At 64.1% G+C, this 57,671-nt stretch carries 49 protein-coding genes; 29 read left to right on the top strand and 20 right to left on the bottom strand.

The window, feature by feature from the left end; all coding sequences use genetic code 11:
- Positions 1-71 precede the first annotated feature (71 nt).
- From recF to FJ414_RS15875, 7 genes are all read right to left on the bottom strand, one after another.
- Entirely contained in the window at positions 72-1,232 is a 1,161-nt protein-coding gene (gene recF, locus FJ414_RS15905) for a DNA replication/repair protein RecF (RefSeq protein WP_140645320.1), read from the bottom strand.
- A 25-nt stretch (positions 1,233-1,257) separates the two neighbouring features.
- On the bottom strand, positions 1,258-2,376 hold the full coding sequence (gene dnaN / locus FJ414_RS15900; RefSeq protein WP_140645319.1) for a DNA polymerase III subunit beta: 1,119 nt from the start codon (positions 2,374-2,376) through the stop codon (positions 1,258-1,260).
- A gap of 201 nt (positions 2,377-2,577) precedes the next feature.
- The gene (dnaA, locus tag FJ414_RS15895; RefSeq protein WP_140645318.1) at positions 2,578-4,125 is read right to left on the bottom strand and encodes a chromosomal replication initiator protein DnaA; all 1,548 of its coding nucleotides are present in this window, start codon (positions 4,123-4,125) and stop codon (positions 2,578-2,580) included.
- A gap of 840 nt (positions 4,126-4,965) precedes the next feature.
- On the bottom strand, positions 4,966-5,232 hold the full coding sequence (gene rpsT / locus FJ414_RS15890) for a 30S ribosomal protein S20 (protein ID WP_140645317.1): 267 nt from the start codon (positions 5,230-5,232) through the stop codon (positions 4,966-4,968).
- A gap of 196 nt (positions 5,233-5,428) precedes the next feature.
- Entirely contained in the window at positions 5,429-6,202 is a 774-nt protein-coding gene (locus tag FJ414_RS15885) for an enoyl-CoA hydratase (protein WP_140645316.1), read from the bottom strand.
- 47 nt (positions 6,203-6,249) lie between these two features.
- Positions 6,250-7,140: a bifunctional DNA-formamidopyrimidine glycosylase/DNA-(apurinic or apyrimidinic site) lyase gene (gene mutM, locus FJ414_RS15880; protein ID WP_140645315.1), complete on the bottom strand. Its 891-nt coding sequence runs from the start codon at positions 7,138-7,140 to the stop codon at positions 6,250-6,252.
- A complete protein-coding gene (locus tag FJ414_RS15875; protein ID WP_140645314.1) occupies positions 7,133-8,371 on the bottom strand; it encodes a phosphopentomutase in 1,239 nt (412 codons plus the stop codon). The genes mutM and FJ414_RS15875 overlap by 8 nt, the downstream gene beginning before the upstream one ends.
- 174 nt (positions 8,372-8,545) lie before the next feature.
- Here FJ414_RS15875 and FJ414_RS15870 point away from each other — a divergent pair, with 174 nt between their 5' ends.
- Positions 8,546-9,442, top strand: coding sequence for a PhnD/SsuA/transferrin family substrate-binding protein (locus FJ414_RS15870; protein ID WP_140645313.1), 897 nt, complete (start codon positions 8,546-8,548; stop codon positions 9,440-9,442).
- Positions 9,443-9,446: 4 nt separating this feature from the next.
- On the opposite strand, the gene FJ414_RS15865 is transcribed toward FJ414_RS15870, so the two are convergent.
- The 3 genes from FJ414_RS15865 to FJ414_RS15855 form a co-directional block, all read right to left on the bottom strand.
- Complete coding sequence (locus tag FJ414_RS15865) at positions 9,447-10,019, bottom strand: TadE/TadG family type IV pilus assembly protein (RefSeq protein WP_246672412.1); 573 nt, start codon at positions 10,017-10,019, stop codon at positions 9,447-9,449.
- 77 nt (positions 10,020-10,096) lie between these two features.
- The gene (locus tag FJ414_RS15860; RefSeq protein WP_226892267.1) at positions 10,097-10,678 is read right to left on the bottom strand and encodes a TadE/TadG family type IV pilus assembly protein; all 582 of its coding nucleotides are present in this window, start codon (positions 10,676-10,678) and stop codon (positions 10,097-10,099) included.
- Positions 10,679-10,849: 171 nt separating this feature from the next.
- Complete coding sequence (locus tag FJ414_RS15855; protein WP_140645310.1) at positions 10,850-11,272, bottom strand: pilus assembly protein N-terminal domain-containing protein; 423 nt, start codon at positions 11,270-11,272, stop codon at positions 10,850-10,852.
- A gap of 348 nt (positions 11,273-11,620) precedes the next feature.
- Between FJ414_RS15855 and FJ414_RS15850 the strand changes: the two genes are divergently transcribed.
- From FJ414_RS15850 to FJ414_RS15810, 9 genes are all read left to right on the top strand, one after another.
- Positions 11,621-11,815 (top strand): Flp family type IVb pilin, encoded by a 195-nt coding sequence (locus tag FJ414_RS15850; protein WP_140645309.1) that lies wholly within the window; start codon positions 11,621-11,623, stop codon positions 11,813-11,815.
- A 195-nt stretch (positions 11,816-12,010) separates the two neighbouring features.
- Complete coding sequence (locus FJ414_RS15845) at positions 12,011-12,529, top strand: prepilin peptidase (RefSeq protein ID WP_140645308.1); 519 nt, start codon at positions 12,011-12,013, stop codon at positions 12,527-12,529.
- 197 nt (positions 12,530-12,726) lie between these two features.
- Positions 12,727-13,539, top strand: coding sequence for a Flp pilus assembly protein CpaB (gene cpaB / locus FJ414_RS15840; RefSeq protein ID WP_140645307.1), 813 nt, complete (start codon positions 12,727-12,729; stop codon positions 13,537-13,539).
- Positions 13,536-15,062: a type II and III secretion system protein family protein gene (locus FJ414_RS15835; protein WP_140645306.1), complete on the top strand. Its 1,527-nt coding sequence runs from the start codon at positions 13,536-13,538 to the stop codon at positions 15,060-15,062. The genes cpaB and FJ414_RS15835 overlap by 4 nt, the downstream gene beginning before the upstream one ends.
- A 14-nt stretch (positions 15,063-15,076) precedes the next feature.
- Positions 15,077-15,814: a CpaD family pilus assembly protein gene (locus tag FJ414_RS15830; RefSeq protein ID WP_140645305.1), complete on the top strand. Its 738-nt coding sequence runs from the start codon at positions 15,077-15,079 to the stop codon at positions 15,812-15,814.
- 45 nt (positions 15,815-15,859) lie between these two features.
- Positions 15,860-17,143, top strand: coding sequence for a CpaE family protein (locus FJ414_RS15825; RefSeq protein WP_181175225.1), 1,284 nt, complete (start codon positions 15,860-15,862; stop codon positions 17,141-17,143).
- A gap of 30 nt (positions 17,144-17,173) precedes the next feature.
- Positions 17,174-18,673, top strand: coding sequence for a CpaF family protein (locus FJ414_RS15820; protein WP_140645303.1), 1,500 nt, complete (start codon positions 17,174-17,176; stop codon positions 18,671-18,673).
- 131 nt (positions 18,674-18,804) lie between these two features.
- Entirely contained in the window at positions 18,805-19,818 is a 1,014-nt protein-coding gene (locus tag FJ414_RS15815) for a type II secretion system F family protein (RefSeq protein WP_140645302.1), read from the top strand.
- A 13-nt stretch (positions 19,819-19,831) separates the two neighbouring features.
- Complete coding sequence (locus FJ414_RS15810; RefSeq protein WP_140645301.1) at positions 19,832-20,848, top strand: type II secretion system F family protein; 1,017 nt, start codon at positions 19,832-19,834, stop codon at positions 20,846-20,848.
- 88 nt (positions 20,849-20,936) lie between these two features.
- Here FJ414_RS15810 and FJ414_RS15805 read toward each other — a convergent pair whose 3' ends face one another.
- A complete protein-coding gene (locus tag FJ414_RS15805; protein WP_140645300.1) occupies positions 20,937-21,764 on the bottom strand; it encodes a tetratricopeptide repeat protein in 828 nt (275 codons plus the stop codon).
- Positions 21,765-21,888: 124 nt separating this feature from the next.
- On the opposite strand from FJ414_RS15805, the gene FJ414_RS15800 reads away from it, so the two are divergent.
- The 5 genes from FJ414_RS15800 (at position 21,889) to pdeM (ending at position 28,154) form a co-directional block, all read left to right on the top strand.
- Complete coding sequence (locus FJ414_RS15800; RefSeq protein ID WP_140645299.1) at positions 21,889-23,253, top strand: leucyl aminopeptidase family protein; 1,365 nt, start codon at positions 21,889-21,891, stop codon at positions 23,251-23,253.
- A gap of 124 nt (positions 23,254-23,377) precedes the next feature.
- Positions 23,378-23,728, top strand: a complete 351-nt coding sequence (locus FJ414_RS15795) for a MarR family winged helix-turn-helix transcriptional regulator (RefSeq protein ID WP_140645298.1) — start codon at positions 23,378-23,380, stop codon at positions 23,726-23,728.
- Positions 23,729-23,805: 77 nt separating this feature from the next.
- On the top strand, positions 23,806-24,666 hold the full coding sequence (locus tag FJ414_RS15790) for an NlpC/P60 family protein (protein ID WP_140645297.1): 861 nt from the start codon (positions 23,806-23,808) through the stop codon (positions 24,664-24,666).
- Positions 24,667-24,887: 221 nt separating this feature from the next.
- Positions 24,888-27,419 (top strand): ligase-associated DNA damage response DEXH box helicase, encoded by a 2,532-nt coding sequence (locus tag FJ414_RS15785; protein WP_140645296.1) that lies wholly within the window; start codon positions 24,888-24,890, stop codon positions 27,417-27,419.
- Between the two features lie 18 nt (positions 27,420-27,437).
- Positions 27,438-28,154, top strand: coding sequence for a ligase-associated DNA damage response endonuclease PdeM (pdeM, locus tag FJ414_RS15780; protein WP_140645295.1), 717 nt, complete (start codon positions 27,438-27,440; stop codon positions 28,152-28,154).
- Positions 28,155-28,157: 3 nt separating this feature from the next.
- Here pdeM and FJ414_RS15775 read toward each other — a convergent pair whose 3' ends face one another.
- From FJ414_RS15775 to FJ414_RS15765, 3 genes are read right to left on the bottom strand one after another with little or no spacing between them, the layout of a single operon-like run.
- Entirely contained in the window at positions 28,158-29,096 is a 939-nt protein-coding gene (locus FJ414_RS15775) for a DmsC/YnfH family molybdoenzyme membrane anchor subunit (RefSeq protein WP_140645294.1), read from the bottom strand.
- A gap of 2 nt (positions 29,097-29,098) precedes the next feature.
- Positions 29,099-29,833, bottom strand: a complete 735-nt coding sequence (locus FJ414_RS15770) for a 4Fe-4S dicluster domain-containing protein (protein WP_140645293.1) — start codon at positions 29,831-29,833, stop codon at positions 29,099-29,101.
- Positions 29,830-32,760, bottom strand: a complete 2,931-nt coding sequence (locus FJ414_RS15765) for a molybdopterin oxidoreductase family protein (RefSeq protein ID WP_140645292.1) — start codon at positions 32,758-32,760, stop codon at positions 29,830-29,832. Before FJ414_RS15765 ends, FJ414_RS15770 begins: the two co-directional genes overlap by 4 nt.
- A gap of 279 nt (positions 32,761-33,039) precedes the next feature.
- Between FJ414_RS15765 and FJ414_RS15760 the strand changes: the two genes are divergently transcribed.
- Positions 33,040-33,927, top strand: coding sequence for a LysR substrate-binding domain-containing protein (locus FJ414_RS15760; protein ID WP_140645291.1), 888 nt, complete (start codon positions 33,040-33,042; stop codon positions 33,925-33,927).
- Positions 33,928-34,214: 287 nt separating this feature from the next.
- Here FJ414_RS15760 and FJ414_RS15755 read toward each other — a convergent pair whose 3' ends face one another.
- The 4 genes from FJ414_RS15755 to FJ414_RS15740 form a co-directional block, all read right to left on the bottom strand.
- Complete coding sequence (locus FJ414_RS15755) at positions 34,215-35,471, bottom strand: Hsp70 family protein (RefSeq protein WP_140645290.1); 1,257 nt, start codon at positions 35,469-35,471, stop codon at positions 34,215-34,217.
- A 200-nt stretch (positions 35,472-35,671) separates the two neighbouring features.
- Positions 35,672-36,463, bottom strand: coding sequence for a TIGR02186 family protein (locus FJ414_RS15750; RefSeq protein ID WP_140645289.1), 792 nt, complete (start codon positions 36,461-36,463; stop codon positions 35,672-35,674).
- Positions 36,463-37,386, bottom strand: coding sequence for a sulfite exporter TauE/SafE family protein (locus tag FJ414_RS15745; RefSeq protein ID WP_027169296.1), 924 nt, complete (start codon positions 37,384-37,386; stop codon positions 36,463-36,465). Before FJ414_RS15745 ends, FJ414_RS15750 begins: the two co-directional genes overlap by 1 nt.
- A 192-nt stretch (positions 37,387-37,578) precedes the next feature.
- On the bottom strand, positions 37,579-41,655 hold the full coding sequence (locus tag FJ414_RS15740; RefSeq protein ID WP_140645288.1) for an SEL1-like repeat protein: 4,077 nt from the start codon (positions 41,653-41,655) through the stop codon (positions 37,579-37,581).
- A 452-nt stretch (positions 41,656-42,107) separates the two neighbouring features.
- Between FJ414_RS15740 and FJ414_RS15735 the strand changes: the two genes are divergently transcribed.
- From FJ414_RS15735 to FJ414_RS15695, 9 genes are all read left to right on the top strand, one after another.
- On the top strand, positions 42,108-42,572 hold the full coding sequence (locus FJ414_RS15735) for a MerR family DNA-binding transcriptional regulator (protein WP_140645393.1): 465 nt from the start codon (positions 42,108-42,110) through the stop codon (positions 42,570-42,572).
- 235 nt (positions 42,573-42,807) lie between these two features.
- Complete coding sequence (locus tag FJ414_RS15730; RefSeq protein WP_140645287.1) at positions 42,808-44,604, top strand: acyl-CoA dehydrogenase; 1,797 nt, start codon at positions 42,808-42,810, stop codon at positions 44,602-44,604.
- 52 nt (positions 44,605-44,656) lie between these two features.
- Complete coding sequence (locus FJ414_RS15725) at positions 44,657-45,829, top strand: acyl-CoA dehydrogenase family protein (RefSeq protein ID WP_140645286.1); 1,173 nt, start codon at positions 44,657-44,659, stop codon at positions 45,827-45,829.
- Between the two features lie 33 nt (positions 45,830-45,862).
- The gene (locus FJ414_RS15720) at positions 45,863-47,071 is read left to right on the top strand and encodes an acetyl-CoA C-acetyltransferase (protein ID WP_140645285.1); all 1,209 of its coding nucleotides are present in this window, start codon (positions 45,863-45,865) and stop codon (positions 47,069-47,071) included.
- 14 nt (positions 47,072-47,085) lie between these two features.
- Positions 47,086-49,305 (top strand): 3-hydroxyacyl-CoA dehydrogenase NAD-binding domain-containing protein, encoded by a 2,220-nt coding sequence (locus FJ414_RS15715; RefSeq protein ID WP_140645284.1) that lies wholly within the window; start codon positions 47,086-47,088, stop codon positions 49,303-49,305.
- A 13-nt stretch (positions 49,306-49,318) separates the two neighbouring features.
- Complete coding sequence (locus FJ414_RS15710) at positions 49,319-49,861, top strand: thioesterase family protein (protein WP_140645283.1); 543 nt, start codon at positions 49,319-49,321, stop codon at positions 49,859-49,861.
- Positions 49,862-50,009: 148 nt separating this feature from the next.
- Positions 50,010-50,312 carry a hypothetical protein gene (locus FJ414_RS15705; RefSeq protein ID WP_140645282.1) on the top strand — a complete coding sequence of 101 codons (303 nt, stop codon included), beginning with the start codon at positions 50,010-50,012 and terminating at the stop codon, positions 50,310-50,312.
- Positions 50,313-50,437: 125 nt separating this feature from the next.
- A complete protein-coding gene (locus FJ414_RS15700) occupies positions 50,438-51,079 on the top strand; it encodes a helix-turn-helix transcriptional regulator (protein WP_140645281.1) in 642 nt (213 codons plus the stop codon).
- A gap of 10 nt (positions 51,080-51,089) precedes the next feature.
- Entirely contained in the window at positions 51,090-51,947 is an 858-nt protein-coding gene (locus FJ414_RS15695; RefSeq protein ID WP_348640004.1) for a thermonuclease family protein, read from the top strand.
- Here the strand turns inward: FJ414_RS15695 and FJ414_RS15690 are convergent.
- On the bottom strand, positions 51,910-53,559 hold the full coding sequence (locus FJ414_RS15690; RefSeq protein WP_140645279.1) for a lysine--tRNA ligase: 1,650 nt from the start codon (positions 53,557-53,559) through the stop codon (positions 51,910-51,912). The genes FJ414_RS15695 and FJ414_RS15690 overlap by 38 nt on opposite strands.
- Positions 53,560-53,714: 155 nt before the next feature.
- Between FJ414_RS15690 and FJ414_RS15685 the strand changes: the two genes are divergently transcribed.
- A complete protein-coding gene (locus FJ414_RS15685) occupies positions 53,715-54,128 on the top strand; it encodes a tellurite resistance TerB family protein (RefSeq protein WP_140645278.1) in 414 nt (137 codons plus the stop codon).
- Positions 54,129-54,142: 14 nt separating this feature from the next.
- Here FJ414_RS15685 and FJ414_RS15680 read toward each other — a convergent pair whose 3' ends face one another.
- The gene (locus FJ414_RS15680) at positions 54,143-54,964 is read right to left on the bottom strand and encodes a transporter substrate-binding domain-containing protein (RefSeq protein WP_140645392.1); all 822 of its coding nucleotides are present in this window, start codon (positions 54,962-54,964) and stop codon (positions 54,143-54,145) included.
- A 279-nt stretch (positions 54,965-55,243) separates the two neighbouring features.
- Here FJ414_RS15680 and FJ414_RS15675 point away from each other — a divergent pair, with 279 nt between their 5' ends.
- The 3 genes from FJ414_RS15675 (at position 55,244) to FJ414_RS15665 (ending at position 57,473) form a co-directional block, all read left to right on the top strand.
- Complete coding sequence (locus FJ414_RS15675) at positions 55,244-55,975, top strand: LuxR family transcriptional regulator (RefSeq protein WP_140645277.1); 732 nt, start codon at positions 55,244-55,246, stop codon at positions 55,973-55,975.
- A 98-nt stretch (positions 55,976-56,073) separates the two neighbouring features.
- Entirely contained in the window at positions 56,074-56,712 is a 639-nt protein-coding gene (locus FJ414_RS15670; RefSeq protein WP_140645276.1) for an acyl-homoserine-lactone synthase, read from the top strand.
- An 11-nt stretch (positions 56,713-56,723) separates the two neighbouring features.
- Positions 56,724-57,473 carry an enoyl-CoA hydratase-related protein gene (locus FJ414_RS15665; protein ID WP_140645275.1) on the top strand — a complete coding sequence of 250 codons (750 nt, stop codon included), beginning with the start codon at positions 56,724-56,726 and terminating at the stop codon, positions 57,471-57,473.
- Positions 57,474-57,671 lie beyond the last annotated feature (198 nt).

The following is a 57,671-nucleotide window of genomic DNA, read 5'->3' as shown; positions in this document are numbered from 1 at the left end:
AAACCTTGTCACGTACGGGCAAGGCAAAGCCTTGTCCCGCAGCGCAAGCCGAAGCCGGGTTCTTCAAGAGATCACCCGGTCACGCCGACGCTGCCGTGATCGACCGTCAGGAACTGCGCTCTGCCCTCAAGGCTGGAAAACAGCGCGGCATCCGTGCCTGTCATGAAGGCCTGGCAATTCAACTCCTCCAGGATGGAGAACAGCGCCGCGCGCCGGCCCGCGTCGAGATGCGCGGCGATCTCGTCTAGGAGAAGGATTGGGGTCAAGCCCGACATCTCGCCGGTCAGCCTGGCATGCGACAGCACGATGCCGACCAGCAGCGCCTTCTGCTCGCCGGTCGAACAGAGCTCTGCCGGCATCGACTTCGGCCGATGCCGGACCACGAGATCGGAACGATGCGGGCCGTCCAGCGTGCGGCCGGCGGCGCGGTCGCGCTCGCGGCCGTTGGCAAGCGCGCGGCGGAAATGCTCCTCGACATCGACGGCCGGCGCGACGGCGACCTCGCTCTCCAGATCACCGGCAAGGCTGATGTCGGCCTGCGGAAACGGCCCGCCGCCAGGCAACCTGTCGATCATGGCGGCAAGCAGACGCACCAGCTCGGCCCGCGCCGCGGCGATCGCCACCCCGGTTTCGGCCATCTGCGTCTCGATCGCGTCGAACCAGGCGCCGTCGCGGGAACCTTCGGTAAGCAAGCGGTTACGGCTACGCATGGCCTTCTCATAGTCGAGCGCGCGCTGGCCGTGGCCGGGGTCGATCGCCAGCACCAGCCGGTCGAGGAAGCGGCGGCGGTCCGCCGCCGGTCCAGGGAACAGCCCGTCCATCGCCGGTGTCAGCCACACGACCCGCAGCCATTCCAGCATATCCTCGGCCGATCGCACCGGCGCGCCGTTGATCCGCACCTTCCTGCCGCCTTCACCGGCGGCGTCGCCGCCGGAAATTCCGGTGCCGATCTCCACCTGTCCCTCGGGTCCCTCGATGCGAGCATGCAAGGCGAAGCCGCCGTCGCCGCCTTCGCGCGCCACATCGCCATAGGGCGCGCGGCGCAGGCCACGGCCCGGCGTCAGGAACGAGATCGCTTCCAGGAGATTGGTCTTGCCGGCGCCATTGTCGCCCGACAGCACCACCGCGCCGGGCGCAAGTTCAAGCGAGAGCGCCGCGTAGTTACGGAAATTTGTAAGTGATAGCTTACTTAAATAGCTCTGTTGCCGAAGCTGTTTCGCATCCGCGGTCACGACGACATATATGTCCGTGCCGAACCTAGACCCGCATCGGCATTAGCACGTAGAGCGCCGTTTCGTCGGCCATGTCGTGGATCAGCGTCGGCGAACCGGCATCGGCCAGCATGAACTTGGCTTCCGAGCCGGTGAGCTGGGCCGCGACGTCGAGCAGGTATTTGGCGTTGAAGCCGATCTCGATCGGGTCCGACGAATAGTCGGCCGCCAGTTCCTCGGTGGCGCTGCCCGAATCCGGATTGTTGACCGCGAGCGTTACCTGGCCCTCATTGATCGAAAGCTTCACCGCCCGGCCGCGTTCGGAGGAAATGGTCGAAACGCGGTCTACCGCCGCGGCGAAGCTCTGCCGGTCGATGATCAGCTTCTTGTCGTTGCCGGTCGGAATGACGCGCTGATAGTCGGGGAAGGTGCCGTCGATCAGCTTCGAGGTCAAAACGACGCTGCCGATGGTGAAGCGGATCTTGGTGTCCGACAGCTCCGTGGTCACAGCCACGTCGGGGTCGTCGACCAGCTTCTGCAGCTCGCTCACCGTCTTGCGCGGAATGATGATGCCGGGCATGCCTTCGGAGCCTGCCGGCGCGTCGATCTCGGCCCGCGCCAGGCGATGCCCGTCGGTCGCCACCGAGCGCAGTTTCAATTTGCCGCCCACCTCATGCGTGTGCAGGAAGATGCCGTTGAGATAATAGCGCGTCTCTTCGGTGGAGATGGCGAATTGGGTCTTGTCGATCAGGCCCTTGAGCGCCGCCGATTCCAGCCGGAAGATATGCGAGAACGAACCGGCCGAAAGCTCCGGGAAATCGGATTGCGGCAGGCACTGCAGACGGAAGCTCGAACGACCGGAGGTGACGGTCATCGCGTTGCCGTCCTCGTCCGTCTTCAGCATCACCTCGGCGCCGTCGGAAAGCTTGCGCACGATGTCGTAGAGCAGATGCGCCGGCACCGTCGTTGCGCCGCCGCGCTCGACCTTGGCGGGCGTCGCTTCCGTCACCTCAAGGTCGAGGTCGGTGGCCTTCATCTCGAGGCTGGCGCCCTCGGCGCTGAGCAGCACGTTGGACAGGATCGGTATGGTGTTGCGCCGCTCGACCACGCGGTGGACGTGGTTGAGGGACTTCAAGAGATTTGACCGTTCCAGGATAACACGCATGACGAAACAGGCTCGCTTCAATGAATGAACGGGTCACCGGCAGGCGGCATCCCGCGAAAGCCCTGAAAGGCTTTCAGAATCTGTGTAAGCTGACAGTAAAAAGCCTGCGAACGCAAGCCCGCGGCACCGGTTCCGGCCGGCAGCGCGGGCTTTCTGGGGATAAAGCCGGCGAAGCGCGTCGCCGATTATTTCTGCGCCCCTTCAGGCCTGGTCGTTGATCAGCCTTCTGAGCAGTTCGAGTTCCTGCGCCAACGTGTTGTCCCCGCCCGAAAGGTCCTCGATCTTGCGCACGGCATGCAGCACGGTCGTGTGGTCGCGGCCGCCGAACCGGCGCCCGATCTCCGGCAATGAGCGCGGCGTCATCACTTTCGACAGATACATCGCCACCTGCCTCGGCTTGACGATGGTGCGCGTGCGCCGGTTGGACAGAAGCTCCGTCTTCGACACGTTGTAGTGGCGCGCCACGATGCGCTGGATGTCCTCGATGCGCACCCGCTTCGGCTCGCCGGAGCGGTAGATGTGGCCGAGAATCTCGTCGATGCGGTCGATGGTGATCTGCGGCTCGAAGGACTGGCGGAACAGAAGCTGGTTGAAGGCGCCTTCGAGCTCGCGCCCGCTGCCGGTCACCGTGCGCGCGACATGCTCCAGGATCTCGTCCGAGATGTCGAGCGAGGTGTCGTCGGTCTTGGTGGTGGCGCGGCGCAGTTTCAGCATGCCGAGCCGCATCGCGAAATCCGGCGCCGACATTTCCAGCGCCACGCCGCCATTGAGGCGCGAACGCACGCGCGGCTCCAGCGATTCCAGTTCCGAGGGCGGCCGGTCGGCCGCGACCACCACCTGCTTGGCGCTGTCGAGCAGCATGTTGATGAGGTGGCAGAATTCGTGCTGGATCGACTTGCCCTGCAGGAACTGCATGTCGTCGATGATCAAGAGATCGATGTCGCGCAGCTGCTCCTTCAGAGTCAGCGCGTTGTTGTCGCGGATCGCGGTGGCGAAGCGCCACATGAAATATTCCGCCGTCAGATAGACGACGCGCGACTTCGGGTTGTGCCGCAGCGATTCAGCGGCGATCGCTTGCAGGAGGTGCGTCTTGCCGAGCCCGACGGTCGCATGCAGGAAAAGCGGGTTGAAGCGCACCGCGCTCGACTGCGATTCCGCCACCGCCCTGGCCGCGGCGAAGGCCACCCTGTTCGACGGCCCTTCGATAAAGGAGGCGAACGTGTAACGCGGGTCAAGCGGCGACCCCAGCACATTGTGGCGGAACTCCGGTTCCGCGGACGCGCCCTGGCGGGGCGCCGGCGCCCGTTGTTCCACGCGCCCGGCGCTCGCGGTGCCGTTGGCGAGCGCGGTATGCGTTTGCTTGGTCATCTTGCGCGCCGGCGCGATTTCCGGCTCGACAGGGTTGCGCCCCTGCCGCGTCGCGGTGCGCACGACGATCTCGATCTTGAGGATGTCGGGATCCTCATGCCGCCACAGCTCCGCGATAAGCTCGAGATAATGGCCGTTGATCCAGGACCTCAGGAAGGCCGTAGGCACCGAGATGCGGATAATGCCGCGGGAGGCCTCGGCGACCTTCATGCGACCGAACCAGCTCGAATAGACCTCGGCCCCAAGACGCGCCTTCAGCTGGGTCTTGACCCGTTCGAACTTCTGTTCCGCGTCGCTGGATGCCGCCACGTCGCCCCCTCCGACAAAAGTTGCTGGAAATGGAAGCTCGCCCGCTAGCTCCCTCTCGATGCCGCTTTGCATGATCAAAGTTCCTTGTCTTCTCGTACCCTTTTCCACCGGGGATGCGCCTCCTGCATCCTTGGTCCGGCGACCTCATTTCGCCGCGATGCCGCTGCCGCCGCCGGCAACGATCGTCGCAACTCGCGTAAGGAACCAACTGCCGGCTCCGCACGCCGGCCTCCGACAACGACAAGGCAATACGTCACCCTCCGGCGAAAACGCCGGCGAGACATCGACTGCCATGTACAATTACGCCAGTCCCCTACCCGCACCGAAGAGACAAACCAAGCCGAACGCGGAATTGCTCCACGTCATGAATTCTGCCATTTTGTGCTGGCCGATTCAGGCTGGGTCAGGGGCTACAGCCCGTCCCTTCGATGGATGGACATTACCGAAATCGCTGTGGATAGGGCAAGGCCACATCTAACGGTTTTTTAACGAATCTGGTTACCAGACGGGGCTTGAAATCGGGTGCTGCGACGGCACATTTTGACAAAGCCATTGTGATTCAAACCCTTTTCCGGCGAATATGAAAAAGGCCGCCCGAAACGAAATATTCTGAAATAATTCTCTTGACAGCTACTTCTCCCCCGCCGCTCGATCTTGAGTTGAACAAGCTGTGGATGACCGGCTGTAAGTCTTTGAAAAAACTGCAGATTTTTTGCCAGGCAAATTTGGGCAGTTGCCGCGGGGAGGGCGTGCCGGTATCAGCGGCGTTGAATATGCCGGCAAAACATTACTGGCATTGGAATCACGTCGCAAGCGTTGCTTGCGAGCAATTTTTTTAAGTACTTGCCGGCAAACGAAAAAACCCGGCCTGTGCGACCGGGTTCAACATCGGTTGATTAAGGATTAAGTCGGTCAGGCCGACAGCGTCTTGACCCGCTGGGCAAGCCGCGAAACCTTGCGGGAAGCTGTGTTCTTATGGACGACGCCCTTGGTGGCGGCGCGCATCAACTCCGGCTCCGCCGCCTTGAAGGCTGCCACCGCCGCGGCCTTGTCGCCGGCGGCCAGCGCCTCTTCGACCTGGCGCACATAGGTGCGGACACGCGAGCGACGGTTCTTGTTGACCGCCGCGCGGCGGGCGATCTTGCGCGTTGCCTTTTTGGCCGAAGACGTATTGGCCATGATGCCTCTCTTCCGATCTGGTGGGCGCCAGCGGGGTGCCGCAGGGCGCAAAAAACAAACGGGCAGCCACAGGGCCGCCTCGGTTGGTGCGGCTTATAGTTCAGCTTTTCCGGCGCGTCAACGCCACTTGGCGGTCTTTTTGGAGACCGAAAGCGCATCACGCCATGACCCGCCTTCAGTCATTCGGCAACGTGCCCTAGCGGTTGGTGAAATTCGGCTTCCGCTTCTCGACGAAGGCGGCCATGCCTTCCTTCTGATCATCGAGCGCGAACAGCGAATGGAACAGGCGCCGCTCGAAGCGCAGCCCTTCGGCAAGCGTCGTCTCGTAGGCGCGGTTGACGGCCTCCTTGGTCATCATGACCGACGGCAGCGAGAACTCGGCGATCTTGGCCGCCGCCTTCAGCGCCTCGTCGAGCAGTTCGGCGACCGGTACCACGCGCGATACCAGCCCGCTGCGCTCGGCTTCGGCCGCATCCATCATCCGCCCGGTCAGGCACATGTCCATCGCCTTCGACTTGCCGACAAAACGAGTAAGCCGCTGCGATCCGCCCATGCCCGGCATGACGCCGAGCGTGATTTCGGGCTGGCCGAACTTGGCATTGTCGCCGGCGATGATGAAGTCGCACATCATGGCCAATTCGCAGCCGCCGCCGAGCGCGTAGCCCGCAACCGCCGCGATGATTGGCTTGCGCGTGCGCGTGAATTCCTCCCAGCCGACGAAGAAGTCCTGCGTGTAGGCGTCGGCGAAGGATATCGCCTGCATTTCCTTGATGTCGGCGCCGGCGGCAAACGCCTTTTCCGAGCCGGCAAGCACCATCGCGCCGATCCCGGGATCGGCATTGAACGCGCTCGCCGCCGCCACGACCTCCGCAAGGACTTGCGAATTCAGCGCATTGAGCGCCTTGGACCGGTTCAGCGTGATCAGTCCGACCTTGCCGCGTGTCTCGACGATAATGGTTTCATGGGCCATGGTTCGCTTCCTTCCGCGGCAGTGGGATGATCGACACCGTTCCTAGCTCACCGCTGACAGGTCCGGCAATAGAAGGTCGAGCGGCCGCTTTGCACGACGCGCTCGATGTGGCCGCGGCAGCCCGGTTTCGGACATGGCTCGCCCTCGCGATCGTAGACCGCGAAGGAATGCTGGAAATAGCCGAGCGATCCGTCGGCCTGGACATAGTCGCGCAGCGAGGAGCCGCCTGCGGCGATCGCGTCGGCGATGACCGAGCGGATCGCCTCGGCAAGGCGCGCGCTTTGCTCTTTCGCCTTCTTGGCCGACCCGGCGATGGTGCCGGCTTCGCGCAGCGGCGAGAGGCCGGCGCGCCACAAGGCCTCCGCCACATATATATTGCCGAGTCCGGCGATCAGACGCTGATCGAGCAGTGCCGCCTTGAGCGGCGATCTGCGATCCTTCAGAAGCGAGGCGAGCAGGGGACCGTCGAGCGCGTTGCCGGTCGGCTCGATGCCGAGCCCAGCCAGCATCGGATGCGTGTCCGGCGCTCCTTCGGCAAACAGCATGAAGCCGAAGCGCCGCGGGTCGTTGAAGATGACGCGGGAGCGCTCGTGCTTCGGCGAGACGACGTCGAACACGACATGGTCGTGCGCGGCGCTTTTCGAGCGCTCGTGGTGGAAGGCGCCGGGGATGTCGCTGCCCGCGGCGGCTTCGACGCGGAACGATCCCGACATGCCGAGATGACAGATCAGAACCGGGCCGTTCTCGATATGCATCGTCAGGTATTTGGCGCGCCGGCCAAGCGCCGTCACGGTCTTGCCGGTAAGCCGCTCCGAAAAGCGTTCGGGAAAAGGAAAGCGAAGGTCGGGCCTGCGCGCCTCGACCTTGACGAGCCGCGCTCGTTCCAAGACCGGCTGCAGCCCGCGCCGGACGGTTTCGACTTCGGGCAGCTCAGGCATGGCCGCCTATCGTTGCGAGGAAGGATGTTCCGTGGCGACCGGCCGCCAGGCCGAGATGGTCCGCGACGGTTTCGCCGATATCGGCGAAGGTCGGCCTGAGCCCGATGTCGCCGCCCGTCAGCTCCGGCCCCGTGCCGATCACCGGAACGCGTTCGCGCGTATGGTCGGTGCCGCGCCAGGTCGGATCGTTGCCATGGTCGGCGGTGAGGATCAGGAGGTCGCCTGGCCCGATGCGCGACAGCGCCTCCGGCAGCCGACGGTCGAACGCCTCGAGCGCGCCGGCATAGCCGGCGACGTCGCGCCGGTGACCGAACTCGGTATCGAAATCGACGAAATTGGCAAAGACCAGGTCGCCGTCGCCGGCTTCGTCCATCGCGCCGAGCGCCTTGTCGAACATCGCCATGTTGCCGCCGGCCTTGCGCACTTCCGAAATGCCGCGATGGGCGAAGATGTCGCCGATCTTGCCGACGGCGATGACCTTGCTGCCGCGCCCGGTCAGCCGGTCGAGCAGGGTCGGCTCCGGCGGCGGCACCGCATAGTCGCGGCGGTTGTGGGTGCGCTGGAAGGTGACGGGCGTCTCGCCCACGAAAGGTCGCGCGATCACGCGCCCGATCTTGAGCGGATCCACCAGCCGACGCACCGTGAGGCAAAGCTCATAAAGCCGCTCCAGGCCGAAATGCGTTTCATGCGCGGCGATCTGCAGCACGGAATCGACCGACGTGTAGCAGATCGGTTTGCCGGTGCGGATATGCTCTTCGCCGAGCCGTTCGATGATCTCGGTTCCGGGTGCATGGCAATTGCCGAGGATTCCCGGCACCTTGCCTTCGCGGATGATCGCTTCGGTCAGTTCGGCCGGAAAGGCAGGCACGGTGTCGGGGAAATAGCCCCAGTCGAAGCGCACCGGCAGGCCGGCGATTTCCCAGTGGCCGGAGGGCGTATCCTTGCCGCTCGACACTTCCTGGGCGGCCCCGTGGAAGGACGAGGCAAGCAACGGCGTATCGACGTCGAACGTGAGCCCGGTCGCCGTCTGCGCCGCTCGGCCAAGACCGAGCGACATCATGTTGGGCACGGCCAGCGGCCCGTTGCGCAAACCTTCCCGATCGGCGCGACCATCGGCGCAGGCCTGAAAAATATGTCCGAACGTGTCGGCTCCGGCATCGCCATAGCGTTCTGCGTCGGCCGCGCCGCCGATGCCGAAAGAATCGAGAACGAACAGGAACGCGCGCGCCATGGGTATCTTTGTTGTCAGTCCTGGTTGCCAGACATAAGGTTCCCCGGCAGCCTTGGCAAATCGGAAACCAAACCGCAACGGCTTGGCGCCATAGTTGCGGCGAGACGCGGATGCGGCGGGAGCGAAGCAGGTATGGCAAGGCGCGGCAGAACCGCGGCAAGGCAGGCCGTGAAAATGTGCGCGGCCGCTCTCGCGGCGTTCGGCGCCGCCGCCGGGCCGGCACGCGCCGACTGGCGTGACGACATCGGCACGTTCCGCATCGGCGTCGTTGCCGAACCGGGCGGCGGCAACACCGTCCCCGGGCTCGCGCGCCTGACCGACGCCTATGCCAATGCGCTCGGCATGAAGGTCGAGTTCGTCGTTGCGCGCGACTACGCGGCGCTGATCGAGGCGCAGGCGAGCGGGCGCGTGCAATATGCGGTCTATTCGGCTCTTGCCTATGCCACGGCCTCGGAGCGCTGCGGCTGCGTCGAACCGCTGGTGGCGCCGGTCGATGCCGACGGCGCCGTCGGCATCCGTTCCGTCCTGGTGACGCGCGACGGCAGGCTTCCGGACCTTGCGGCGATCGCTTCGCACCGGATCGCGATTGCGCCGGTCGAGAATGTCGGCGGCGCGCTGCTGCCGATGGCGGCGCTGTCGGCCGAAGGCGTCAAGATCGCGCGGGATTCGCCCTTCCTGGCGCGCGCGGCTTCGGCCACCGCGGCCGAAACGATGCTGAGCGGCGGCGAAGCGGACGCCCTGTTCGGCTGGGAACCGGCCGATGCCGATGGCCGGTCCGCCCGTTCCGAGGGCACCGTCGCGCGGCTGGAGGCTGCCGGCATCCCCGAGGCGTCGCTTCGGGTGTTATGGACCTCGGGCCTGTTGCGCTATGGCCCGCACGCCGTCCGCAGCGATCTCGATCCGGAGGCAAAGCGACGACTGACGGTCTTTCTGACCAATCTCAGGTCCCAGACGCCCGATGTGTACGATCTGCTGGAGGGCGCGCATTCCGGCGGTTTCAGGCCGGCCGCGCGGAAGGACTATGCGATGGCCGTGGCGATCGTGCGGCAGGAAACGGCAGGGCAGGAATAGCGTGTCAGCAGTCGCTGCAGGGAATCGTCGGACTCCGGCGCGGCCTTAGATAATAGGTTTCGCTCATCGATATGTTGTTGAAGGCGGAGGTCAGCCCGAGCGTCTGCGAATTGCTGGCGGACCAGGTGATGATCGGCTTGTAGCCGAGGTCGCTCTCCACGCGGACCAGGAAGGTGTTGCGGATTATCAGCGTCGCCGGCACCGTGGTGGTCGCGTTGACGGCCGCATCGGCGCTGTAGGTAGTGCCCACCACCTTGCGCGACCATGCAACCTGCACCCTCGGCGATGCTTCGTCGGTGATCTGTATGCCTGTGATGATGATCGTCGGCAATGAACGATTGTAAGGCTGCAGCGTCGATGTGCCGATCTTCATCATTGCATCGAGATTCGCCTTCACGACGGTCTGCTGTTGGGTGACGAGGTCCGCGACCATGCTGCCGATGCGGCTGACCTTCTTGCTGGTCTCGATGGCCTGCGAGGCCTCCATCGTGATGAAATACATGATGAGGAGCACCGGCACGATGAACGCGAACTCGATCGCCGCGACGCCGCGGCGATCGCGGCAAAACCGCTCCATCCTCGCCAAAATCCTCCGGAGTGCCCCCGCACTATGCATATCGTCCTCCACGCCCGCGGCTTAGCTGTCGAGCAGTCTCAATTGTCGTCGAACGGTTCGTTCTGCCAGGTCACGGACGCGAAATGCAGCGTTTTGCTGTCCTTCAGATTTGCCATCGATTTGGCCAGGAAATCGGTCATCACCGGCCATTTGTAGAACACCCGCAGCATGTTGATGGATTCCGCCAGTCCGGGCGAGACGGTAGGAGACATCGTGTTCGCGCCCTGCGTCAGCACGATATCGCCGCTCACGATCTTGAAACCCGCCGTCGCGGCGTCCGCGAAGCTCGAATATTCGCGCAGATCGACCAGCAGTGGAGCATTTGGCCCGGTATCGGTGCAGTTGTTGGAAACCATGATTTGCAGGCGATTGCAGATCAGTTGCTTGATCGAGGCTTCGGTGACGTTGTTCTGCTGAAGCTGCCCGGTGCGCAACTGGCGGGCGACATCGTCGGTGACGTTGGCCATCACCTCCTGGCCGGCGAACGAGATGCAGCTCTCGAGGATGGCGAAGACGAGAAGCGCGAACGGGATGGCAAGCATCGCGAATTCCATCGCCGTGCTGCCGCGCCTGTCGCTGAAGAAGCCGGGGTGGGCTTTGGCGCGCGCCTTGCTGTCCATGCCGTTGCCGGATGAGGCATCCTTGCTCATATCAAAGTTCCTGCCGATCGCCTTTGCGGTACCGGCGGCAAGGTTAGCGAAAACCCATTGAGTTCCGGTTTGGATGATCGTTAAATTCGTCGGGCAAGCTTTAAGCTGTCTTTAATGCCCGTGGGTTCGCGCTCGCAGGGCTCAGTGACCGGCGCTCATTTCGGCTTCGGAAGCCTTCTCGGCCTCGCTCTTGAACGCGCTCTCGCAATAGGGCGTGCAGGACATGGTCTGGACTTCGGCGCGTCTGTAGATGCGCACCGAGGAGGCGGCTTGTCGCACGACGGTCACCTGTTCATCGACGATCGGGCTGCCGTCCGAATCGAGCACGACCATATTGGTGACACCGAAGCCCTTGCCGGTGAGGACGATGGTCGAGGCGTCCTGCACGGCGGCGTCGGCGATCGCCGGATTGCCGATGACGACCGTGTCGGCCGCGCGTGACAATTTGACGATCTTGGCCTGGTTCATGGTGACTTCTATACCCGCCCCGGCCCTGGCCGGCATGACCAAGGCGGCAGTTGCCAGCAGCGCGGCGACTGGAAACAGCGATCTCGACAACGTCATTGAAGCGCTCCCGGCGGGCAGATTCTTCAACGGAACATGAACGAGATTGGTGAACCAACGGTTAAGCCGGGCCTGGCCATGATTAAGGATCGGCTCGCGTGGCGCATCATGCGTCGGTGGTGCTTACTGTTTTAGGAATATTGCACAAGCGCCGGTTTCCGGGAGGCCGAGCTGGCTGGCGATGTTTAGGCCACGGTTAACCACACAGCGCGTTCGCCACCGGAAAGGAATCGGTAAGGCTGTTTATTAAGCCGATCGAAACGGCTTCTCCATAGATTTGCAGCATCCGATCAACCGCAAGAGAAAAGTTGACGGAAGTGCTGTAACACGTGGAGTAGGAGCTCTCGAATGTCTAACCTCATTGCACGTTTCGTGAAGGACGAATCCGGCGCGACCGCCATCGAATACGGTCTGATCGCCGCTCTCATCGCGCTCGCCATCATGGTTGGCGCTACCCAGCTCGGCGGCGCGCTGAACGCCAAGTTCGCCAACATCGCCGCGACCCTCAACGGTGCTGGCGCGGCTGCCCCGGCTACGCCGTAATAGGCTAGGCAGCGTCGCCTTTCGACAAATGAAGGGCCGCCCTCCGGCGGCCCTTCTGCGTTAGAGCGATCCCGGGAAAAATGCGAGAAGCTTTCCGGCCCGCCGTCACCGGCGATTTGAACATCCAACCGACATCAATCATTAATCGAACCCGCCTAGACTGGCGGCAAGATTTTCACCGCAGGCCTCGCGTCCATGATCGAAGCTGCCATCTTCGTCGTCTTCCCCTTCTGCATGTTGTATGCAGCCATATCGGACACGCTTTCGATGACGATCGCCAACCGTGTACCCGTTATTTTGCTGGCGACTTTCGCGCTGGTCGCTCCTCTCACCGGCATGGATTGGACAAGCTACGCTTGGCATTTCGCGGCGGGCGCCGTGGTGCTCGCGGTGACATTTGGCCTCTTTGCGCTCGGCGGCATGGGCGGCGGCGATGCCAAGCTTCTGGCCGCGACGGCCGTCTGGATGGGCCTCGACATCAATCTTGTCGGATATCTGGTGACGTCGGCTTTCATCGGCGGCCTGCTGACCGTTGCCATCTTGGTTTACAGGAAGTCGCCGCTGGCGGCGTATACCGGCCACAGCCGCTTCTTGCGCTATTTCGCCGATGAGAGCGTCGGCGTCCCATATGGCATCGCGCTCGGACTCGGCGGACTGATCACCTTTCCGGATTCATCGCTGATGGTCTGGGCGCTGGAAAGGCTCACGACTTGAGTCCCGCGCCCCTTGGCATCGCTCCTTGAAGGCGGCACTGCCGCCTTTATTCGTTAAGGACAGGCCGTTCAGTCGAATTTGAGTAAACCTTAAATTAATCACGATCGTAAGCATTACATTAACCTTGTTTTGACGATTGCAGCTGCAAAGTCCGGCCTGGCGAGGTGGTTTGCCTTGAGGCGAAGGGTTTCGGACGAATGCCAGCATCCCGATTGATTATTCTGGGCGTGGCTGCGGTCGCGGCGGGTGGCGCGGGCTATGTGGCGAAGAACATGGTCGTGGCGCCGCCGCCTCAGGTCGTTGTCGATGCGCCCAAGCAACCGGCGATCGCATTGCAGGATGTGCTGGTGCTTTCCGGTGACGTGTCGATGGGCAGCCAGCTCGGCACCAACATCAGCTGGGAAGAATGGCCGGCCGATGGCGTCAACGCCAACTTCATCACGCGCGCCGCCGAGCCTGACGCGGTCGAAAAGCTCAAGGGCTCGGTCGCCCGCGTAGCCATGTATACCGGCGAGCCGTTGCGGCGCTCCAAGCTGGTCGGCGAGGGACAGAGCTTCATGTCGTCGATCCTGCCTTCCGGCACGCGCGCTGTCGCGACCGCGATATCGGCCGACACGTCCGCCGGCGGCTTCATCCTGCCCAACGACTTCGTCGACGTCATCATGACCCGCCGCGCCGACACCGGCAACGGCGGCAGCGGCTTCAACACCGAGACGATCCTCAAGAACATCCGCGTGCTGGCCATCGACCAGACCATCCAGGAAGACGAGGAAGGCAAGAAGACCAGGGTCGGCCAGACCGCGACGCTGGAGCTGACGCCGCAGCAGGCCGAGATCATCACCGTGGCGCAGCAGATGGCGGACCGCCTGACGCTGGCGCTGCGCCCGATCACCGACATCCATGAAAAGAATACGGACGAAGCCGACTATCTGGTCAGTGGCAACGGCCGACGCGGAACCGTGCGGCTGATCAAGTCCGGCGAGGTTTCCGAGGTGGGAGCAAGGAAATGAGGCCAAACGGTAAACTGCTGCCCTTCCTGGCCGCCGCGGCGATCGGTTTTCTCCTGCTCGGCACCGGCGCCCCGGGACTGGTCGAAGCCAAAGCCGCGGGCGCCGGCGTCTCGGCTTCCGTCGCCACGCAGCGCGTCAAGCTCGGCCTCAACAAATCCGTGGTCATCGACCTGCCGAGCGACGCCTATGATATCCTCGTCGCCAATCCGGCGGTTGCCGATGCCGTGACCCGCACGGCGCGGCGCATCTACCTGTTCGGCAAGGCGGTCGGTGAAACCAACATCTTTGTTTTCGGCCCCAATGGCGAGCAGATCGTCAGCCTGGATCTGGCCGTCGAGCGCGACGTCGCAGGGCTGGAAGACTATCTCAAGCGCTTCCTCCCGTCCTCGCAGATCAAGGTCGAGCTTCTCAACGACAACGTCGTCCTGACTGGCATGGTCGACACGCCGCTCGATGCCAAGCGCGCCGTCGACCTCGCAACCATTTTCGTGTCCGGCGGTGAAGCGACGACGGGTCAATATTCGCAGACTGCCGCCGGCGGCTCCGTCAATGGCGGCGTCGACATCAACAATCCCGACCAGGAGCGCCGGACCTCCAAGATCGTCAACCTCCTGCAGATCATCGGCGACGATCAGGTAACGCTCAAGGTGACCGTCGCCGAGGTCAGCCGCTCGGTGATGAAGCAGCTCGGCGTCAATATGGTGGGCAACGGCGGCAGCAACGGCATCAGCTACGGCGCGATCAGCGACAATTTCATGGGCTTGGGCAAGCAACTGTCGAATTCGGGCCTAAGCATCGGCAACTCGTCACTGATGGCCTACATCAACGCCATGGAACAGTCGGGGGTCATGAAGACACTGGCTGAACCGACCTTGACGGCTGTGTCCGGCGAAAAGGCCACCTTCAAGGTGGGCGGCGAATACAATATGGTGTCGGGTGTTTCCGCCAACGTGTCCTCCGACAATCAGACTGGTTTGAGGAACTATTCGATCGATAAGATCGAGTACGGTATCGGGCTGGAATTCCAGCCGGTGGTGCTGTCTCCCGGCCGCATCAGCCTGAAGGTCAGAACCGCGGTTTCAGAGCCGACGACCGAAGGATCCGTGTCGCTCTCGTCTGGCGTGACGAGTCCCGGCACGAACGTCCTGTCGCTGCGAAAGCGCCTGGCGGATACGACAGTCGAGCTGCCCTCGGGCGGGTCCATGATGATCGCCGGCTTGGTTCGCGACGACGTCAGGCAGGCCGTCAACGGCTTGCCTGGCCTGGCAAAGATCCCCGTCCTCGGCACGCTGTTTCGCAGCCGCGATTTCGTGCGCAACGAAAGCGAGCTCGTCATCATCATCACGCCCTATCTGACGCGGCCGGTGGCGCGCAACGACCTGGCCAAGCCGGACGACAACTTCAACGCGGCAAGCGATGGCGCCGCCATGTTCCTCGGCCGCGTCAACCGCGTCTACGGCACCATGCAGACCGACCGGCCAGCCGGCCGCTATCACGGTGTCGTGGGCTTCATCTACAAATGAGTGGGAATGCGGATATGTCCAAGTCAGCATCGAAGGTCATGACGGTCCGGACAGCATCCGGTATCGCAAGGATCCGTCGGCAGGTGGTCCCGGCACTGGCGGTCATGCTTGCAGCGTCGCTCACAGGCTGCGCCAACTGGCACCGCGACAGCGTTACGGTCGGGTCGATACCGGACGATTACCGCACGACCCATCCGATCGTCATCGCCGAGAAGAACCAGAAGATCGACCTGCCGGTCGGCGCCGGCGATCGCGGCATGACCGGCGCGCAGCGCGACACGCTGCTCGGTTTTCTCGACGGCTACGACAAGGGAGCCGCCCCGTCGCTGACCATCGCAATCCCGCGAGGCTCGGCCAACGAGGTGGCGGCATTGGTGGCGGGACGCGACTTCGCACGGGTCGCCATGGCGGCGGGCGTCAAGCGCAATCGTATCGTCATGACGTCCTATCAGTCGGCTGTGCCCGAGGCGTCGGCGCCAGTGCGCGTCGCCTTTGTCGCGGTGCGGGCCCAGACCGACAAATGCGGCCGTTGGCCCGACGACCTGACCGAGACGTCGGAGAACAAGCACTATGCCGACTTCGGCTGCTCGTACCAGAACAACATCGCCGCCCAGGTGGCCAACCCCAACGATCTGCTCGGGCCGCGCAAGCAGTCCGATATCGATGCCGAGAACCGGGGCGCAGTAATCGACCTTTATCGCTCGAGAGGCATTTCGAACGAATTCCTCAGCAATTCGGAAGTAACCTACTGAGCCGCGCCGGACGACGAAGAGAGCACTCACGGAAAGAGCATGACGATGAGCAATCTTGCCTACGACACGCCCGCGGAAACCGGCGACCTTTCGCAGCAGGACATCGCCGCCATGCAGGCGCTGCGTCCCGTGCCGCGCATTTCGATCCAGGCCTTCTGCGAGACCGAGGGGGTCGCCAATCCCGTCGAGCGCGCCGGCGAGGATCGCCGGATGGCCAAGGCCCATCTCAAGGTCCATATGGGCGGCATCCCGACCGCGATCGAGTTCTACCAGTCCGCGCCGACACCGAACCTCATCCTGCTGGAATCGCGCAGCGAACCGCAGCAGTTGCTCGAACAACTCGGCCAGCTCGCGGAATATTGCGATCCGTCCTCCAAGGTCGTGGTCATCGGGCACTACAATGATGTCGGGCTCTATCGCGAGCTTATCCGGTCCGGTATTTCCGAATATGTCATCGCGCCGGTCTCGATGACCGACATCGTCAGCGTCGTGTCGTCGATCTTCGTCGATCCGGAATCGGAGCCGATCGGCCGGTCGATCGCGTTCATCGGCGCCAAGGGCGGCGTCGGCTCGTCGACCATCGCTCACAATGTCGCCTGGGCTATGTCTTCGCTGTTCAAGTCCGAAGTCGTCATCGCCGATCTCGATCTCGCCTTCGGCACCGCCAACATCAATTTCGACCAGGATCCGGCGCAAGGCATCGCCGAGGCGGTGTTTTCGCCCGAGCGGGTCGACGAGGTCTATCTCGACCGTCTGCTTGCGCAATGCGCCGAGCATCTGTCGCTGCTCGCGGCTCCCTCCACGCTCGAGCGCGTCTATGATTTCGACTCCGAGGCCTTCTCGCAGATCATAGAGACAGCGCAGCGCAGCGCGCCTCTGCTGGTCCTCGATGTCCCTCACGTCTGGAGTGGGTGGACGAAGAGCACGCTGATCAAGGCGGACGAGATCGTCATCACGGCCACGCCTGAGCTCGCAAATCTTCGCAACACCAAGAACATGGTTGACATGCTGAAGCGGTTGCGTCCGAACGATCCTCCGCCGAAGCTGATCATCAACCAGGCGGGGGTACCGAAACGGCCCGAGATCGCGGCGTCCGATTTCGCCGAACCGCTCGGCATCACGCCGATGGCCGTGATCAACTTCGAACCGCTGCTGTTCGGCAATGCCGCCAACAACGGCCGTATGCTGAGCGAGATGGACGCAAAGAGCCCGGTCGTCACCACCATCAATGAAATAGCGCATGTGCTGACCGGACGCAGCGAAATCAAGGCAAAGAAGAAGGCAGGCCTGGGCTCGATCCTCGGCAAGCTCTCGCGCAACAAGAAGTGACGCTGATTGAGCGGCATCGGGTAGTCGATCATGTTTGGTAAAAGAGGCAAAGAAGACGGCAGCCGGGCAACGCCCGAATTCCGTCCGCCGGCAGCTGCTCCCGCCGCGCCCGCTTCGACGGGGACGATGACGGCCGAGCGGCCGGCTGCGCCGACCTCCAGCCCGCCCGCCGCCCCGCCGGCGCGCCGTCCTGTCGAGCCGCCGCCTATGGCGCCGGAGCCGCCAAGAAAGGTCCAGCGCGAGCGCTCGGAAACCTATTACGACACCAAGAGCCAGGTTTTCTCCGCGCTCATCGACACGATCGACCTGTCGCAGCTCGCCAAGCTCGATCCCGAGAGCGCACGCGAGGAAATCCGCGACATCGTCAACGACATCATCGCGATCAAGAACTTCGCAATGTCGATTTCCGAGCAGGAAGAGCTGCTCGAGGACATCTGCAACGACGTTCTGGGCTATGGACCGCTGGAGCCGCTGCTTGCCCGCGACGACATCGCCGACATCATGGTCAACGGCTCCAAGAACGTCTACATCGAAGTCAACGGCAGGGTCGAGCAGACCGGCGTCCGCTTCCGCGACAACCAGCAGCTGCTCAACATCTGCCAGCGCATCGTCAGCCAGGTCGGCCGCCGCGTCGATGAATCGAGCCCGATCTGCGACGCGCGCCTTCCCGACGGCTCGCGCGTCAACGTCATCGCGCCGCCGCTCTCGATCGACGGCACTGCGCTCACCATCCGCAAATTCAAGAAGGACAAGCTGACGCTGGACCAGTTGGTCAAGTTCGGCGCCATCTCGCCGCAAGGCGCGGAGGTTCTCAAGATTATCGGGCGTGTCCGCTGCAACATCGTCATCTCGGGCGGCACAGGCTCCGGCAAGACGACGCTGCTCAACTGCCTGACCAACTATATCGACCGCGAGGAGCGCGTCATCACCTGCGAGGATTCGGCGGAACTGCAGCTGCAGCAGCCGCATGTGGTCCGTCTCGAAACCCGGCCGCCCAATCTCGAGGGCGAGGGCGAGGTGACCATGCGCGACCTGGTCAAGAACTGCCTGCGCATGCGGCCGGAGCGGATCATCGTCGGCGAGGTGCGCGGACCGGAAGTGTTCGACCTGCTGCAGGCGATGAACACCGGTCACGACGGCTCGATGGGAACGATCCACTCGAACAGCCCGCGCGAATGCCTCAACCGTATGGAATCGATGATCGCCATGGGCGGTTATTCACTGCCGCAGCGCACGGTGCGCGAGATCATCGTCGGCTCGATCGACGTGATCATCCAGGCGGCCCGCCTGCGCGACGGCTCGCGCCGCATCACCCACATCACCGAGGTGGTCGGCATGGAAGGCGACGTCATCATCACCCAGGATCTTGTGCTCTACAACATCAAGGGTGAAGACGCCGGCGGCCGGCTGGTCGGCGAGCACGTGTCGACAGGCATCGGCCGTCCGCATTTCTGGGACCGCGCCCGCTATTATGGCGAGGAACAGCGCCTCGCCAACGCGCTCGAGGCGATGGAGAAACGCGCTGACTGATGCAGCTGGAGGTCTGAAGCAATTCCAGGAAAAGTGTGAAGCGGTTTTCCGCCCGGAATTGCGTCTAAACGAAGAAATAGGTCGGTTCGCCGTTTCATTGGAACGGCGAAATGCCCTGGGGATCCAGGTCGATGTTCGGAATTGACACCACCGTACTGGCTTTCATCGTGCTTGCCGGCTTCAGCGCCGGCGCGGTGGCCTATGCTTTTCTGTTCACGCGCATCGACAACGAGAAGCAGGCCGGCAAGCGGCTTCAGACCGTCAAGACAGCCGAAACCGACCGGTCGGTGGTGAAAGCGACGCGCGACCGCGCAGCGGAAGCGGTCAAGCGGCGAAAAAACGTCCAGGACTCGCTGAAGCAGCTCGACGAGAAACAGAAGACCAACGATCGCAACGTCAAGAAACCGCCGCTGAAGACTCAGATCCGCCAAGCCGGCATGCAGGTTCCGATCGAGCGTTTCTATATCTATTCCGCTGTCTGCGGGATCATCCTGACGGCCGTTCTCTTTTTCCTCGGCGCGCCTCTATGGGCTCTGCCCGGTGCCCTGCTGGTGGGCGGCCTCGGCCTGCCGCGCTGGTTCGTGTCGTTTCGCCGCACACGTCGCGTCAAGGCCTTCCTGGAAGAATTTCCGAACGCGCTCGACATCATCGTGCGCGCGGTCAAGTCCGGCCTGCCGCTCAACGATGCGATCCGCCTGATCGCCAACGAATCGCCCGAACCGGTTCGGTCCGAATTCCGCCGCATCGTCGATTCCCAGCAGATGGGCATGTCGGTGCCCGACGCCGCCATGCGCATGACGGAGACGATGCCGTGCAGCGAGGCCGGCTTCTTCGGCATCGTCATCCAGATTCAGTCACAGGCCGGCGGCAATCTGTCCGAGGCGCTGGGCAACCTTTCGCGCGTCCTGCGCGACCGCAAGAAGATGAAGGCCAAGGTCCAGGCGCTGTCGATGGAAGCCAAGGCATCGGCCGTCATCATCGGCGCCTTGCCCTTCGTCGTCGCCTTCCTCGTCTATCTGTCGAGCCCGAACTACATCATGCCGCTGTTCACCACCAACGTCGGCAACCTGATCCTCGGCTGCTCGGGTGTGTGGATGTCGATCGGCATCCTGGTGATGCGCAAGATGATGAACTTCGAAGTCTAGGGGCGCGGATCCAGTGACAGAGCAGGTCGTCAAAACACTCACAGACCCTTCCTTCCTGATCGCGATGCTGGTCGGTATTGCCGTGTTCGCGACCGTCTTCACGCTCATGCCGGCGTTCGGCGGCACGTCGCTCAAGTCGCGCATGAAGAGCGTGGCGCTCGAACGCGACAAATTGCGCGCCGAGCAGCGTACGCGACTGGCCAACGAGGCCGACCGCCGCCGCAAGGGCCTGCGCGAGGAACAGTCCATCGGCATGCGCAACATCGTCGACCGCCTGGATCTGAGGCGCGCGCTTGCCGATGAAAGCACGATCCAGAAGCTCAAGGTCGCGGGCTTCCGCGGCCAGAACCCGCTGACGCGTTTTCTCTTCTTTCGCCTGGTCCTGCCATTCGTCGGTTTTGCCTTGGCGGCCATCTATCTGTTCGTGCTCGGCGGCCTGCCGCAGCAACCGGCTTTCATCAAGCTGTTCGTCTGTGTCGTTGTCGCCTATGGCGGCTTCTACACGCCGATCCTCTATGTCAACAACCGCGCGACCAAGCGCAAGCAGTCGATCCAGCTGGCCTGGCCGGACGCGCTCGACCTGATGCTGATCTGCGTGGAATCCGGCATGTCGGTGGAAGCGGCCTTGCGCAGGGTTGCCGACGAAATCGGCACGCAGTCGGTGGCGCTTGCCGAGGAATTCGTGCTCACCAATGCAGAGCTGTCCTATCTGCAGGATCGCAAGATCGCCTATGAGAACCTGGCAAGCCGCACCGGCCTGGAATCGGTGAAGTCGGTGTCGCAGGCCCTGGTCCAGGCCGAACGCTACGGCACGCCGGTGGCGCACGCGCTGCGCGTGCTCGCCTCGGAAAGCCGCGACATGCGCATGAACGCCGCCGAGAAGAAGGCCGCCGCACTTCCGCCAAAGCTCACCGTGCCGATGATCCTGTTCTTCCTGCCGGTTCTGTTCGCCATCATCCTGGGTCCGGCCGGCATCCAGGTCAGCCAGCGCGGCATCTTCGGCGACCAGCACAGCTCCTCCAGCCAGTAGGCGGGCCGTTCGCATCAATGAAAGAAGCCGCGCGGACCCCCGCGCGGCTTTTTTCATTGTCGAAGCGGTCGGCGCTTGGCAGCGTCCGTCAGTTCGTGGCGACTTTCGCCTTGTCCTTGTCCTGATCCTTCAGCTGGCTCCAGGCATTCTGCTGGGCGAGCATCTGGCGCAGATAGGCGACGTTGGCCTGCGCCTGTTCGGGCGACAGTTCCTGCGAGGCGATCTTCTCGGCCTCGTCGAAGCGGCCCTGCAGCCCGACGACCAGCGCGAGGTTCTGCCGCACCCTGCTGTCGGCGCCGGGCTGCTGCGCGGCCGAGCGCATATAGGTTTCCGCCGTGCGCAGGTCGCCTTCGAGCACATAGGACATGCCGAGATTGGACAGCACCGAGGGCTCGTTCGGCTTCAGTTCCAGCGCCTTGCGATAGTCCTGCCGCGCTTCGTCCTTCTGTCCCATCTGGTCGAGAATGGCGGCTTCCGCCGAGACCAGCTTCCAGTCCGGATATTCGGGCGTCTGCGCGCGCCGCACGGCATCGAGGGCCGGCTCGAACTGGCCGTTGGCGGCAAGCGCCTTGCCATAGGCCGCAAGCACTTCGCGATCCTTGGGATAGGCGATCGCCAGCTTGCGCATCACCGCCAGCGACTGGTCGGCGTCGCCGTCCATCTGCAGCGCCGCCGCGAAGTTCATCGCGATGCGCTTGTCGTTCGGACTGCGGGCGTAGGATTGGCCGAGCCTGGACGTGGCGGTACGCAATTCGCTGGACGACATCGTTTCCAGCGGCCTGCTGTCGGAGCGGGAGATGGAACCCGTGGTGAACTTGCCGGTGCTGCCGCAACCGGCCACGCTGGCCGCAAGCGCCGCCATGAAAGCCGTGGTGATCAGACGCTTGGCTGTAAGGTTCAACGCTTTGGTAGGCATCGGCGCCCGGTCTCCATTCCTGTGCGGCCATTGGCTGGCCGTCTTCCCTCCCGCAGAAATATTCTGTTAACCCTAACGGACCGTTAAGAAGCGCCGACTCAGCAGTTCGGCTGGAGGTCATTGGATGCCTGTCGAACTCGTCGAGCAGAAGCCGCAAGCCGCCTTGCCTGTCTATCTGGTGGCAAAGGACGCCCTTGAAGCCTCGGCGTTGCCGCTGCCCGCTATCGCCTGGGCGAGGGCCAACGGTTTTTCCGGCGAGGCAGGGCGCACGCTGGCCCTGCCGGGCGAGGGCGGCGGCCTTGCCGGGGCGCTGTTTGGTATCGGCGACGGCGACGGCGCCCTTGCTCTCGGCGCGCTCGCAAGGGCACTGCCGGAAGGCGACTGGCATTTCGCGTCGGGCCCGGCGCAGCCCGAACTCGCGGCGCTCGCGCTTGTCCTGGGCGGCTATGTCTTTACACGTTACGGCAAGAAGCCCGGCAAGGCTCTGCGCTTTGCGCTTCCCGACGGCGTCGACGCCGCGCATGTCCGCCGCGTCGCCGACAGCGTGTTCCTGGCGCGCGACCTCGTCAACACGCCGACCAGCGACCTCGGTCCGGTCGAGCTGGAAGAAGCCGCCCGAAAGCTGGCGGCCGCCCATAGCGCCGATATCGCCGTGATCCATGGCGACGATCTCCTGGCGCGGAACTTCCCGATGATCCACGCCGTGGGCCGGGCCTCGACCGGCGCGCCGCGGCTGATCGACATGAGTTGGGGGCCGGGCGACGCGCCGAAGGTGACGCTGGTCGGCAAGGGCGTCTGCTTCGATACCGGCGGCCTCGACATCAAGCCGTCGTCGGGCATGCTTCTGATGAAGAAGGACATGGGCGGCGCCGCCAACGTGCTGGGCCTCGCCTCCATGATCATGGCGGCGAAACTCAATGTTCGGCTGCGCGTGCTGATCCCCGCCGTCGAGAATTCGATCGCCGGCAATGCCTTCCGGCCCGGCGACGTGTTGCGCAGCCGCAAGGGCATCACGGTCGAGATCGGCAACACGGACGCCGAAGGCAGGCTGATCCTGGCCGACGCGCTGGCGCTGGCCGATGAGGAACAGCCCGCTTTGCTGATCGACATGGCGACGCTGACCGGTGCCGCCCGCGTCGCGCTGGGGCCCGATTTGCCGCCTTTCTACACCGCTGACGAGACGCTTGCCGCCGATCTGGCCCAGGCATCGATCGCGGTCGAGGATCCGCTCTGGCGCATGCCTTTGTGGCGCCCCTACGATGCGAAGCTTTCCTCGAGGATCGCCGACATCAACAATGTGACGACGGACGGCTTTGCCGGATCGATCACCGCGGCCCTTTTCCTCAAGCGCTTCGTCGAGAAGACCCACAGCTGGGCGCATTTCGACATCTTCGCCTGGAACCCGGCCGACCGCCCCTACGGCCTGACCGGCGGCGAGGCGCAAGGCATTCGCGCACTGGAGCGCGTCATCGCCAATCGCTTTGGCTAGACCATGATCCCGAACCGGAGGTCAGCGCAGCAAAAAGTGGGACCGGTTTTCGGATAAGATCATGGTCAAACAAACAAATCGTCACTGAAACGGAACCGAAACAATTTGCCGGCATGCTTGGGCGATGTCGATCTCGATGCGCCCGAGCCAGGCCTTGCGACTGTGGCAGCAGGTGATGCTGGTCCAGGTGCGCGACGGCGTGCCGGATCTCACCATGCGCCAGACGGCGATCCTGTTCACCATCTACCTCGATCCGCCGCCCCATACGGTGCGCGGGCTGGCCGCCAAGCTCAACGTCACCAAGCCGGTCATCACCCGCGCGCTGGATACGATGGGAGCGCTGAAGCTGGTCTCGCGCCATCGCGATGAGCTCGACAAGCGCAACGTGCTGATCCGGCGCACGGTGGAAGGCGCGCTCTTTGTCGAGCGCTTCGGCGATGGTATCGTCGCCCGCGCGCATGAATTGCCCATCTAGAGCATGATCCCGAAAAGTGGGAACCGGTTTTCGGATAAGATCATGCTCTAACAAAGAATTTGACTGGATTTATCGATTTGACCGCCAGGGATGCCCGCCTTCATGCTTTCCGCTCCGACCTTGCCGATGCGAGGCTGAAGGGCGAGGTCGCCGCCGACCGCTTCGTCACCGGCCGCCCGGCGCGGGTTACGGTGTCGGTCGCCGATCTGCGCAAGGCGCCGCGCCCGGATGCGGGCGTGAACACCCAGGCGCTGTTCGGCGACGACGTGCTGGTGTTCGAGGATGCCGAAGGCTGGGCTTGGGTGCAGGCCGAACGCGACGGCTATGTCGGCTATGTGGCCGATAATCTCATTGGCGCGCGCGACCATGCGCCGACCCACATCGTCTGCGTGCCGCGCACCTTCCTCTATCCGGGACCGGACCTGCGCTTTCCGACAAGCGGGCAGCTGTCGATGGGCTCGACCGTGGCCGTGACTGGTTCGGCCGAAACGCGCGGCACGCATTATGCGTTGCTGCCCTCCGGCCAGGCGATCATCGCCGGCCATCTGCGGCTGATCGCCGAGCGGGCCGAGGACTACGTCACCGTCGCAGAAACCTTCCTGGGGACCCCCTATCTCTGGGGTGGCGTCTCCGGCTTCGGCATCGACTGTTCCGGGCTTGTGCAGTTGGCAATGCGCATGGCCGGCAGGCAAGTGCTGCGCGACTCCGACATGCAGGCGGCATCGGTCGGCACGCCGTTCGAGCCGGGTCCGGACTTTGCCGGACTTCAACGCGGCGACCTCGTCTTCTGGAAAGGCCACGTCGCGATCATGACCGACGCTCGCGACATGATCCACGCTAATGGCCACACCATGCTGGTCTCGCGCGAGGGGCTGAAAGAGGCGGTCGATCGCATCGGCTATCTCTATGGCGGCCCGACGGGGTTTCGCAGGCCCTGATCTTTCCTTCCCCGGTTCACGGGGAGAAGGTGCCCGAAGCGCGGATGAGGGGCAGCGCGAACCTGCGATTGCTCGCGCTGACCAAGCCAACCTCTGAACATTGGCGCACAGCCCCTCACCTGCCTGCCGGCATCCTCTCCCCGTAACGGGGCGAGGAAAACTGATCCCCTTTTGTTCCGATTTTCCTTGGCGATTGCGCGCCGCCGCGCTACCTCTTGCGCGTGACCGAGCAGCCGCGCCTTGCCGAGCAGAATGCCGCTGTCCTGCTGCCTGAGCCATTCGTCAGATGGTTCGGCGAAAAGGGCTGGTCGCCGCGCGTCCATCAGCTCGAGTTGCTGGCGAAGGCTCAAAGCGGCCAATCGGTGCTGCTGATCGCACCGACCGGCGCCGGCAAGACATTGGCCGGCTTCCTGCCGTCGCTGACCGAGCTCGCCAACCGTCCCAAGCGAAAACCAGGCCAGGCGCATCGCGGCATCCACACGCTCTACATCTCGCCGCTCAAGGCTTTGGCCATCGACATCGAGCGCAATCTCGGCAAGCCGGTCGCGGAGATCGGACTGCCCGTCACCATCGAAACGCGCACCGGCGACACGCCTTCGCACAAGCGCCAGCGGCAAAAGCTTGTACCGCCCGACATCCTGCTCACCACGCCCGAGCAACTCGCGCTGCTGATCGCCTCGAACGACGCCAGGCGCTTCTTCGAGGATTTGCGCTATGTCGTGCTCGATGAACTGCATTCGTTGGTCACCTCCAAGCGCGGCCATCTGCTGGCACTTGGCCTGGCGCGGTTGCGCGCCTTTGTGCCCGGGTTGCAAACCATAGGCCTGTCAGCCACCGTGGCCGAGCCGGACGAATTGCGGCGTTGGCTGGTCAGTCAGGCTTCTCCCGGCGCCATGTCCGAGCTCATCGTCGTCACGGGCGGTGCCAAGCCCGAGATATCAATCCTCGATTCAGAAGAACGGGTGCCTTGGGCCGGGCACTCGGCCCGCTACGCCACTCCCGAGATCTATCGCGAGATCAAGCGGCACAAGACCACGCTGCTGTTCGTCAATACGCGCAGCCAGGCCGAGCTTTTGTTCCAGGAGCTATGGCGCGTCAATGAAGACACGCTGCCGATCGCGCTTCATCACGGATCGCTTGATGTCGCCCAGCGCCGCCGCGTCGAGAAGGCCATGGGCGAAAACGCTTTGCGCGCCATCGTCGCTACCTCGACGCTGGATCTCGGCATCGACTGGGGCGATGTGGATCTGGTCGTGCATGTCGGTGCGCCGAAAGGCGCCAGCCGACTCGCGCAGCGCATCGGCCGTGCCAACCATCGTATGGACGAGCCCTCAAAGGCGATTCTCATCCCGGCCAACCGCTTCGAAGTGCTGGAATGCCGGGCGGCGCTCGATGCCAATTATCTCGGCGCGCAGGACACGCCGCCGCTTGTCAATGGCGGGCTGGACGTCTTGGCTCAACACGTGCTGGGCTGCGCCTGCGGGGCGCCGTTTCATGCCGATATGCTCTTTGAGGAGATACGGACGGCTGCGCCTTACGCCAGCCTGGACAGGCCGACATTCGACCGGGTTATCGACTTCGTCGCCACCGGCGGCTACGCGCTGAGAAATTACGAGCGCTATGCCCGCATCCGTCAGACCAAGGAAGGCTTATGGCGGGTTTCAAATCCGGCCGTCGCCCAGCAATACAGGCTGAATGTCGGCACCATCATCGAAGTGCCGGCGCTCAATGTGCGTTACGTCCAGGCCGGCAGCAGAGGGGCGGCCTCGCGCGGCGGCAGGGTGCTGGGAAAGATCGAGGAAGCGTTTCTGGAGACTTTGACGCATGGCGACACCTTCATGTTCGCCGGCAAGATCCTGCGTTTCGAAGGCATTCGCGAGAACGAGTGCTTCGTCTCGAACGCACCCGGCAGCGACGCGAAGGTGCCCTATTATGGCGGCGGCAAATTCCCGCTTTCGACCTATCTCGCCGAGCAGGTGCGGGCCATGCTCGATGACCCGCAACGTTGGAAGAAACTGCCCGAACAGGTGGCGGATTGGTTGCGGTTCCAGGCGGACAAGTCCGTGCTGCCGAAACGCGACGACCTGTTGATCGAGACTTTCCCACGCGGCAACCGGTATTACCTCGTTGCCTATCCATTCGAAGGCAGGCTTGCGCATCAGACGCTCGGCATGCTGCTCACGCGACGGCTGGATCGGGCGGGCGCCAAGCCGGTCGGTTTCGTGGCCACCGATTACGCGCTGGCCATCTGGTCGCTGGCCGACATGGGCTGGATGTTCAAGAACAGAAAACCGTCGCTGGCCACGCTGTTCGATCAAGACATGCTGGGCGATGATCTCGAAGCCTGGTTCGCCGACAGCTGGCTGCTGAAGCGCACCTTCCGCAACTGCGCGCTGATTTCCGGACTGATCGAAAAGCGCCACCCCGGCAAGGAAAAAAGCGGCCGCCAGGTGACCGTTTCGACCGACCTCATCTATGACGTGTTGCGCAGCCATGAACCCGACCATATTCTGCTGCACGCCACCCGTACGGATGCCGCGACCGGGTTGCTCGATGTCAGCAGACTTGCCGAGATGCTCTCGCGCATCCGCGGTCGAATCATGCATAAGAACCTTGAGCAGATATCGCCGCTTGCCGTGCCGATCATGCTTGAAATCGGCAAGATGCCGGTGAATGGCGAGGCGGACGAAACGCTGCTGATGGATGCCGCCACCCTCGTCGAAGAGGCCATGGGGCCGGAGATGGCGGACTGAAAGAAGGCCTAGGAGGGGATGAATTTTTCTTTGTCGCGCGCAACGCTGATCGCCGAGGCCGATCTCGTCGGCATCGCCGGCGAGCGTGCGGTCTGCGACCGGCGCGGCGTTCTCTATTTCCCCGACCTGCGATTGCTTGCCGTCTCCGACCTGCATCTCGAAAAGGGCTCGTCCTTCGCCCGGCGCGGCGCGCTGATCCCACCTTACGACACCGGCGCCACCTTGCTGCGGCTTCAGGCGGTCATCGCCGACTACCAGCCGCGGATCGTCGTCAGCCTGGGCGACTCCTTCCACGACGGCGGCGGCGCCGAGCGCATGCATCTGAGTTTTCGCGAAAGGCTGGAAGCGATGATGGCAGGCCGCGACTGGTTCTGGGTCGCCGGTAACCATGATCCCGATGCGCCCGCGGACCTGCCCGGCGAGACGGTCAAGGAACTTGCCATCGGTTCGCTGCTCTTCCGTCATGAGCCGTCGAAGGTGCGCGTCGAAGGCGAGATCGCAGGCCATCTCCATCCCTGCGCGCGCATCGTCCAGCGCGGGCGCTCGGTCCGGCGGCGCTGTTTCGTCGGCGACGGCGGCCGCATGATCATGCCGGCCTTCGGCGCCTATACCGGCTCCCTCAACGTGCTCGACCGCGCCTATGCCGGCCTGTTCCGGCTGGAGACGCTGATGGCCTATATGCTGGGCGCCGAACGCATTTTTGCTATCTCCGGCTCGATGCTCAGGCCGGGCTGAAGCTTACTCCCTGCCATAATAGAGGGTGACCGTATGCTTCGCCTCGGCGAAGAACAGCCAGCGCTCGACCAGCATGCCGGCGAGTTGCGCGACGGCTGCAAGCATGGATGCAATTGCGCTTAAGGGCCTTGGCAGGAAGTACGCGATCGCCAGCAGAATGGCTGGCACTGCGAATGCCAGCACCTGCGTGATCAGCCGCAGCTTGGCGCTATGCTTGCGCGCGATGCGAAAGCCCATTTCTTTCAGCAGATAGTTTTCTTCCGTATGCGGCCATTCGATCGACCGCACCGTGCCGCCCGCCAAGCCTGTCGCTGTGTTGGCGGTGGTCGGGATTTCCAGCCGGTCATTGTAGCGCCAGGTCGCAAGCTTCCAGCCCCAGCCGGCGAGCGTGGCAAGCAGAGTCCAAGCCAGCATCGCCGTTGAACCCAGCTTGAACCCCTGGAGCAAGGCGTTGGCGAGAACGCTTCCGGTCATCACCGCGAAAATGAGATAGGCCGGCAAAGTATAGCGACTGTGCCACTGCGCGATCGGCTTCAACGAAGCATAGATCATGCCTGTCGTGCAGATTGTCATGACCGCACCTGCCGCCGCCAGCAGTCCGGCGACCGCCACCCAGCCGCCGCTCTGCCCGAGAAGCACCCAGCCTATGCCGAACAGCGCGGCCGGAATGAAGGTTGCGACCGACGCCACGCCTTCGCGCGACAGCCACGAGCTGCGCCATTGCGAGAAAGCGCGCCAGGCTCGCTCAGGGCGGCCGAGATGGCCGGTCGAGGAGAGCAGGCCTGCAACAACAAGACCGAGCGCCAGCCCCATCCCGACAAGGCCAAACCAGAAATCGGCCGGGATCACGCCAGATCCGCCAAGCAGGCCGAGCAGTGCCAGCAGGCCGTAGCCGGCGCCGGTGGCAGTGGTGAAGAAGACGACCGAGAAGGCGGGATGCATGATCAGTTCGAAAGCATGCGGTCGATCCAGCCGAGGAAACCGCCCTCGGCCCGGATCGGCTCCAGCGCCGGCGCGTCCACCTTCGCCGCGCGTTGGCTGCGGGCGCGCGGCGGCAGATACCGGTTGGTCGGCTGGTAGCCGAGCTCCGGCATCAGCGCGACGCCGCCACGCTCCTCGACAAGCTGCGAAATCGCCGAGGCCGGATCGCCGAGATCGCCGAAATGCCGGGCGCTGGTCGGGCAGGCGGCGACGCAGGCGGGCACCCGGTCCTCCTCAGCCAGATTGTCGTTGTAGATCCGATCGACGCAGAGCGTGCATTTCTTCATCACGCCGACATCGGTGTCGAATTCACGCGCGCCGTAAGGACAGGCCCAACTGCACAATTTGCAGCCGATGCACTTGTCCTCATCGACCAGCACGATGCCGTCCGAGGCGCGCTTGTAGGAGGCGCCGGTCGGGCAGACGGTGACGCAGGCCGGCTGCTCGCAATGCAGGCAGGAACGCGGGAAGTTCACCGTGCGGCCGCCCATTTCGGTCGTGTGCTCGTAAGCGTGCACGCGGTTGAACCAGACCCCGTCGACATGTCCGCCATAGGGATCGATGTCGGTCAGCGGCGCCATGTGGCCGCCGGTGTTCCACTCCTTGCAGGCGGTGACGCAGGCCTGGCAGCCCACGCAGGTGTCGAGGTCGATGACGAGGCCGAGTTTCTTGTCGGTCCGGGCGGGAAGGCAGGTCATTCGGCGGCTTCCCTGTTCATGCGAAACGCGGCGCCGAAGCGAAGCACTTCGGGCGAAGGTTCGAAATGCGGCGGCTGGGCGAAACACTCGAATTGCGGCTCGGTGAAGCCGGCTTCCTGCGGCGCGCATTTGACGATCCGCACGCGCACGTCGAACCATGCCGCCTGTCCGGTGACCGGGTCTGAATTGGAGTAACGCTTGCCGTTGGCGTCGGCCGATGTCTGGTCGCCGATAATGTGGTTGAGCAGGAAGCCGCGATTGCTTTCCGCCGCATCGTCCTTCAGGCCCCATGTGCCGCGCCGCTTGCCAATGGCGTTCCAGGTCCACACCGTATCCGGGTTCACGCCGTCGACCAGTTTGATCTGGCCCTTCACCCGGCCGTTGATGCTCTCGATCCATACCCAGTCATCGTCGGCAAGGCCGAGACCGGCGGCCGTCTGGTGATGGACGAACAGCCGGTTCTGGCTGGTGATCTGCCGCAGCCACGCATTCTGCGAGCCCCAGGAATGGTACATATGCATCGGCCGCTGCGTCAGCGCATGCAGCGGATATTTTTCGAGGTCGACGGCGTCGTCCTCGAAGGGCGCGTACCAGAATGGCAGCGGGTCCATATAGGCTTCGATGCGGCCGCGCTCGGCGTCCGGCGGCTGCACTTTTCCATGACCGCGCGCGGCAAGCCTGAACCGCTGCATCGGCTCCGAGTAGAGCTGGAAGACAATAGGCTCGGCCTTGGGGATGAACCCCATCTCGACGGCGAAGTCGAGATAGGCGCGGTTGCCCATTTTGTAATAGCGCTGGTCGTCGGAGAAATCGTAATGCCAGAAGCCGCCATTGTCGATGTAGCGCTGCAGCTGGTCGGGGTTGACGTCGCCCCTGCCGATCGAGCCGCCATTCTTGCCGCGCCAGCCGGCTAAAGGGCCGATGCCGGGCGTGCGCTGATGGTTGACGATGTAGTCGGCATAACAGCTGTATTTGGCCGAACCGTGCTCGTCGACGAAGCCTGGCAAGCCAAGCCGCGCGCCGAGCTCGATCAGCACCGACTGGAACGGCCGCACGTCGCGGTCCGGCTGCACCACTGGATGGCGGATGGCGTCGGCGGCCCCGTCGGCATGGCTGATCGGCCGGTCGAGCAGGCTGATGCAGTCGTGCCGCTCGAGATAGGTGGTGTCGGGCAGCACCAGGTCGGCGAAGGGCACGGTCTCGGAATAATAGGCGTCGGAATAGATGATGAAGGGGATCTTGTAGGCGCCGGCCTCGTCCTTGTCGGTCAGCATGGCAATCGTCTCGACCGTGTTCATCGACGAGTTCCACGCCATGTTCGACATATACATCAACAGCGTGTCGATCGGATAAGGGTCGCCGGCCCAGGCGTTGCGGATGACCGAGTGCATCAGCCCATGCGCGGCCAGGGGAGCTTCCCAGGAATAGGCCTTGTCGATGCGGGTGGGCTGGCCGGCGTCGTCGACGAGAAGATCGTCCGGTCCGCAGACGAAGCCGAGCGGCATGCCGTCGAGCGGCGTCATCGGCCGAACGTTTTTTCCGCATGGCTTAGGCCCCGGCGGCGCCGGGCGCGGATAAGGCGGCTTGAAGCGGAAGCCGCCGGGGACATCGACGGTGCCGAGCAGCACCTGCAGCAGATGGATGGCGCGGCAGGTGTGAAAACCGTTGGAATGGGCCGAGATGCCGCGCATGGCATGCATCGAGACAGGCCGTCCCTTGATCGTCTCGTGCCGCCGGCCCGCCCAGTCGGTCCAGGCTATCGGCAGTTCGATCGTCTGCTCGAAGGCGACATGCGCCAGCTCCGCCGCGATGCGCCGGATCGTTTCCGCGCTGACGCCGCAGCGCTCCGCCACGGCGTCCGGCGAATACGTCTCGTCGAGATAGCGTTCGGCGATGAGCTGGAAGACAGGCACGCAGCGCTGTCCGCCGACCTCATGGCAGCCGGTCAGCGCTGGCTTTGCTTCGGGGTCGGCCGCATTGACCGGTTGCTTGGCCGCCCTGTCCCAGGCAAGCGGGTTGCCGTCCACGTCGCGAACGAACAGCCCGTCATCGGCGGCCCCCGGCTCCTGCACGACCAGCACAGACGCGTTGGTGTAGCGCAGCAGATAGTCGAGATCGACGCGGCCGGCCTTGAGCAGCTCGTGGACAAGGGCAAGCACGAACAGCCCGTCCGTCCCCGGCCTTATCCCGACCCAGTCGTCGGCGATGGCATTGTAGCCGGTGCGGCAGGGATTGATCGAAACCACCTTGGCGCCGCGCGCCTTGAGCTTGCCGAGGCCGATCTTGATCGGGTTGGAATCATGGTCCTCGGCGACGCCGAACAGCATGAAATATCTGGTGTTGTCCCAGTCGGGCTCGCCGAATTCCCAGAACGAGCCGCCGATCGTGTAGAGCCCGCCGGCCGCCATGTTGACGGAGCAGAAGCCGCCATGCGCGGCGAAATTGGGCGTGCCGAATTTCGACGCCCACCAGCCGGTCAGCGATTGCGACTGGTCGCGTCCAGTGAAGAAGGCGAGTTTTTTCGGGTCGGTGCGCCGGATCGACGACAGCCTTTCGGTGGCGATGGTCAGCGCTTCGTCCCACTCGATCTCGCGGAACTCGCCCGAGCCGCGCGGCCCGTTCCTCAGCAGCGGTTTCTTCAGCCGCGCCGGGCTGTAGTGCTGCATGATGCCGGCGCTGCCCTTGCCGCAGATCACGCCCCGGTTCACCGGATGGTCCTTGTTGCCGTTGATGTAGCGGACTTTGCCGTCCTTGATGTGGACGTCGATGCCGCAGCGGCAGGCGCACATGTAGCAGGTGGTCTTGGCGGTGCGGTCGGAGACGCTTGGCGAGGTCTCGACGCCGTCGCCCTCGTCCGGCGCTCGGCTGTCGGCCAGCGGCCGCTGCGAGGGGGCGGAATTGGCGCCGCGCGGCGCGGCTTTGCTCATGATCCGCGAACGCTCTTGCCGTTCGCCATCTTGGCCTTCGTCTTGGGTCCCGGACCGCGCATGTAGTGGAGTTCGGGATGATAACGCTCGCCGGCTAACTGCCGCTTCAGACGGCGGTTCCAATGCGCGAACAGGGATTTGAAGCGCCCTATCATTTCTCACTCTTGGTCTCTGGCGACCAATTTTTTCCAACTTCAGGCAAAAACTTAGAACAAAGCCATTGATGCGTCTAACAAGCGGCTCTTGTAATTCCGATCGATTTTGCTTCTTAGTTGCGCCATGACTCTCGACCAGTTGCGCATCTTCGTCGCCGTCGCCGAGCACGGCCATATGACCAAGGCCGCCGAGCGGCTCGGCATCTCGCAGTCGGCGGCCTCGGCCGCCATCCGCGCGCTCGAAAGCCAGCATGGCGTGCGCCTGTTCAATCGGGTCGGTCGCAACATCGAACTGGCGCAGACCGGCCATCGCTTCCTGCCGGAGGCCAAGGCCGTCCTGGATCGCGCCGCTGCTGCCTGCGGCGTTCTGGAGGATGTCTCGCAGACCGTCGCCGGCAGCCTGTCGATCGCGGCGAGCCAGACCATCGCGAGCTACTGGCTGCCGCGTCGCCTGGCTGCCTTCCACGAAGCCTATCCGGCCGTGAAGCTGAGCGTGACGATCGGCAACACCAGGCAGGTCGAGACCAATGTGCTGGACGGCCGCGCCGATTTCGGCCTGGTCGAGGGCCGCACCGAGTCCGACATCCTGCGCCGCGCCACGGTCGATGAGGATCGCCCGATGCTGGTTGTGGCGCGCTCGCATCCCGAGATTCCGATGACCCGGGCGGGAAACCTCGACATCAGGGCGTTGCGCTGGATCATCCGGGAAGGCGGGTCGGGCACGCGCGAGGCGCTGGAGGATTTCGCGCTCAGTCAGGAGGTTCCGCCGGCGGAATTGCAGATTTTCCTCGTCCTGCCCAGCAACGAGGCCGTGCGTCAGGCCGTCGAGGCCGGCGCGGGGGCGACGATCATCTCGGAACTCGTCGTCGCGCGCTCCCTGGCGGAGGGCAGCCTCAGGGCCGTGCCGGTCGAATTGCCGAAGCGCGACTTCGCCATGATCACGCATCGCGACCGCCAGGCGAGCCTCGCCCAGATGGCGCTGAAGGCGCATCTGGGCAGAAGGGTCAGCTGAGCCCAGGCGGCACCCGGACTATGTTCTTGGGATGCTGATCATCGCGAACGTTCGCGATTGTCCGAAGCCTCCGAACGTCGTCATCCACGGGCGGAGCGACGCGAAGCGGAGCGTAGACCCGAGGATCCATTCCGTGACCTTCGACGTGGAGTGCACCGGAGCAGAATTCTGCATCGCAGCGGCGCTTATACGTCACGGAATGGATCCTCGGGTCTGCGCGCGTCGCTTCGCTCCTTGCTCCGCCCGTGGATGACGAAGCGACCGGCATCTTAGTCAACCTCCAGCCCTCACGCGTATTTGCGCTGCGCATCCAGCGCGAGGCCGAGGCCGACCGAGCCGAACATGTCGCCCTCGATGACGGAGGCCTGCGGCACCAGCGACAGGATTTGCCGCTTCGCCAGCGGGATGGCGGTCGAACCGCCGGTGAGGAACACGGCGGTGATGGCCGAGGCGGCGACGCCGGCGTCGGCGATCGTCTGTTGGACCGTCGCGGCCACGCGTTCGATGTCGCCGGCAATGGTCTTCTCGAGACCGGCGCGCGTGATCTCGGCCGCGAAACGCGCGCCGGGCAGCGACACCTTCACCTCGGCCGAAGACTGGTCGGTCAGCGCGATCTTCGCCCTTTCGACAAGGCCCGCCATCGCATGGCCGTAGCGGTGCTCCACGACATGGATGAAGCGGTCGACGAGGTCGGCCCGCTCGGCCTCGTAACGGATCTGCCGCAGGTCGTTCATCGCCCTGGTTGTGTAGACGAGGTTGATGCGCTGCCAAGTCGCCAGGTCGATGAAATAGGCAGCGGGCAGGTTGCGCTTGTGGTCCTTGGTCCGTGTCAGATAGCCGAGCTCGGGCATGACATGGGCGATGCTGAGCAGCCGGTCGAAATCGGTGCCGCCGATATGGACGCCGCGATTGGCCAGGATGTCCGCCTTGCGGTCGGTCGAGCGGGCGCGCTCCGGCGAGACCCGCACGATCGAAAAGTCGGATGTGCCGCCGCCCATGTCGACGATCAACGCCAGCTCCTCGCGGGCGACCTTCTGCTCGTAATCGAGCGCCGCCGCGATCGGCTCGAACTGGAAAGCGATGTGCTTGAAGCCCTGCGCGCGCGCCGCCTTTTCAAGCTCGCCTTGCGCCTTCGCATCGGCGGCCGTGTCGTCGTCGACGAACTGCACGGGCCTGCCAAGCACGACACTTTCGACCGGACCGCCTGCGTCCTCTTCCAGCCGCTTCTTGAGATGATCGATGAACAGCCCGATGATGTCGATGAAGCCGATCTGGCGCGCCTTGATGCGCGTCTTTTCGTTGGCGAGCGAACTGCCGAGCACGCTCTTCAGCGAGCGCATCAGACGCCCTTCGATGCTGTCGGTGTAGTCGCTGATCGCACGGCGGCCGAAATAGGTGTAGCCGTCCTCGAAGTTGAAGAACACGGCGCTTGGCAAGGTCGGTTGCTCGCCTTCCAGCGCCACCAGTCGCGCCCGGCCGTCGCGGATCACGCCCACGGTGGAATTGGACGTGCCGAAATCGATGCCGCCGAATGCCGATCGCATCGCAGCCTCCTGTCGTTGCCTGGGGCAGGGTTGCCGACGACGCGAAGCGCGCCGTCGTCCGGAAAGCCGGACCGCTCTGCCGAAAATCGAAATGTGTGTGCTTGTCCCTAGGGCTGGGAGGCGGCGATGTATCGCAAAACCGGGAAAAGGGAAACCCTCTTTTCACGGGAAAATGGGTCTTCCCATTTTTCCCGCGGGTATCAATCCTTGCGGAAGATGAGCCGGCCCAGCCAGCCGGTCAGCATGGCGAGCGATATGGCGAACACGCCATAGAGGAAGGAATAGTCGTGCGCGACGCGGAAGATCGATTGCTCGAAGCCGGACTTGCGGATTTCGAGCTGGGCCGAGCTTTCCTTGACGAACATGCCGCTCTTGAACAGGAACGCGCGGGCTTTATGGGTCCCGACCGGCACGTTGGGCGCGAGCCGCACCGTGGCGCGAAACAGGTTCTGCGACAGGAACTGCACGCCGCCGACATTTTCGCTGTAGAGGCCCGTCGCCGCCTTGCGGTCGCGTAGCGCGGCCGTGAATTCCTCGATGGTTGCCGGGCTGTCGGTCTCGTCGGCGGGCTTCATGTAGAGGTTCTGCGCGCCGAGCGAGAGCTGCTTGTATTTGGCAGGCTCGGCGATGTCCTGCAGCGGGCGCGTCGTCGCGACGGAATAGGAGACCGGCACGTTCTCGAACGTCTCCGAGTCCAGGTTGACCCAGACGCCGAGCACCCGGTCCTTGCGCCGGACGACAACAGGGCGTGGCGGGCCTTCGAGCACGACGATCACGTCATAGCGCCCCTGGCGCGCGACCAGCGGATCGGGATTTTCCAGCGATCCGAAGATGGTCAGGTCGGCGCCGGAGAAACCCGCCGTGATCGAAACGGCGTCGGTCGACAGGCCGATCTGGATGCTTTCGGCAAGCGGCGTTTGCGCGCTTGCCGGGGAAAGGGCAAAGAGCATCGACAACGAGGCGGCGGCTGCAAATGCTCGTCGTGCCGCCATCAGTTCAGGCCCGCGGCGGAAAGCGAATAAAGATTGGGCGGCGTCACGAAGAGATCGACGGCAAGGCGGATGGCGACGGCCAGCACCAGCATCGCCAGCAGCGCCCGCAACTGCTCGCCGCGCAGCCTCTGGCCAGCCTTGGCGCCATATTGCGCGCCGGCGACGCCGCCGGCCATCAGCAGGAAGGCCAGGATCACATCGACCGTCTGGTTGGTCGTGGCATGCACCAGCGTCGTATAGGCCGAGGTGAAAATGATCTGGAACAGCGAGGTGCCGATGACGACATTGGTCGGCACCTTGAGCAGGTAGATCAGCGCCGGCACCATGATGAAGCCGCCGCCGACGCCCATGATCGACGACAGGAAGCCGATCCCGGCGCCAAGCCCGAGCACCGGGATGACGCTGACGAAGAGCTTGGAAGCGCGGAAGCGCATCTTGAACGGCAGCCGGTGGATCCAGTTGTGCTGGCCGGATTTCTTGAGCACCGGCGCCGCGCCGCTGCGGCTGGCGCGCAGCGCGTTGACGCTCTCGACCAGCATCAGTCCACCGACGGTGCCGAGCAGGACGACGTAGAGCAGCGAGATGAACAGGTCCAACTGGCCAAGCCGGCGCAACAGCGCAAAGACGAAGATGCCGGCCGTCGAGCCGACGATGCCGCCGGCCAAAAGCACGCCGCCCAGCTTGAAATCGAGCGTGCCGCGCTTGAAATGCGACAGCGCGCCGGAGAAAGAGGAGGCGATGACCTGGTTGGCGCCGGTGGCGACGGCGATCGCCGGCGGGATGTTGTAGAAGATCAGGAGCGGGGTGATCAGGAAGCCGCCGCCGACCCCGAACATGCCCGACAGGAATCCCACCGCCGCGCCCATCGCCAGCAGCACGAAGACGTTGACGGAAATTTCCGCGATCGGGAGATAGATGCCCACCCGTCTGTCTCGATCAGTTTGTCTGTCGGCCCATAGTGCCGTCCCCGGACAATAAAGCACCGAAAAGCCAATTTTTTCTTGCGACGGCGCGGCGGCGGGTTCAACCCCCGCCGCCGCGCCGAAACAAAAACCATCTCAATCAGTTAACAGGCAAATGTGTGGCAAGGCGTCGTGTATGCGACGCGGCTGCCGTTATTTCTTCGCCAGGAGCGCCTTGACGAGCGGCGCGTCGATCTCGCCGGTCGGCTTCATCTTGTTGTCGGTCTGGAAGGACATGATGGCGGTCTTGGTCTTGCCGCCCATCAAGCCGTCGGCGCCGCCGGCGTCGTAGCCGTTCTTGTTGAGGATCAGCTGGATGTTCTTCACCGCCTTCTTCATGTCGATGCCGGCGGTGGTCTGCGGCGCGCTGTCCTGCCAGGACTCCGGAACATCGGCCGAGTTGGCGGCCGCGTTGAGCGGCTTGGCCTTCCACAATTCCGTGGCCGCGCGCGCCCGCTCGAGCTGCTCGGGCCGCAGCGCGTTGGCGATCTCGTCGCGCTTGGCGGCGGCGTCCTTGTCGCCGGTCTTGGCCACCAGCGCGAACCATTTGTAGGATTCTTCCAGGTCCTGCTTCATGCCGACGCCCTTGGCGGCCAGGATGCCGAGGTTGAACTGGCTGTCCTTGACGCCGAGGTCGGCGGCTTCCTGGAACCAGTGCGTCGCCGATTCATTGTCGGTCACGCCGTCCGCCGCCATGGCGAACAGCACCGCCAGATTGTGCATTGCGCTGGCGTTGCCCTGTTCGGCGGCGAGTTGATAGTAGGTCTTGGCCTTCTTGATGTCGCGCGCGACGCCGATGCCTTTTTCGTAGAAATTGCCGATACGGTATTCGGCCGGCGCGAAGCCGATCTCGGCCGACTGCTCATACCATTTGGCGGCTGCCTTCATGTCTTCCTTCACGCCGCGCGATTCCGCGTAGCGCGAGCCGATCTCGAACAGCGCCTTGGCGTCGCCGCCGGCCGCCGCGTCGCGCAGCGCCACCGGACCGATTTCGGAGGGAATGTCGAATTTGGCCGCGGCCGTCTGGCTTGCCGCGGGCGGCACGGCGCCTGTCGTGTCGGCGGAGGTGACAGCCGGCGCGCCGGCGGGGGAGCTCCCGGCTGCGGGGCTGGCCGTATCCGGGGCCTTGGCCATCGGCTGCGTGTCGCCATCCGTGTCCGTCGCGGTGGCGGCCGCGGCAGGCTCGGACGGCGTCGCCGACGCCATCGGGGCCGGCGCCGGCGCGGCAGGCGCGGCAAGCGCCACTGGCGCGGGCGCCGGTTCGGCCGGCATGGCGGCGGCAGCTTCAGGACTTGCGGGGACGGAAGCGGCCGGCGCCGCGTCCTTGACGGGCTCTGCCTGCCTGACGGAGCGGGCCGGGGTGCTTTCGGCCTGCGCGGTGTCCGTGTCGGCCTTCGGTGCGGCTGTGGCATCGAGCGAAGCCGTATCGACCGTCTGCGTGGAGACGATCGGGGCGGGCTGGTTGTTGGCCGTTTCGACGGGATCGGCCAAGAAGGCCTTGCCCAGCTGCAGGCCCGCCAGCGCCATCATGATCGCCGCCGCCGCCATCAGGATCGGCTTGCGCCGCGCCTTGAGCAGGTCGCCTATCCTCAGCGCCTTCACCGGGCCGGTCATGGTCGATTGCCGCTTCAGCGTGTCGGCTTCCGCGGCGGCGGCCTGGGCCGCGCGGCGGGCCGCGGCGATGAAATCGGACTTGGCGGCGTCGCCCTCGGCGCGCCGGGCCGGCTGGCCGCCACGCTCGTCGCGCACACGCTTCATGATGGCGTTGAGGTCCGGCGCGCCGGAACCTGGTTCCAATGGCCGGTTGGCGGCCTTGGGGTCGAGCGGCTCGTCGATGTCGACGCTTGGCACGTCGCCCACCGGCGCCGAGCCGGCAAGCGGCGGCGTATCCGCATCCTTCTTGCCCTTGAAGGCGCGCGCCAGGCCGCTGAACATCGATTTCCTGCGGCCGGCCGTCTCGCTCTTGTCGCCGATCACGTCCGGTCCGAGCGCTGCCATGGCCGCTGCGGCCGCGGCTTCCGCGGGCGTGCGCGGCGCATCTGGCTCATCGCGCATGATCGCCGCCGCGCGGCCTTCCAGGCTGGCCATGTCTCCCGTGAGCGGCAGCGGCTGGTCGATGTCCATCGAAGGCGCGTCCTGCACCGCTATCTTGCCGCCGCGGCCGCCGCGCTTGCCGGCCGGTTGCGGATCGACCAACTCGCTGACCGCTTCGCTGGCCTCGCTCGTTTCCAGCGAGCCCAGCCGGTCGACGATCTTCAGCAGCGTGTCGTGGATCGCCTCGAATGTCCGCGAGTTGCGCTCGTCGGAGCGCCGGGTGAGCGCCTCGAGCGTCTTCAGGTCCTGGGCGAGGCCGGCAACGGCGGTCGCGTTGGTCTGGGCCGTGCTGGACGTCGAGTCGGAAAGCGATTTAACGGCGCTCTCGGCCGCCTCGCGCGCCACGCTCAGGATGGAATCGCGCGTGCCGGCCAGCGACTTCTCGATCTGGTTGAGGCGCGGGCTTATGTCTTCGAACTCGGGCAGCGGCGTGCCCGGCTTGGAAAGATGCGCCGACAGGCCGGCGACCTGCGCTTCCAGGCTGCGGATCAGTGCCGGATCGATGCCCGCGACCTGCTGCGCGGACGATTCCAGCCGGCTGGAAATGTCCTCGAGCCGGCTTTCCAGCCCCCGGATCGCCATCTCGTTGGCGGGATCGGGCGTGCGCGTCTCGATGCGCTTGGCCAAAGCGGTGAAGCGGGCGTCGATCGCCTCCATGATGCCGGCGCTCTCATCCCGGCGCATGCGCTGGTCAAGCCTGTCCGCGACCTCGTCCAGCCGACGCTCGAGATCGCGGAACAGCATATTGCCCTGTTCGATCGCATCGCCCTGGCGGCGCTCAAGCAGTATTGACAGCGCGTCGAAGCGCTGCTCAAGGCCCTGGAAGATCTGGTCGGCATCTGGCATGGCCGGCGCGCGGTCCATCTTGTCGGTGATCAAGGCGATCTGCTTGCCGAGCCGCTCCATGGCCTGCTCGGGCAGGTCCGCCCTGCCGGCCAGCTGATCCACACGGCTGGACAGGAGACTGAGGCGATCCAGAACTTCCGCTCCAGGCCGCGACTGTGCGACCTCTTCGATCTGAACCGCCAGGGAGGCCATGCGCTTCTCGATCCGGCCGAAGCTTTCGGGATCGAAGGCATTGGCCTGCGCGGCTACCGTCGACGCGACGATGGCGCGCGAAATCTCATCCAGCCGCTCGTCGATCATGGCGAGCGTCTCGCCACCGCGCGCGGTCTGCTGGCCGGCGAAACGGTCGACCGCGCCGGCAAGCGTGCGCACCTTCTCCTCCAGCGAGCGCAGCGAAAGCGATTCGGGCAGATTGCTGACGGCGCTGCTGATCTGTTCGAGCCGATCGGTCAGCACCGAAAGGCTCGGGCCTTCGGCGCGCTTGCGCTGGTCGGCGTCGACGCGGTCCTCGAAGGCGCTCCAGCGGCGGTCGAAATCGTCCCAGCGGCGGTCGACCTTCTGCAGGCTTTCCTCGCGCGCCAGCGTATCCAGCGCGCCCTTCACCTGTTCCAGTTCCAGTCGCAGCAAGTTGACGCTGCGGTCGTCGCTTTTTTCGGCGAGCGTCTGGATGGCTCCCGAAAGCCGCTCGAATTCGAGGCCGAGCTCGGCGCTGCTCTTGTCGGGCATGCCGTTGGAGGGAGTGCCGCCCTGGCTGTTGGCCTGCATGGCGCGATCGATGTCTTGGCGGAACGCTTCGAATTCGCGCTGCAGGCCGACGGTCATCTGGTGGCGCAGTTCCTCGCGCAGGCCGCGCAGTTCGACGGCGATCTTGCCGACCATGGCGACGCTGTCTTCCTGGCCGCGCACCCGGTCGATGTCACGCGCGATCGCCTGGTAGCTCTGGCCAAAGGCGGGCGCGGCGGGCGTCGGATTTTGCGGGGCGCGATTTTGCGGCCATTGGTTCTGCGGGCCGGGATTTTGCGGTGCCGGATTCTGCTGCGGCCGGTCCAGCGGCCTTTGCGCGGAATAGGTATCTTCGTACCAGCGCGGCTGGCCGTAAGGCTGCGTGCTTGGATAACGCGGCTGCTCGACCGGCCGCCGCAGGTCGGGGCGATCGGGCATGTCGGCGCGCGTCCGGTCCAGCCGCTGCTCCAGCGTTTCGAGCGAGCGGTTCAGTTCTTCGAGCGAGGGCTGCGGCCGGCGTTGCCTGCCGGCGTTGAGTGTATCGAGATAGGACCGCTTGCTGTTCATCGATGCGCCCGTGTTCAGAATGGCCGGCCAAAGGCCGGTTTCCCAAAGTCCTGTCGGGAACGAAGCGAGCCGGGCGGTTTTGCCGCGGAGGAAGACGGGCTTCCCGGGTTTTCACCCGCGCTTCGAAAAACCGTGAAAAATTCGCTACAGGATAACCACGGGTGACCGACATGCGCACATTTCGCCCAACGTGGTAAACAAGGCGTTAACCAAGCTTAAGAAGACGCGCATAAATCATGCGCCGCCTTACGGGTGCGGCATAAAGGTCCGTTTTGACAACGCCCTTGCGTCACCCCGTGGCTGTCGATATAGAATTGACGTAAACGTAAAAGGTGCGAAGCCGTGCCTCTTGCGATTGACTTGTTGCAACCACGATTGGAAGCACGCCCCCGCTTCCATTCAGGCGACGCTTGGTCCGAGACCGCGACGCCACCAGGGGAAAGCCAGTGACCATGAAACTTGTTTCGCCCGGCGAAGCCGCGGCCAATACCAATGACATACCGCTCGAAGCCGGCGAGGAATTCGTCCGCATCGGCGAGATGGCCAAGAAATACGGTGTGACGCTGCGCACGCTGCGTTTCTATGAAGACAAGGGCCTGCTCAATCCGCATCGCGACGGCTCGACCCGTCTCTATACGCGCCGCGATAAGGCCCGGCTGAAGCTGATCCTTCTCGGCCGCAAGGTCGGGTTCTCGCTGCGCGACGTAAAGCAGATGATGGATCTCTACGATCCGACCGGCACCAACACCAAGCAGTTGCGGCTGGCCCTCGACAAATCGGAGAAGCAGTTCGCCCGCCTGCAGAAGCAGCGCGCGCTGATCGACGACGCCATCAACGAGTTGAGCACGTCGATGACGGCGGTGCGCCAGATGCTCGTCGAGCGCACCGCGGCGCCGCAGGCCAGCGCCGCCGGCTGAACGCTGGCCCTCAACAGGGACGATCCCGGAAATGGAGAGCCGCGCGGCTGTAGCCGCGCGGCTTTTTTGTCGCCACAATGCCGAACCGCTCACATAAATTTTTGGCTGCGACGAAGTTGACGTTTACGCAAACGTCAATATTTGCTATCGGGGCATCGACATTGGCCCGGCCTCCTGTCCAGGACGTGGATAAGGAACTTGCTGGCCGGCCGGCACTATAAGGGTGGAGGAAGGCATGACGATCTACAGGGCGCCGGTCCAGGACACGCTGTTCGTTCTCAACGACGTGCTGGGCTATCAGCGCTATTCCAACCTTCCGGGCTTCTCGGATGCGACGCCCGACGTGCTCGAGGCGATCCTCGCCGAGGGCGCCAAGCTTGCCGAAAACGTCATGCATCCGTTGAACCGCGTCGGCGACATGGAAGGCTGCGTGCGCCATGACGACGGCTCGGTGACGACGCCCAAGGGTTTCAAGGACGCTTACGACCAGTATCGCGAAGGCGGCTGGATGGGGCTTGCAGCGCCTGCCGAGTTCGGCGGCCAGGGCCTCCCTTACGCGGTCCACACCGCCGTCTCCGAATATATGATCTCCGCCAACATGGCGTTGATGATGTATCCCGGCCTGACGCAAGGCGCGATCGCGGCCATCGTCACCCACGGCACGGACGAGCAGAAGGCGACATGGCTGCCCAGGCTGATCGAGGGCACCTGGACCGGCACCATGAACCTGACCGAGCCGCATTGCGGCACCGACCTCGGCCTGCTGCGCACCAAGGCCGTTCCCAACGGCGACGGCACCTACAGGATTTCCGGCCAGAAGATCTTCATCTCCGCCGGCGAGCACGACATGTCGGACAACATCGTCCACCTGGTGCTTGCCCGCGCCGAGGGCGCGCCGGAAGGCGTGAAGGGCATCTCGCTGTTCATCGTGCCGAAGCTCAAGCTCGATGCCTCGGGCAATCCCGGCCAGCGCAACACGCTCTCCTGCGGCTCGATCGAGGAGAAGATGGGCATCCACGGCAACTCGACCTGCGTCATGAATTATGACGAGGCGGAGGGCACGCTGCTCGGCGAATTGAACGGCGGCCTGAAGGCCATGTTCACGATGATGAACGAGGCCCGCCTCGGCGTCGGCCTGCAGGGGCTTTCGGTCTCCGAGATCGCCTATCAGAACGCCGTTTCCTATGCCAAGGACCGCCTGCAGGGCCGTTCGCTGTCGGGCGCCAAGGCGCCGGACAAGAAGGCCGACCCGATCATCGTCCATCCCGACATCCGCCGTTCGCTGATGACCATGAAGGCCTTCAACGAGGCCGGTCGCGCGCTGGCGTTGTGGACGGCGATCAAGTCCGACGTCGCACATCGCTCGGGCGACGACAAGGACCGCCAAGCGGCCGACGACTACACCGGCCTGATGACGCCGGTGGTCAAGGGCGTGCTCACCGATAAGGGTTTCGATCATGCGGTGATGGCGCAGCAGGTGTTCGGCGGCCACGGCTACATCGAAGAGCACGGCATGAGCCAGTTCGTGCGCGACGCCCGCATCGCCATGATCTATGAAGGCGCCAACGGCATCCAGGCGCTCGACCTCGTCGGCCGCAAGCTGGCGCAGAATGGTGGCCGCGCGGTGCAGGCCTTCTTCAAGGAAGTCGGTGAATTCTGCGGGGAAAACCGCGCCGACGAGAAGATGGCGTCCTTCACCAAGGCGCTGAAGAAGGGTCTCAACGATTTGCAGGCGGCCACCATGTGGCTGGTGCAGAACGCCGTGGCCAAACCCGACAATGCCGGTGCCGCCTCGACCGACTATATGCATCTCTTCGGCTTGGTGGCGCTGGGCTATATGTGGGCGCAGATGGCGAAGTCGGCGCAGGCGAAGCTCGCGGAAGGCGCCAACGGCGCTTCGGTATTCTACGACACCAAGCTGGTGACCGCGCGCTTCTTCATGGAGCGGGTCATGCCGGAAACGGCGACGCGTCTTGCCCGCATCTCGAGTGGCGCGGACACGCTAATGGCGCTGCCGGCGGAAGCGTTCTAGGTTCGGCGGACCGGCACCGCCGGCCCACAATTGTCGGAACGCGGAGGAAATCGTGGCGACAAATCCAGCCGAAATTCTTGGCCTGCCGAAGCCCGCCTGGGCGGCGGACGAAGTCGGCATGCTCTACGACATGGCGTCCCGCTTCATGTCGGAAGAAATCGCGCCGCGCTATGACGAGTTCGAGAAGAACGAGATGTTCGACCGCGAGAGCTGGCTGAAGGCCGGGGCCGCCGGCCTGCTCTGCGCTTCCATGCCGGAGAAATACGGTGGCTCGGGCGGCACCTTCGCCCATGAGAGCGCCATCATCGAGGCGATCGGCCATGTCGGCGTCGACGGCTTCGGCATCGGGCTGCACAATTCGATCGTAGCACCCTACATCCTGCATTACGGTTCCGAGGAGCAGAAACAGAAATGGCTGCCCAAGCTCGCGACCGGCGAGCTGATCGGCGCCATCGCCATGACGGAACCCGGCGCCGGCTCCGACCTGCAAGGCGTCAAGACCCGCGCCGAGAAGGACGGCAATCACTACAAGATCAGCGGCTCGAAGACCTTCATCACCAATGGCCAGCTCGCCAACCTGGTCATCGTCGTCACCAAGACCGAGCCGGACAAGGGCGCCAAGGGCACCTCGCTGATCGTCGTCGAGACCGACGAGGTCGAGGGTTTTCAGCGCGGCCGCAATCTCGACAAGATCGGGCTGAAGTCGAACGACACCTCCGAGCTGTTCTTCAACGACGTGCGCGTGCCGACCTCGAACCTGCTTGGCCACGAGGAGGGCAAAGGCTTCGTCCAGCTGATGCAGCTGCTGCCGCAGGAGCGGTTGCAGATCGGCACCGGCGCGATCGCCATGATCGAGCGGGCGCTGGCGCTCACCATCGACTACGTCAAGGAACGCAAGGCCTTCGGCAAGGCCGTCATCGATTTCCAGAACACCCAGTTCAAGCTGGCCGAACTGAAGACCGAGGCGACCATCGGCCGCGTCTTCTACAATGACTGCGTCGCCCGCCACATCGATGGCGGGCTCGACCCGGTGACCGCCTCGATGGCCAAATACTGGCTCAGCGACCTGCAGGGCAAAGTCGTCGACGAATGCCTTCAACTGCATGGCGGCTATGGCTACATGAATGAATATCCGATCGCCCGCATGTACCGCGACGCCCGTGTCCAGCGCATCTACGGCGGCACCAACGAAATCATGAAATTGCTGATCGGGCGCTCTCTCTGAGCGCGGCGGCCGGCAAAGCCAAGGAGCACGAAAATGACTGAGGCTTACGTCTATGACGCCGTGCGCACGCCGCGCGGCAAGGGCAAGAAGGATGGCTCGCTGCACGAGGTGCCGGCGGTCAGGCTCGCCGCCAGGACGCTCGAGGCGCTGCGCGACCGCAACGGGCTCGACACCGGCACTGTCGACGACATCATCTTCGGCTGCGTCGACCCGGTCGGCGAGGCTGGCTCCGTCATTCCGCGCGCCGCGGCCTTCGAGGCCGGCTACGACACAAAGGCGCCTGGCATGCAGATCTCGCGCTTCTGCGCCTCCGGTCTCGACGCAATCAATTTCGGCGCCGCCAAGATCGCGCAAGGCGCGGACGAGATCGTCATTGCCGGCGGCGTCGAATCCATGTCGCGCGTCGGCATGGGCATGTCCGGCGGCGCCTGGTTCATGGACCCTTCCGTCGGCCTGCCCGGCTGGTTCGTGCCACAGGGCATCTCGGCCGACCTTATCGCCACCAAATACGGTTTTTCCCGCGACGACGTCGACGCCTATGCCGTCGAGAGCCAGAAGCGCGCCGCGAAAGCCTGGGCCGACGGCCGTTTCAAGAATTCGGTGATCCCGATCAAGGACCAGAACGGCCTCACCATTCTCGACCATGACGAGCACATGCGGCCCTCGACCGACATGCAGTCTCTGGCCTCGCTCAACCCGTCCTTCGTCATGCCGGGCGAAATGGGCGGCTTCGACGCGGTCGCCGTGCAGAAGCATCCTGAGGTCGAGGAGGTCAATCACGTCCACCACGCCGGCAATTCCTCCGGCATCGTCGACGGCGCCGCCGCCGTGCTGCTCGGCTCCAAGAAGGCCGGCAAGGCGATGGGACTGAAGCCCCGCGCCCGCATCCGCGCCTTCGCCAACATCGGCTCGGAACCGGTGCTGATGCTGACCGGTCCGGTCGACGTCACCGAGAAGCTGTTGAAGCGCGCCAAGATGAAGCAGTCGGACATCGACCTGTTCGAGCTCAACGAGGCTTTCGCTTCCGTGGTGCTGCGCTACATGCAGGCCTTCGACATCCCGCATGACCAGATCAACGTCAATGGCGGGGCGATCGCCATGGGCCATCCGCTCGGCGCCACCGGCGCCATGATCCTGGGCACGGTGCTTGACGAGCTGGAGCGTCGCGACCTCAACACCGCGCTGGTCACGCTCTGCATCGGCGCCGGCATGGGCACCGCCACCATCATCGAACGCGTCTGACGGGAGAGAAGAAGATGACCTATACCAATTTCACCCTCGACACCGACGCCGACGGCATTGCGCTGATCACCTGGAACATGCCGGACCGCTCGATGAACGTGTTCACCGAAGAGGTGATGCGCGAGCTCAACGACATCGTCGATAAGGTGGCCGGCGATGCCGCCATCAAGGGCGCCGTCATCACCTCCGGCAAGGACAGCTTCTCCGGCGGTGCAGATATCACCATGCTGCAGAAGATGCTGGCGACCTTCGCTGCCGCGAAGGAGAATGATCTCGACAAGGCGACCAGGGCGCTGTTCGAGAATGCCGGCTACATGACCGGCCTGTTCCGCAAGCTCGAGACCTGCGGCAAGCCGTTTGTGTCGGCGATCAACGGCACCTGCATGGGTGGCGCCTTCGAGATGTCGCTTGCCTGTCACGGCCGCGTCGCCGCCGATTCCGACAAGGTGAAGATGGCGCTTCCCGAAGTGAAGATCGGTATCTTCCCCGGTGCAGGCGGCACCCAGCGCGTGCCGCGGCTGACCGACCAGCAGCAGGCGCTGCAGATGCTGACCACCGGCCAGAACCTGACGCCGCAGAAGGCGAAGGCGATGGGCCTGATCCACGAGATCGCCGAGCCTTCGAAACTCGTGGAGACCGCCAAGGCGATGATCAAGAACGGGCTGAAGCCGGTGGCGCCCTGGGACGAGAAGGGTTTCAAGCTGCCCGGCGGTCCGATCTATTCGGCCGCCGGCGCCAATCTCTGGCCGCCGGCGATCGCCATCCTGCGCCGCGAAACCTACGGCAATTATCCGGCTGCGGCCGCTATCCTGAAATGCGTCTATGAAGGCCTGCTGGTGCCATTCGACACGGCGCTCAGGATCGAGCAGCGCTATTTCACCGAGATCATGCAGTCGAAGGAAGCGGCGGCGATGATCCGCTCGCTGTTCCTGTCGCTGCAGGAATTGAACAAGGGCGCGCGCCGGCCGGCCGACGTGCCGGAGACCAAGTTCAAGAAGATCGGCATCCTCGGCGCCGGCTTCATGGGCGCCGGCATCGCCTATGTCACCGCGCGCGCCGGTATTCCGGTGGTGCTGCTCGACCGCGACCTGCCGTCGGCCGAGAAGGGCAAGGCGCATTCCGACAGCCTGATGGCCGATCAGGTCAAGAAGGGCCGCGCCAAGCCGGAAGACAAGGACAAGCTCCTGTCGCTGATCACGCCGACGGCGGATTATGCCGACCTTGCCGGCTGCGATCTCGTCGTCGAGGCAGTCTTCGAGGATTCGAGCGTCAAGAAGGAAGCCACCGAGAAGGCGGAAGCGGTGCTGAAGTCGTCGGCGATCTTCGCTTCGAACACGTCGACGATCCCGATCACCGCGCTGGCGAAGAACTCGGCGCGGCCGAAGAACTTCATCGGCATCCACTTCTTCTCGCCGGTCGACAAGATGATGCTGGTCGAGATCATCCTCGGCAAGAAGACGGGCGACAAGGCCTTGGCCGTCGCCTTCGACTTCGTGCGCGCCATCAAGAAGACGCCGATCGTCGTCAACGACACGCGCGGCTTCTACGTCAACCGCTGCGTGCTGCGCTACATGTCGGAAGCCTACAAGATGCTGATCGAGGGCGTGCCCGCGCCGATGATCGAGAACGCCGCAAAGGCTGCCGGCATGCCGGTCGGCCCGCTGGCGCTGACCGACGAGACGGCCGTCGACCTTGCCCAGAAGATCATGAAGCAGACCATCCGGGATCTCGGCGAGAAGGCCGTCGATCCCAGGCAGATGGCGTTGATCAACACCATGGTCGACACGCATGGCCGCTTCGGCCGCAAGAACGGCAAGGGTTTCTACGACTATCCGGCCAAGCCGGCGAAGAAGAAGCTGTGGCCGGGCCTCAAGGACCTCTATCCGCAGCTCAACCCCGACAAGGTCGACTATGAGGAGCTGAAGCAGCGCCTGCTGGTCGCCATCGCGCTGGAAGCGGCGCGGGTGATGGAAGAGGGCATCGTCACCGATCCGCGCGAGGCGGATGTCGGCTCGATCCTCGCCTTCGGCTTTGCGCCCTTCACCGGCGGCGCGCTATCCTACATCGACGGCATCGGCGCCAAGCGTTTCGTCAAGATCGCCAAGGGGCTGCAGAAGAAGTATGGCGCCGAGTTCAGGGCGCCGAAGCTTCTGCTCGACATGGCCGAGAAGGGCGAGACCTTCTACGAGCGCTTCGACCCTTACCGGAAGGGTGAGGTCAAGCAGGCGGCCTGACAACGAAGCCGGGATGTATGTCTGGGCGCGAATGGCCCGCACCATGGCCACGGCGTCGAGCCGCGGCCCCTACAGGGTCGGCGACGAAAGCCGGCTGGCCTTCCGCTGCCTGCCGATCGACATCGATTTCAACCTGCATCTGAACAATGCCCGCTACATGATGCTGGCCGATCTCGGCCGCATCGATATCTTCCTGCGCGTCGGCCTTATCGCGCTTGCGCGCAAGAATGGCTGGGCGCCGATGATCGGCGGGCTGCAGGTGGCCTATGTACGCGAGATCAAGCTGTGGCGCCGCTTCGAGGTGGTCTCATCGATCGAGACCTGGGAAGGCACCTCCGTCATCGGCAGGCATCGTTTCGTCCTCGATGGCGGCGAGACGGCGGCTCTGATCCTGACCACCGGCGGCGTCTATGACCGCGGCGGCCGCCGCTTCCTCGACATCGACGAGGTCGTCGCGGCGCTCGGCCACGCCGCCAGTCCACGCCCGCCGACCGAAGCCGAGCGGGCCTTCATGCTTTCGCACCGGAATTTGCGCGAACAGGCCAAGGCCGCCTGATCGCGCTGACGTGGTCAGTCCGACTTGCCGGGTCAGCAACGGCTTGGATCACATTTTAGAGGCGCGGGCGTCGTCGGCTTTTTGGCGAAGGATTTGGATGATATATTAGTTTCATCTAATAAAACTGTTGACCACGGGAGCGATCATCATGCGCATGATGTTGAGAATTTCCGTTCCGACCGTCGAAGGCAACAAGGCACTCAAGGACGGCAGCATGGCGAAGTTCATCGAACATACCCTGTCGGACCTTAAGCCGGAGGCCGCCTATTTCACCGCCGAAAAAGGTCAACGAACGGCTTACCTGTTCGTCGACATTAAGGACAGTTCCGACATGCCTCATTTCGGCGAGCGGTTCTTCCTGGCTTTCAATGCCGCCGTGGATTTCGTGCCGGTCATGAATGCCGAGGAACTCAAGAACGGCCTGCCCAAGGCTTTGGCCGGGATCGGATAGGTCGCGTAAGGACACGAAAGTCACGCAGATTTCTCGATGATCCATCGGCCACGCCGATGGACAATGGTGTGGTCGCGCGCTAGACAGGCTTGAGGCATTTTTTCCTGTTCTGAAGGAGAGCGCGCGTGCTCTCACACGACCGCGTATGGGCCGCAATCGACGCTCTCGCCGAGCGCTATTCGCTTTCGGCTTCCGGCCTTGCCCGGCGTGCGGGCCTCGATTCGACGGCCTTCAACAAGTCGAAGCGCCTGTCTTCCGACGGCCGGCCGCGCTGGCCCTCGACCGAATCGCTGGCCAAGATCATCGAGGCCACCGGCGCTTCGCTGGAGGAATTCACCGGACTGGTCGAAGGACGCGGCGGGGCTTCCGTCGCCCAACATCGCAGCGCGGTTCCGTTGCTCGGCTTCGCCCAGGCCGGCGCGGGGGGCTTCTTCGACGATGCCGGCTATCCGGCGGGGCAGGGCTGGGATCTGGTCGAGCTTCCGGCGCGGGCGACCGAGACGTCCTACGCGTTGCAGGTACAGGGCGATTCCATGCTGCCGCTCTACCGCAACGGCGACGTGCTGATAGTCGAACCCGGCGCGCCGACGCGCAAGGGCGATCGTGTCGTGGTCAAGACCACCGCCGGCGAGGTGATGGCAAAGGTGCTCGACCGGCAAACGATGAAATCGATCGTGCTGGTTTCACTCAACCCCGCTCACCCGGACCGTGACATCCCGGCGCGCGACATCGAATGGGTGGCGCGCATCGTTTGGGCGAGCCAGTAGGTCCGGACCGGTGCGGCTTCTTCAAACAGCCTTGGCGGTTCTGGCGCTTCCGGTCATGGCGGCGCTCGTCGTGACCGGCGGGCGCGCAATCAAAGGCCATGAGAGCACGATCGCGGTGGATCAGATCGATCCGGACGCGCTTGCAGATTCAGGTACTGAGACGCCGCCGGAAGAGCCGGCGACTTCGGCCATTCCCGCGCCTGCCGCTCCGCAGCCACCCGCTCATTCGAGGGCCATCGATCCCGAAGTGGTGGCGCCGCCCGCTCTTTCGGACAACGAACTCGAACGGGTGGAACCGCGCGCGCCGCTCAGCGATCTGGCGCTGGCCGGGCCGCCCAAGCCGCCCAAAACGAAGATGCCAGGCGACTGGAACGGCACGAAATTGTTCCAGCCGGTCGCCATCGCCGCCGGGCTGATCGAGTCGAAGGGCTATGCGGTCGCCGTGTCCGGCGTGGATGTCGTCAAGGCGGACGAAACCTGCGCCGACGAGGGCAAGAGCTGGGCCTGCGGCGCGCGCGCCAGGACAGCCTTCCGCGCTTTCCTGCGTGGCCGGGCGGTCGCCTGCACCGTGCCGCCCGAGGGCGGGCGCGACACCATTTCCGCCGAATGCCATATCAGCAATCAGGACGTCGGCCAGTGGCTGGTCGAGAATGGCTGGGCGCGCGCCGCGCAAGGCGGTCCCTATGTCGAGGCCGAGAACAAGGCCCGCACGGCCAGGAAGGGTATTTTCGGCTCGGCGCCGAAGCTCGACGGTCTGCCGGCGCTGCCAGCCGCGTCAGGTCCGGCGCCGGTTGCGCCGGATTCGATCCTGCCGGCCGATGGCGGCGACGTTACGCCGCCAACTGACCAGCCAGCGCCCGCTCAATGAGCGCGCGTGTCTCGGCGATGCCGTAAAGCGCCGCGAACGAACCGAAGCGCGGCCCGCGCTCCTGGCCGATCAGCACCTGGTAGATCATCTGGAAGAAGGCGACCGACACGCCTGGCCCGCCTTCCGGGCTCTGCTTGGAGTGGTCCTGGTAGCGCTCGATCTTGCGCGCCACGTTGAGCGCCGCGTTCTGGATCGCCTCGCCGTCGGCGCCCTGCGGCAGCGCGCCGAGCGCGTCGGAAAGCTTGGCCAGCGCCTCGCGCTCCATCTGGTCGGCGGCACGGTAGACCTTGGTCGGCTTCACGAAGTCGTCGAAATAGCGGATCGCGTAGCCGGTCAGCCGGTCGAGTTCCGGATGCGTCTTCGGCGTCACGCCCGGCGCGTGCCGCGAGATGAAGCCCCACAGCACAGCCTTGTCATGCGCGTTGGAGGCGCTCACCAGGTTGAGCAGCAGCGCGAACGGCACCGGCAGGTCGATGGCCGGCGGGTTGCCGTCATGCATGTGCCATACAGGATTGCCGAGCCGCTCCTTCCAGTCCTGGCGCGGATACGCGCCAAGGAAAGCGTAATACTCGTCCACCGCCTTCGGGATGACGTCGAAATAGAGCTTCTTCGCCTGCCGCGGCCGCTGGTACATATAGAGGCCGAGGCTCTCGGTCGGCGCGTAGGTCAGCCATTCGTCGATGGTCAGGCCATTGCCCTTCGACTTCGATATCTTCTGGCCTTCCTCGTCGAGGAACAGCTCGTAGACGAAATGCTCCGGCGCGCGGCCCCCGAGGATGTTGCAGATGCGGTCGTAGATCCCGGCATTGGTCTGGTGGTCCTTGCCGAACATCTCGAAGTCGACGCCGAGCGCTGCCCAGCGCATGCCGAAATCCGGCTTCCACTGCAGCTTCACATGGCCGCCGGTGACCGGCAACGTCGTCTCCATGCCTTCGTCGTCGAAGGTGATGGTGCCGGCCTTGGCGTCGACATTTATCATCGGCACGTAGAGCACGCGGCCGCTCTTCGGCGAGATCGGCAGGAACGGGCTGTAGGTCGCCTGGCGCTCCGGCCCGAGCGTCGGCAGCATTACGCCCATGATCTCGTTATAGCGCTCCGCGGCGCGCAGCAGCACCTCGTCGAAGCGGCCGGCCTTGTAATACTGCGTCGCGCTGGCGAATTCGTAATCGAAGCCGAACGTATCGAGGAAACGGCACAGCATCGCGTTGTTGTGGTCGGCGAAGCTCGCATAGTCGCCGCCGAACGGATTGGGCACCGAGGTCAGCGGCATATGCAGGTAGGGTTCCAGCGCCGCGCGGTCCGGCACGTTCTCCGGGATCTTGCGCATGCCGTCCATGTCGTCGGAGAAGCACAGAAGCTTGGTCTTGACCTTGTCCTGCGTCAGCACGCGGAAGGCGTGGCGCACCATGGTCGTGCGCGCCACCTCGCCGAACGTGCCGATATGCGGCAGGCCGGACGGGCCGTAGCCGGTCTCGAACAGCACGGTTTCGGGAAAATCCTTGCCCTTGTAGCGGGCGATGATCTTCTTGGCTTCCTCGAACGGCCAAGCCTTGCTCTCGGCCGCCGCGGCAAGCATCTCGGGATTGAGATCGATGATGTGTGATCCCGTCATGTCGGAGTTCCAGTCATGGCCGTCTGTGCGGCGGATAAGGTTTGTCGACCGGTCTCTAGGCGCGCGAGATCGGAGCGTCAACGATTTGCGGCGGTTTTCCTTGCGGCGCCACAATCGCGCTCTTACGTTCGAGCCTCACTTTCAAGGAGTTTTGAATGCCTTTGCTGACGCCGCACGAAGCCCTGATCCACCTGATGGTCATCACGTCGGCTTCCGATCGCGACATGACGGATGTCGAGCTGGCGCGGATCGGCGATGTCGTCCGCTCCTGGCCGGTCTTCGTCGATTTCAACCAGGACAGGCTAATTGCGGTGGCGCAGGCCTGCCAGAAGGCGCTGCACGACAAGGACGGGCTGGAAGGCGTGCTGGCGCGCGTCTCCGAAGCGCTACCCGAGCGGCTGCGCGACACTGCTTATGCCGCTGCCTTTGAAGTAGCCGCCGTCGATCTCGAAATGCGTATGGAGGAAGTCAGGGTGCTGCAGCTCATCCGCCTCAAGCTCGACCTCGACACGCTGACCGTCGCCGCGATCGCGCGTGCGGCGAAAGCCCGCCTGCGCACGCTCACCTGAAGAAGGCTGCAGACTTAAAAGAAGCTGACAGGAAAATAGCGCAGATAGAACTCGGCGAAGCTGCCTTTGATCGAGATCTCCTGCAGCGCATAGTCGAAGGCGGCGGCAAGCGCGGTGTCGCTCTTGCGGGTGGCGATCGCCATGCCCGAGCCCAGATATTCCGGCGCCAGATACGGACCGCCGGCGAAGCGGCAGCAGCCGGCGGCGTCCGAACCGCCCAGCCAGAAGGCGAAGCGCATGCCGTCGCCGAAGGCGGCGTCGATCTTGCCGGCCTTGAGGTCGGTATAGAGGTCTTCCGGCGTGTCGAAGGTCACCACCTGGACGGTGTTGAAATAATCGCGCAGCATTTTCTCATGCGCCGAGCCGGCGACGACGCCGACCCGCTTGCTGCGCAATTTGTCGAGGATCGGCTCGGCGAAGGCCTTTGCCTTGGGCATGATGAAGCGGGCTGGAAATTGCATGTAGGAGCGCGAGAAGGCGTATTTCTCACGGCTCTCCGGCGTCGCGGCGATGCCGGCGATGATGGCCTCGCCTTCGCCTTTCTGGAGAGCGCCCTCCAGTTCGTTCCACGGCAAGGCCTGGACCTGGCATTTCTCGACGACGTCCAGTTCCGCGCAGATCGCCCGCGCCAGATCGATGTGGAAACCCGACAGCCGGCCAGCGCCATCGAGGAAGTTGAAGGGCGGAAAATCGGTGGTGGTGAGGAATCTGAGCCGCGGCAGCGCGGAGAGGTCGGGTTTCGGCAGCCGCTCCTTGGCGTCCCACAGCACCGGCACCTGCGGCTCCGCCGCCTGAGTCGCATCGGCGAGAGGCAACGCGCCGCCCACCAGCGACATCAGGGCCAGGAATATCCACCGCAAGATCACGATATGGCTCCGCGCCTGTCCCCGTTCCTCGGCTTTTCGTATGAAAATGGGGCAGGCACAACGGTTTTTGATTTCAGGCGGCCGAATTAAGCGTATGATTCGGCGTGTTTGCAAGTGACCTGCGTGCCGGAAGGGGGAAGCTACCGGCTTTGCTGAGGCAATTGCGACCCGAGGTTGATGGCGAAGGGGTGTTCGGGCATCTACCGTCGGCAATGAGAAAAATAGAAGCAACATGGGGTAGATGTTGCGATGGGCCTGTTTGACAGAACTCTGGAATACATAGACCAGTTGCAGCATGCTGGCACCGCGGCCGCGGTCTGCGAGAGGTTGCTCGGCGTCACCTCGAACTTCGGCCTGACCGCATTGATGGCGGGAACCGTGCCGCAGCCGGGCACGCCGCGTGGCCGGCAGAAACAGCATGTGATGCTTTGCGATTGGCCCGGCGATTGGCTGGAGCGCTATGTGGCGCGCAACTATGTCGACTACGATCCGGTCGTCAGTCACATGAAGCAGCTTCAGGCGCCGTTCCAATGGCGGGACGCTTCAAAAAACGCCCTGATCGACAAGAGCAGCGACGAAGTCATGGGCGACGCCCGCGAGTTCAAGCTGCGCGACGGCCTGGCATTTCCGCTGGTCACGCTCGACGGCCAGATCGTCATGGTCTCGCTGGGTGGCGAATCCGTTGACTTGTCGGATGCGGAATTCGGAATGGTGTCGCTCGCATCGACCTATGCGATCGGCCGCGCCATGCAACTGCACACCAAGGCCGAGAGCGTCATCGATCACATAGAATTGACGGCGCGTGAGCGGGAATGCCTGCAATGGGCCGCAGTCGGCAAGTCTGAATGGGAGATATCTCAAATTTTAGGCATCTCGGAACACACATCCGAGAAACATCTTCTTAACGCCAAGAGCAAACTGGGCGCAGCCAACCGGGTGCAGGCAGTCGCGGAGGCGATTAGACGTGGCTATATTAGCTAGGTCGGCCGTGCCGACCTAGAAATTCTTGCCTGCGCATTCGCGCAATATTTTAAGGGACATCACGGCCGTATCTTCCTCTTAAGCCTAGGAGACGGCTAATGCTTTTTGCCCTTACCACTCAGGAATTGATGGAACGTCCCGACCTCTGGGAGGCGGTCCATCGCTTGCGCTACAAGATCTTCGTCGAGGAGATGGGATGGACCGATCTTGATCGTCCGGACCAGCTCGAGATCGACCAGTTCGATCATGACGAGGCCGAGCACCACCTCGTCATCCGCAACGGCGAGCTGGCTGGCTACCAGCGGATGCTGCCGACCACACGGCCGCATCTGCTCACGGACGTGCTGTCGGATCTCTGTGAGGGACCGTCTCCCTCGGGGCCGAATGTCTGGGAACTGACTCGCTACGCGGTGGCTCCGGGTTTTCGCGACGGCAAACGCGGCGTCTCGACGGTCGGCACCGAACTGATCGCCGGCTTCGTCGAATGGGGCCTCAAGCGCTCCGTCAATCAGGTCATCATCGAGTTCGAGCCGATGTGGGTGCTGCGGGCGCTGCAACTGCACTTCCTGGCAAAGCCGCTCGGCTACCAGCGCACCTATGGCAACCAGCAGGTCGTAGCGACGCTGCTCACCTTTACCGAGCATACGCTCGATGTCGTGCGGGCCCGCCGCAACCACCACCTGCCGGTGCTGAATCGGGGTTATCCCGGTCTGCTCGGCCTCAAGCAGGCTTCGTGATGGAGGCGGTCATGAGTTTCCATCCCGAACCGGAACTGCGCGGCCATACGCTGGTCGTCACCGTGTCCTCGCATGACGGCCGGCCGGTGCTCGACAGGCATGCCTATGCGAGCCTTGCCAGGACCTTGCACGATGCGGCCGTCAATGACGAGGTCCGTGTCGTCATGCTGCGCGGCCTTGCCGGATGCTTCTGCCTTGGCGGCGACTTCTCTGAGTTCCTCGACGCCACCAAGCACCAAGAGCTGATCGCCGCCGTCACCGACATGTTCCGCATGTTGGCGACCTTCCCCAAGCCGGTCCTTGCCTGCGTCGACGGCGACGCCGTCGGTGTCGGCTGCACCATCCTGTTCCATTGCGACATGGTGATCGCTTCCAGGGGCAGCACCTTCAGGGTGCCGTTCGTCGATTTCGGCCTGGTGCCGGACGCGGCGACCAGCATCCTGGCACCCCAGAAGCTCGGCTATGCCGGCGCCTTCCGCTTCTTCTGCCTGGGCGACACGCTGGGCGTCGAAGACGCCAGGGCGCTCGGCCTGGTCGGCGAGATCGTAACGCAAGGCAGCGCCGAGGAAGCGACGCTGGCGAGGGCGAAACAGCTGGCCAAGAAGCCCGTGGCGGCCCTGCTGCAGACGCGCAGCCTGCTCAAGGGCGACACGGACGCCTTGTGCGACCGCATCGACCACGAGATCACGCTGTTCCAGCAGGCGCTTCAGGATGACACCACGCTGAAGCGGCTGCAGCGGATCGCCCGCCTGGCTGCCTGAGCGCCTGGCTTAAAAACCTCAGCGCCGCGCGAGCCGAAAGGCGCGCGGCGCTGTAATTCGTCCGGAACTGCGTAAAAACAAAGAGATAGGACGTTCGCCGTTTCCATGAAATGGGAAAAGCACTAGGCGGTGGTGACGATTTAACTATTTGAGCCAGATGGCGATAGCGGCGAGTTTGACGAAGCCCATGAAGTTGGC

The sequence above is a fragment of the Mesorhizobium sp. B3-1-6 genome (assembly GCF_006439555.1).
In the GTDB taxonomy this organism is placed as follows: domain Bacteria; phylum Pseudomonadota; class Alphaproteobacteria; order Rhizobiales; family Rhizobiaceae; genus Mesorhizobium.
This window is presented reverse-complemented; position numbering and strand designations above follow the sequence as displayed.

Coding starts and splice junctions, on each gene's coding strand:
- dnaN (WP_140645319.1), bottom strand. CDS start 2,376: ATGCGTGTTATCCTGGAACGGTCAAATCTCTTGAAGTCCCTCAACCAC.
- dnaA (WP_140645318.1), bottom strand. CDS start 4,125: ATGCAAAGCGGCATCGAGAGGGAGCTAGCGGGCGAGCTTCCATTTCCA.
- rpsT (WP_140645317.1), bottom strand. CDS start 5,232: ATGGCCAATACGTCTTCGGCCAAAAAGGCAACGCGCAAGATCGCCCGC.
- FJ414_RS15885 (WP_140645316.1), bottom strand. CDS start 6,202: ATGGCCCATGAAACCATTATCGTCGAGACACGCGGCAAGGTCGGACTG.
- mutM (WP_140645315.1), bottom strand. CDS start 7,140: ATGCCTGAGCTGCCCGAAGTCGAAACCGTCCGGCGCGGGCTGCAGCCG.
- FJ414_RS15875 (WP_140645314.1), bottom strand. CDS start 8,371: ATGGCGCGCGCGTTCCTGTTCGTTCTCGATTCTTTCGGCATCGGCGGC.
- FJ414_RS15870 (WP_140645313.1), top strand. CDS start 8,546: ATGTGCGCGGCCGCTCTCGCGGCGTTCGGCGCCGCCGCCGGGCCGGCA.
- FJ414_RS15865 (WP_246672412.1), bottom strand. CDS start 10,019: ATGGAGCGGTTTTGCCGCGATCGCCGCGGCGTCGCGGCGATCGAGTTC.
- FJ414_RS15860 (WP_226892267.1), bottom strand. CDS start 10,678: ATGGACAGCAAGGCGCGCGCCAAAGCCCACCCCGGCTTCTTCAGCGAC.
- FJ414_RS15855 (WP_140645310.1), bottom strand. CDS start 11,272: ATGACGTTGTCGAGATCGCTGTTTCCAGTCGCCGCGCTGCTGGCAACT.
- FJ414_RS15850 (WP_140645309.1), top strand. CDS start 11,621: ATGTCTAACCTCATTGCACGTTTCGTGAAGGACGAATCCGGCGCGACC.
- FJ414_RS15845 (WP_140645308.1), top strand. CDS start 12,011: ATGATCGAAGCTGCCATCTTCGTCGTCTTCCCCTTCTGCATGTTGTAT.
- cpaB (WP_140645307.1), top strand. CDS start 12,727: ATGCCAGCATCCCGATTGATTATTCTGGGCGTGGCTGCGGTCGCGGCG.
- FJ414_RS15835 (WP_140645306.1), top strand. CDS start 13,536: ATGAGGCCAAACGGTAAACTGCTGCCCTTCCTGGCCGCCGCGGCGATC.
- FJ414_RS15830 (WP_140645305.1), top strand. CDS start 15,077: ATGTCCAAGTCAGCATCGAAGGTCATGACGGTCCGGACAGCATCCGGT.
- FJ414_RS15825 (WP_181175225.1), top strand. CDS start 15,860: ATGAGCAATCTTGCCTACGACACGCCCGCGGAAACCGGCGACCTTTCG.
- FJ414_RS15820 (WP_140645303.1), top strand. CDS start 17,174: ATGTTTGGTAAAAGAGGCAAAGAAGACGGCAGCCGGGCAACGCCCGAA.
- FJ414_RS15815 (WP_140645302.1), top strand. CDS start 18,805: ATGTTCGGAATTGACACCACCGTACTGGCTTTCATCGTGCTTGCCGGC.
- FJ414_RS15805 (WP_140645300.1), bottom strand. CDS start 21,764: ATGCCTACCAAAGCGTTGAACCTTACAGCCAAGCGTCTGATCACCACG.
- FJ414_RS15800 (WP_140645299.1), top strand. CDS start 21,889: ATGCCTGTCGAACTCGTCGAGCAGAAGCCGCAAGCCGCCTTGCCTGTC.
- FJ414_RS15795 (WP_140645298.1), top strand. CDS start 23,378: ATGTCGATCTCGATGCGCCCGAGCCAGGCCTTGCGACTGTGGCAGCAG.
- pdeM (WP_140645295.1), top strand. CDS start 27,438: ATGAATTTTTCTTTGTCGCGCGCAACGCTGATCGCCGAGGCCGATCTC.
- FJ414_RS15775 (WP_140645294.1), bottom strand. CDS start 29,096: ATGCATCCCGCCTTCTCGGTCGTCTTCTTCACCACTGCCACCGGCGCC.
- FJ414_RS15770 (WP_140645293.1), bottom strand. CDS start 29,833: ATGACCTGCCTTCCCGCCCGGACCGACAAGAAACTCGGCCTCGTCATC.
- FJ414_RS15765 (WP_140645292.1), bottom strand. CDS start 32,760: ATGAGCAAAGCCGCGCCGCGCGGCGCCAATTCCGCCCCCTCGCAGCGG.
- FJ414_RS15760 (WP_140645291.1), top strand. CDS start 33,040: ATGACTCTCGACCAGTTGCGCATCTTCGTCGCCGTCGCCGAGCACGGC.
- FJ414_RS15755 (WP_140645290.1), bottom strand. CDS start 35,471: ATGCGATCGGCATTCGGCGGCATCGATTTCGGCACGTCCAATTCCACC.
- FJ414_RS15750 (WP_140645289.1), bottom strand. CDS start 36,463: ATGGCGGCACGACGAGCATTTGCAGCCGCCGCCTCGTTGTCGATGCTC.
- FJ414_RS15740 (WP_140645288.1), bottom strand. CDS start 41,655: ATGAACAGCAAGCGGTCCTATCTCGATACACTCAACGCCGGCAGGCAA.
- FJ414_RS15735 (WP_140645393.1), top strand. CDS start 42,108: ATGAAACTTGTTTCGCCCGGCGAAGCCGCGGCCAATACCAATGACATA.
- FJ414_RS15730 (WP_140645287.1), top strand. CDS start 42,808: ATGACGATCTACAGGGCGCCGGTCCAGGACACGCTGTTCGTTCTCAAC.
- FJ414_RS15720 (WP_140645285.1), top strand. CDS start 45,863: ATGACTGAGGCTTACGTCTATGACGCCGTGCGCACGCCGCGCGGCAAG.
- FJ414_RS15715 (WP_140645284.1), top strand. CDS start 47,086: ATGACCTATACCAATTTCACCCTCGACACCGACGCCGACGGCATTGCG.
- FJ414_RS15710 (WP_140645283.1), top strand. CDS start 49,319: ATGTATGTCTGGGCGCGAATGGCCCGCACCATGGCCACGGCGTCGAGC.
- FJ414_RS15705 (WP_140645282.1), top strand. CDS start 50,010: ATGCGCATGATGTTGAGAATTTCCGTTCCGACCGTCGAAGGCAACAAG.
- FJ414_RS15690 (WP_140645279.1), bottom strand. CDS start 53,559: ATGACGGGATCACACATCATCGATCTCAATCCCGAGATGCTTGCCGCG.
- FJ414_RS15685 (WP_140645278.1), top strand. CDS start 53,715: ATGCCTTTGCTGACGCCGCACGAAGCCCTGATCCACCTGATGGTCATC.
- FJ414_RS15680 (WP_140645392.1), bottom strand. CDS start 54,964: ATGTCGCTGGTGGGCGGCGCGTTGCCTCTCGCCGATGCGACTCAGGCG.
- FJ414_RS15675 (WP_140645277.1), top strand. CDS start 55,244: ATGGGCCTGTTTGACAGAACTCTGGAATACATAGACCAGTTGCAGCAT.
- FJ414_RS15670 (WP_140645276.1), top strand. CDS start 56,074: ATGCTTTTTGCCCTTACCACTCAGGAATTGATGGAACGTCCCGACCTC.
- FJ414_RS15665 (WP_140645275.1), top strand. CDS start 56,724: ATGAGTTTCCATCCCGAACCGGAACTGCGCGGCCATACGCTGGTCGTC.